We start from the raw sequence: 57029 nt of genomic DNA, 5'->3' as shown, positions 1-57029 counted from the left end.
GTTCGCCAGCGAAGGCGGCAGGCGCATCCCTTCGCGGACGGAAAACGCAAGGCCATGCGCTTGCTTGGGGCCATGATAGGGGTCCTGCCCCAAAATCACGACCTTGACCTCTTCGAGCGGCGTCAGCTCCAGCGCGGCGAGCCTTTCTCCCCGCGGAGGATAGATCATCTTGCCGATCTTTTCCTCCTGCCTGAGAAAGCCGCCCAGCCTGCGCGCTTCGGGCGTATCGAGGACCGGCGCGAGAACGTCCTTCCAGCTTTCGGGAATTGCTTCGTTCATCATCGGCGTCTCGCCATCCGCTTCCATTGTTCGGCGCCCCCCGCCGCCCCTTTCCCTAACAGCGCAACGCGCCTAAAGCCCCAGTCATGACCGTACATTTCCACGAAGAAGATTTGCCCCTCGGCGTTCTCGAAGGTGACGCTCCGCTTGCCGTCGATACCGAGACGATGGGCCTCATCACGCCGCGTGACCGGCTCTGCGTCGTCCAGATTTCCGATGGCGGGCCGGACGAACACCTCGTCCGCTTTTCGCCGGGCAGCGACTATGCAGCGCCCAATCTGAAGCGCGTTCTCGCTGATCCTCGGCGACTGAAGCTCTATCATTTCGGCCGCTTCGATCTTGCTGCCATCGAATATTATCTCGGGATCATGGCCGCCCCAGTCTTCTGCACCAAGATCGCCAGCAAGCTCGTGCGCACCTACACCGACAGGCACGGGCTCAAGAACCTCGTCAACGAACTCCTGGGCGAGGATATTTCGAAGCAGCAGCAGTCCTCCGACTGGGGCGGGCCGGAACTGTCCGACGCCCAGCGCGATTATGCAGCAAGCGATGTCCGCTTCCTTCATCGGTTGCGCGACGAACTGGAAAGGCGTCTTGAACGCGAAGGGCGGCGGGACATCGCTCAGGCCTGTTTCGACTTCCTGCCGACGCGGGCACGGCTCGATATCGCAGGCTGGGCGGAACAGGATATCTTCAGCCACATGTAAGGAAGGCTCTGCCAGCAAGTACCGATCATGGGTAAGAAGCGCCGCATCGAAACCGAGGAAGCGAAAAAGCTTCGCGGAAAACGCCAGTTCTGGGCGACCCCTGGCGGTTCGCACGACCGGCTCGTGCGGGTGCTGGCGAGCGTTCTCCCGATCGGCGTCGGCATCATGGCGGCACTGATGGTCATCACGCCCCTGTCGCCGCGCGGCGAAGTCAGTTTCCTGCTCGATCGTAACAAGGTCGCCGTGATCGATGAGCGGCTACGTGTCGACAACGCCCTTTATCGCGGACAGGACAATGACGGGCGCCCCTTCTCTTTGACGGCAGGCGAAGCCGTCCAGAAATCGAGCGCGGAGGGTATCGTGCGGATGCGCGATCTCGTCGCACGCATCCTGCTCGATGACGGCCCGGCACGCCTCGGCGCGGAAGCGGGCGCTTATGACATCAGCGACAAGGAAGTGAACGCCTTCGGCCCGGTCGTCCTGACCGGTCCCGACGATTACCGCATGGTCGTGCGGGGCGTGGACATCGACCTCGACGCGAAGGTAATGACCGGCGCGGGCGGAGTGGAAGGCCGCCTGCCCGGCATGACGTTTTCCGCAAACCGTATGGTTGCCGATCTGGAAGAGCGCAACGTCGTCCTGACCGGCAATTCGCGTGGGCAGATCATACCGGGTGCTTTAAGGATGCCGCAATGACGCACTATTCGATCACCGAGAAAGCCCGTTCGCCGTTGGCGCTCGTCTCGCTGCGGTCTTTTCTCGTGGCCTTCGCACTAACCATCGCCAGCGTCGGCGCATGGCAACTAAGCGCGCAGGCGATTGCGGGCCATAACAGCACTGCGCCGATCAACTATTCCGCCGCGCGTACCGAATATCAGGACCGGCAAGAGCGCATCATCCTGTCAGGAGATGTCGATATCACGCAAGCTGGTCTGCGCCTGCAGGCACAGCGGATACTGGTCAATCTGAGCAGCGGCGGCGTGGGCCGGATCGACCGGCTGACCGCTACCGGCGGAGTGCTCGTCACGCGGGGTAACGAATCGGCGCGCGGGAACAATGCCATTTACGATCTCAACCGCCGGATCATCACCATGTCGGGCGATGTCAGCCTGCGTCGGGGCAACGATACCATCAATGGCGGGCGTCTCACCATCGATCTGCGCACGGGCATCTCCTCCGTCGATGGAAGCGCAGCGGGCGGAACGGCGACAGGCGGACAGACGAGTGGAAATGGCAGGGTGAGCGGCACGTTCAACGTTCCGCAGGATTAAGCGGTCGTCGAAGGGGCGCGGCACGATGAACCGCGAAACGGTCCGGCGGCGATGCTTCGTGCTTCTCTCCCTGTTAGGTTCTGGCGGATGCAACAAGTCTGTCGTCATTGACGAGGGCGACTGGCGCCACATCGATCGCATGGCAGCAGCGCATCGTTTGCAGCCCTATCTTTACGGACGGATAATCCGCGAAGAACTGTCCGTAAATGTGCCTGCGGCCATTCGTGCCAACTGGAAAGAGGCGCACCGGACGCAGGCGCTCGTTGCCCTGGCGCAGCAACGCGCATTGTTTTCCGCTGGAAAGGTCTTGGCCGATGTGGGCCTCGCTCCGATCGCTCTGAAGGGAGCGTGGCTCGCCTGGCATGCCTATCACGCGCCCGCCGAACGGCCGATGCGCGACATCGACTTGCTCGTGGAGCCGGATGAGGCGCTCTATGCGTTCGAACGGCTCGAAGCAGCCGGCTGGGATGCCAGACTGGTTGATCATTCGTCCTTGCAGGAAATTGCAGCCAAGCATCGGCACCTGCCGCCGATGCGCAATGCAGACGGGGTCTGGCTCGAACTGCATGGACGCGCATGGGACAGTGGTTTCGAGACGGCTCAGGACCGGCTTCGACGACGCGCAGTTGCAAGTGCTCCGGTCCTCTATCCGCATCCGCACGACATGCTGGTGCACCTCGCCATTCACGCGGGTCCTGCGCATGGCTTCAACGTCGGCCCTCTGATCCTCAGTGACATTGCCTGTCTTATCGAGAAAGCAATCATCGATTGGGCGGAATTCTGGGATGATGCGCGGAAGGACGGGACGGAGCGCCCGGTTGCGCTCGTGCTCGCGCTGGTAAACCGCTGGCTTGGTTTGAAATTGCCGGATGAAGCGTTCGGTCCGACCGCAGTTCCTCAGCAACTGATCGACGATGTGTCCGACCTGCTCCTTCAGGAGCCCGCTGCGCGAAAAGACATCGCCCTTCTTGCAGGCCTGCGCTCACCGGAACCCGGCAACATTCTAAATAGGCTTGGGCGTCGCTTGTCCTTCGACGCGCGCGACGTCGCAACCGGCAGGATCGAACCGCGCGCTCGCAGGTTCGTAAAAGCTGGCAAAGCGTTCCTGAATACCGATACGCGCCGATCCGCTGCCGAGACAGCCCGCGTGAGCGCATGGCTGGAGGGCGGGTAGCCTACCGCCGCGCTGCCGCGCGTGCGATCATCGCCAGCCCTTGCGACAACAGTAGCTCGGCCGACTGGCTGTTCGTCAGCAGGTCGCGGTGCAGTGCAGCGATGCGCCGCGTCAATTGCGACAACTCGGCGGACTTCCAGCGCCGTAGCTGATCCTCGAGATCGCGGCGGTCGCGCCAGAAGATGCGTCGCGCCTTCTGTTCGGCTTCCAGCGTCTGCGCGATGGCTCCGCTCTGCCCGATCTTCCCCGCGAGGATGCCGAGCTGCGCGACACGCCGCTCGATCGCCAGCAGCAGGCCAACCGGGTTGAGCGAAAGTTCGCGCATCCTTCGCAGCTCGTGCGGCAATTTCGCGACGTCGCCGGAAAGCACCGCATTGACGAGTGGCATGAACCCGTCCTCCTCGCTCGTCGCGCCGATGGAAAACAGATCCTCCGCACTGGCGGTGACCGGCGCTTGCGGGGAAGCGTCGAGATAGGTCGCCAGCTTCTCGACCTCCGATCCGGCGAGGCGGATGTCGAGCGCGGCGCCGCGGGCGATCGCCTCGGCAAGTTCGGCGTTGAGACGAAGACCGGCGCTGTCGGCAAGCCCGCGAACCGATTGCGTCACGCTGCGCAGGTCGGGGGGATAGAACATCGCAACGACGCCGTCCTTGCGCTTCTCGACCAGCTTGGCGGTGCGCGACTTGTCGGTTGCGGAGGTGGCGACGATGACCACGGGGCAGGCCTCTCCTGCACCGAAATCGCCCATATCGACCAAGGTCTTCACGGCATCGTGCGCCTCGTCACCGGCAACGCGCGCGAAGATGTGCCGCGTACCGCCGAACAGCGAAGTGGAGCGTGCCTCGTCGCTCAGCCGGGCAGGATCGCCGCGCAATTCGCTACCGGCGAGTTCAACCTTTTCGCCCGCTTCCGGCAAGTGTTCGATGAGGGTGCGGGCGGCGGCCGAGGCGCCCGCCTCGTCGGGACCGCAGAAGAAGAAAACCTTGGCTGCCTGCGCCACGCGCGGGGCCTGCGCCGCGAAATCACGCTGCGTCAGCTTCATCTTTGCTGGCGAAGGGTCAGAGCGAGTTCGCTCACCATCTGATCGGCTACTTCGCGGGTCAGGTTTTCGAGCGCCGTCTGTTCGGCTGCGATCACCGCATACTCGCTGGAGACGACGTCGATCCCCGCATCGCTTCCCGCCGTCGCATCCAGCAGGACAGAACCGTCAGTCAAATCAATGAGTTGATAGCGCACCCGCAGGATCCGACGCTCCCGCGAGATCGTGTCGTCGTTGAGAATGGCGAGGCTTTCGAGCTGGTCGTCGAGCCGCACATCGAGGCGATAGCGCGCCGACGGATCGCCCACGCCCGCCCCGAGCCGGTCGCTCAAAGCGTTCCGCATGAGCCATCCGGAGCGCCCTTCGATGGCAGGAACGTAAATGGAATCAAGGCTTTGCGCCATGTATCCATCCCCGCCACCGCTATAGACGGGCGACAGGCCACAAGAGGCCACAAATGCACCTAAAGTAGCCACAAGGATGCCGAGAAGGGGTCTGCGCGCGTTCACGTGACGATATTCACCAGCCTGTCCGGCACCACGATCACCTTGCGGATCGCAGCCCCGTCGAGCGAACGCTGCACCTTGTCGGAGGCGAGCGCAAGCGCTTCCAGTTCTTCCTTCGAGGAGCCCTTCGCAGCGGTCAGCGTGTCGCGCAGCTTGCCCTTCACCTGAACGGCGATCGTCACCTCGTCCTCGACTAGCAACGCAGGATCGACGGCCGGCCATGCAGCATTTGCGATCAGCCCCTCGCCGCCCGCCTCTGCCCAGGCTTCCTCCGCGAGATGCGGCATCATCGGACTGGCGAGCAGCAGCAGCGTCTCGATCGCTTCCTCGCGGCTGGCGGAGGGCTGCGCCTTTTCCACCGCACCGGTCAGTTCGTAGATGCGCGCCACCGCCTTGTTGAAGGACAGCGCCTCGATGTCTTCCGCGACGGCGGCGATGGTGCGATGCGTCTTGCGCGCGAGATCGAGATCTTCGCCGCTGGCTGCGGCATCGCGCTGCGTCGTCAGGCGCCACAGGCGATGGACGAAGCGCGAGCAGCCTTCGATCCCGGCCTCGGACCACGGCAGGTCGCGCTCCGGCGGCGAATCCGACAGCATGAACCAGCGCACCGCATCGGCGCCATATTGCGTGATGATGGCGTCGGGATCGATGACGTTCTTCTTCGATTTCGACATCTTCACGACGCGGCCCACCGTGACCGGCGAACCGTCCTCGATCCGCATGTAGTCGGCGCCGTCCTTCTTCACCTCGCCCGGCGAGAGCCAGCTGCCGTCGCCCGCCTGATAGGTCTCGTGCGTGACCATGCCTTGCGTGAACAACGAGGCAAAGGGCTCCGCGAAATCCAGCATTCCAATCCGCTCGAGCGCGCGCGTCCAGAAGCGTGCGTAGAGAAGATGCAGGATCGCATGCTCGATGCCGCCGATATATTGTTCCACCGGCAGCCACTTGGCGACCTCGTCCCTGTCGAACGGCTTGTCGGCAGGCTGCGAAGCAAAGCGCAGGAAATACCAGCTCGAATTGACGAAGGTGTCGAGCGTGTCGGTTTCGCGCACGGCCTTGCCGCCGCAGCCCGGACAATCGACGTGCTTCCAGGTCGGATGCCGGTCAAGCGGGTTGCCCGGCGTGTCGAACTCGACGTCCTCGGGCAATTCGACGGGCAGTTGCTCTTCGGGAACCGGCACGACGCCGCAGGTATCGCAGTGGATGAAGGGGATCGGCGTCCCCCAATAGCGCTGACGAGAAACGCCCCAGTCGCGCAGGCGCCAGACCGTCTTGCCCTCGCCCGCTCCTGCCGCCTCGATCCGCGCAATGACCTCGCGTTTCGCGGCCTCGACATCCAGCCCGTCGAGGAACTGCGAGTTGACGATGACGCCCTCGCCCGGTTCCGCTTCGCCGGCGAACGGCTTGTCCGCATCGTCCGCATTGGGCGCGACGACGCGCGGGATCGGCAGGTCGTACTTGGTCGCGAATTCGAAGTCGCGCTGGTCGTGACCCGGAACGCCCATCACCGCACCGGTGCCATAATCCATCAGCACGAAATTCGCGATATAGACGGGAAGCGCCTCGCCCGTAAACGGATGCCGCGCCGTCAGTTTGGTATCGAAGCCCAGCTTCTCTGCGGTTTCCAGCGCCGCCGCGGTCGTGCCGCCGGCCTTGCACTTCTCGATGAAAGCCTGCGCCGCGTCATCGCCTTCCGCTACCCGGCTGGCGATCGGGTGATCCGCCGCCACCGCAACGAAGCTCGCGCCGAAGATCGTGTCGGGCCGGGTCGAATAGACCTCGACCTTGTCGCCATCCGACAGGTCGAAGGCAAATTGCAGACCCTTCGATTTGCCGATCCAGTTCGCCTGCATCAGCTTGACCTTGTCGGGCCAGCCATCGAGGCTGTCCAGCCCGTCGAGCAGTTCCTCGGCAAAGTCGGTAATCTTGAGGAACCACTGGTTCAGCTTGCGCTTCTCGACCTCCGCGCCCGAGCGCCAGCCCTTGCCGTCGATCACCTGCTCGTTGGCGAGCACCGTCATGTCGACCGGATCCCAGTTCACTTCGGCCTGCTTGCGATAAACGAGACCCGCCTCGTAAAGCGCGATGAACAGCGCCTGCTCGTGCCCGTAATAGCTTGCATCGCAGGTCGCGAATTCGCGCGTCCAGTCGAGCGCGAAGCCGATGCGCTTCAGCTGCGCCTTCATGTGCGCGATGTTGTCATGCGTCCAGCCGCCCGGATGCACGCCCTTTTCCATCGCGGCGTTTTCCGCGGGCATTCCGAAGGCGTCCCAACCCATCGGATGCAGGACCTCGTGGCCGCGCATCTTCTTGTAGCGCGCAAGCACGTCGCCCATCGTGTAGTTGCGCACATGGCCGATGTGGATGCGCCCGCTGGGATAGGGGAACATCTCCAGCACGTAGCTCTTCGGCTTTTCCGATGCGCTATCCGCGACGAAGCAGCCGGCCTCTTCCCACGCTGCCTGCCACTTTGCATCGGCCGCAGCCGGATTGAATCGCCTGTCCGTCATTCCCCGCCCCGTCGAACGCGATCAGGAGGCGACGGCGGCCCGGCGCAAGTCGCGCGCCTTGGTCAGGATGATGCCTTCGAGTTGCTGGACGGTGGCCGCCTGAACGGGAGCATCGACCCAGTTCCCGCCCTGATTGACCTGACGGCTGGCGGCGACGCGCAGCGCATCGGCGCGCAGGTCGGAATCGAGGATGGTGACGGTCATCTTGACCCGCTCGCCCGGATTTTGCGGATTGGCGTACCAGTCGGTGACGATGACGCCGCCGGCGCTGTCCGCTTGAAGCAGCGGTGCGAAGCTGACCGCTTCCAGGGCAGCGCGCCAGAGGTAGGAATTGACGCCGATCGAGGTCACCTGCGCCGCGGCGAGGTCCGCGCGCGGAGCCTCACGCCCACCGCAGGCAGCCAGCGAGAGAACGGCGACGGAGGACAGCGCGATGAGCGCCGGGCGGCGAATTGTCGAAAGAGTGGCGCGCATGGTCTGGCGAGGTCCTTGAAAATCTGTCGATACGATATGGCGTCAGGCGGCCTGCGCCGCCATTCGGTTGCTGCCGCTTCTATAGAGCGCGTGGCGTGACGGGCAAGGCCGCACGGCACCGCAGCGCACTCGTGCAAAGCGGCAGGTTCGGGCTTCGATTTGGGGCGAGAAGGCTTGAATGGGCGCTTAATCGGGCGGGCGCGACGGCTTAAGGACTGAGAGGGGATCGCGACCTCGACGAAAGTGTCGCCTGCTGGCGGACGATTGCGCCTGTTGAAAGACGGTCACAGTTTCGCGTCAATTTGCGAGCAATGGCGATCGGGACTCGCGAGCGCTCGTCCGGCCTCCTACAACATTCGATGAAGCACCGGAATTCGGCGAGTCGTCGGGATATCGGGGCTTCGCGCACGGGACTTGATAAAGGATGAGAGTCAGGAACGGTTCAGCCCTTTACGGGTCTAGCAATCGGGCTCTTATGAAAACGGGGATGCGATAGAGGTGTCGACTGGACGCACATCCGAGCGGAAGAACAGGCTGTTGCCTGCGCTGCTTGCCGCGTCCTGCGTCCTCGCGGTTCCGGCAACCGGACTGGCGCTCGACAACGACGACGGACCGGTGCGCGGTACGATGGTCGATGCCCGCTTTGCTCCGTTCACGCCTGCCAATATCGATCCCGCTTTCGCACGCGAAGTCGCTGCCAGCATCGGCGCGAAGGGTCTTCGCTTTACGCCCGCCGATTCGCCTGTGTCGCGCACCAGCCGCGAAGTAACGGTCGCCGTGCGCGTCGATCCGGTCACTGCCCGCGCCATCTCGGTCCGCCGGGCGATTGCCGATACGGCCAGCGAAAGCGCCTCCGGCCGCTCGCTCGCCATTGCTCCGACCGGCTACAATCTCGGCATCTCGCGCGGCTATCAGAGTTTCGCGAAGCCTGCTCAGCCGGCAGTTCCTTCGGTCGGTCGGCGTGACACGCCGCTGGCCGATCTCGACGATTTCGCGCTGGAGCGGCGGAATACCGACAAGCCGAGCCGTTTCCGCCCGACCATCGTGCTCGATACAGAGCGCGGCACCATGTCGCGCTCCGCCACGCCGCTCGACCCCGAGACGGAGCAGCGGATGGACATTTCCGGCTCCTACAGCGTGACGCGCAATCTCGACGTGACGGCGGGCGTGCGTTACTCGCAGGAGCGTGATCGCATCGCTCCGCTCACCGACGAGGTGCAGGACAGCCAGGCGGTCTATGTGGGAACGCAGTTCCGCTTCTGACGCTCGCGAGTATCCGGCGAGACTTTCCTGCGCCGGTTTCCTGACAGAACATTCTTCGAATACGAATGCCATGCCGCATCGCTTTACGCCATGCGCATAATCCCTCTTGCCCGCTTCGTCAGCGCGCTTAAGAATGACGTAACGTAAACCAAGAAAACAGGAGAGGTTCATGGCGCGAGTAGCAGTCGTCACCGGAGGAACGCGGGGCATCGGTCGCGCCATTTGCGAAATGCTCAGGGACGAGGGCATGACCGTCGTCGCCAATTACGGCGGCAATGACGATGCAGCGAAGAAATTCTCGGACGAGACCGGTATCGCGACCTACAAGTGGGATGTCGGCGATCATCAGGCCTGCCTCGACGGATGCAAGACGATCGAGGACGAAGTCGGCCCGATCGACATCGTCGTCAACAATGCCGGGATCACGCGCGACGGCGTACTGCACAAGATGAGCTTCGACGACTGGAACGAAGTCATGCGCATCAATCTGGGCGGATGCTTCAACATGGCGAAGGCCTGCTTTCCAGGAATGCGCGAGCGCAAATGGGGCCGGATCGTCAATATCGGCTCGATCAACGGGCAGGCCGGGCAATACGGGCAGGTGAACTACGCCGCGGCCAAGTCGGGCATTCACGGCTTCACCAAGGCGCTGGCGCAGGAAGGGGCGCGCAGCGGCATCACGGTGAACGCCATCGCACCCGGCTATATCGACACCGACATGGTCGCCGCCGTGCCCGAGCCGGTGCTGGAGAAGATCGTCGCGAAGATCCCCGTGGGCAGGCTCGGCCAGGCGAACGAGATCGCTCGCGGTGTTCTGTTCCTGTGTCGCGAGGAAGCGGGCTTCGTCACCGGCTCGACGCTCAGCATCAATGGCGGGCAGCACATGTATTGAGCGGATTCGCGTCCGTCTGCGACTTCGACAGTGGGAAAAAATGCGCCTTTCTCATACGGCGCTTCGGCTTCCCCTGTTCGCGAGCCATGCGGCAGGGCCAGCCTTCGAGAGCTTGGGCGCGCGAAAAATTCCCGTAGATTCAATGCGAGCTTAACCTATGTTGTAAAACCGTCTCGCTTTCGAACAGGCGGGACCCTGTATCATCGTTAGACGCGCGCTTTGCCGTGCTTTTTGATCGCCTTCAATTTCTCAAGTCTGCTGCCACGTTCGGAAGGGGTTTCCGATCGGGGTCGGAATCTGGGGAAATGAGAAATGATTCGCACAACCAAACTGGGCATGGTCGCCGCGGCGTTTGCTGCCGTCACCATCGCCGCACCGGCCAGCGCCGGCACCATTGTCCTGAGCGGTAGCAACAGCAACGGCTCGACGGGCAACCAACGCAGCTTCTCCGACGGCGAAACGAGCGTCGTCGCAAGCGGCTGGTCGATCGACAGCGACGGCAAGGTGCGCGAAGGCGCGCTCGGTCAATGGAGCCATGGGCTCGGCGTGATGAACTCGAGCGGCGACAATTCGCACACGGTCGACAATTCGGGCCGCATCGATTTCGTCCTGCTGCAATTCGCGGAAGAGGTCATCCTCGACACCGTGACCTTCAACACCGGCTGGCACGGAATGTACGATACCGATGCAACCATCGGCGTCTCGAATACGATGTTCACGACGACGCCCGATTGGAACTACGTCGCTGCGACGAGCGCACTTGCCGGATACAACTTCTTCGAGGCGATTTCGAACGGCGGCGGAAGCCAGACCCGCGGCGTCAATCCGTCGGGCTTCTCGGGCAATAGCTGGATCATCGCAGCGTCCGCCAGCAATTACGATCATTACAAGGACGGCTTCAAGCTGGCCGCGATCACCTTCCAGACCGTGCCCACGGCAGCCGTTCCGGAACCGGGCACTTGGGCACTGATGCTGGTCGGCTTCGGCTTTGCCGGCGGCATGATGCGTCGCCGCAAGCAGGTCGTTCGTTCGAGCGTCGTCTACGCCTGATCGCATCCACCCTTTTCGAGCTTTCGATCAAATTACTGGGCCGTCCGCCAATCGCGCGGGCGGCCCTTTTTTGCGTGAGCTATCCCGATCATATCTCACTCAAGATAAATGCCGACGACGCGCCAATTGCCGTTTTCGCGCACAAGCGTCACCGTTTCGAGCATATCGGCTTGCTGCGCGAAGTCGGTGCGGTATTTTACGACCATATAGCCTTGCGGAGTTGGCGGCATCTCGGCCGATACGAGTCGCCGCGACTGCGTTACCCCCAAGGGTTCGCGTACCTGAGAGAGAGCATTGCGCCAGGCATCGAGAGTATTCGACGCGCGAAAGTTCTCGGCAGTCAGCGCGTAGCTGCCTTCGGCATCGCCCGTATCGCTTAGTTCCAGCCAGTAGCGCGCGGCTGCTTCGGCCTGGCCTTCCTGGCTTTCCACGGCTGCAACCTCTTTATCGGTAGTGGCGGGATTAAGCCCTAGCGCGAGGGCAGCAAAGATAAGGGACATGATAAGCACTCCTGCAAGAATGTAGGCGCGGGGGATCCGCGCCTTGCCATCGTCTTGCGACTGCTCGTCATCTGGCGCGCCGTCCCCCTCGTCGGCATCCCCCAAAGTCTTGTGTCCAAGGAAATGGGGGGTATCGCTTTCGCGCTCGAACAAAAGGCGCGCCGCTTCCTTGCTGCTGGTCACGTCGAGCTTGCGCCGCGCGTTGCGCAGTCGCTCGTTTACCGTATGGACCGACAGGCCGAGCGTTCCGGCCATCGATTTCGCGTCGTGGCCGTAAAGCAGGAGGCGCAGCGTCTCGCGCTCCTTCTCGCTCAGGCTGTCATAGCCATCTTCCATCGTGCCGCCGCGCTCCGTCATGAGTGCACTCGGCTAGTTAGCGCGGCAAGGTCTCACCACCCCAAAAAATTCGTATCGCCTGTGCGATACGCTATGAGGCACGGCATGACCCCGCCCTATCATCCGCCAGTCAAGCGCTCGGTCGCGATTGCCGGGCACAAGACCTCGATCAGTCTCGAGCCGCTGTTCTGGGACATGCTGCGCGAGGCTGCGGCACGACGCGACATCCCGATCGCGCGGCTCGTCGCCGAGATCGATGCAGAACGCATTCGCTCGCAGACCCCGCCCGGTCTCGCCAGCGCCATCCGCATCTGGCTGGTGAGCCAGGATAACGCGGGCTAGGAACGACGGCGCGCAAGCAAAAAGGCGACAGTATTTGCTCCTGCCGCCCTTTGCTGTTTGGTAACGAGGAAAAATTCGTCAGTATTTCGCGGTTGCGTCGCTTGCCGGGAATGTTTCGTCGAGCGTCTCGTCGGTCGTACTCATCCGGTCATGTGTTGCCGTTGCGTCGGCGCCAGCGTTGCGGAACTGACCCTTCGGCTCGCCGCTTGCGAAGGCGACGCCGTTATTGTCGGTCTTGTTCTTCTCGAAATACTTGTATCCTGCGTAACCCAGCGCACCGAGCGTCGCCAATTTCAATAGTGCCATGTCAAAAATCCTTTCGTGTTCGTGTCAGATCAACGCTGCCACGTCGCGAAAGGTCCGACAGGCATCCTTAATCGTCGCCAACCCGTTCTATATCAGCGCCGACAAGCTGCAATTTCTCTTCCAGCCGTTCGTATCCGCGATCCAGATGATAGACGCGGCGCACCTGCGTTTCACCGGTGGCGGCCAAGGCAGCGATGATGAGGCTCATCGAAGCGCGCAGGTCGGTCGCCATGACTTCGGCCCCGTTCAACTCGTCCACTCCGTGAACGACGGCGGTGCGCCCCGTCGTCTCGATATGCGCGCCCATGCGCGAGAGTTCGGGCACGTGCATGTAACGGTTCTCGAAAATGGTTTCCTTGAGTACGCTCGTACCGTCCGCCTTGCAGAGGAGGCTCATGAATTGCGCCTGCATGTCGGTGGCAAGGCCGGGATAGGGCGCGGTCGACAGATTGGTCGCCTTCAACTGTCCGTTCGCCTCGACCCTGACGCGCTTTTCATCGCCTTCGACCTCGACCCCGATATTGCGGAGCGCATGCATGGTCGCCGCCATGTCGCTCGCTTTCGCGCCCTCGAGCGTCACGCTGCCGCCGGTTATGGCCGCAGCGCAGGCATATGAGCCCGCTTCGATCCGGTCGGGCATGACCTTGTAGGTCGCGCCGTTCAGCCGCTCGACGCCGTGGATCGTCAGGTCGGACGAGCCGATGCCCTCGATCTCGGCGCCCATCGCGCAGAGCAGGTTGCACAGATCGACGATTTCCGGCTCGCGCGCGACATTGGTGAGGCGGGACGTGCCGCTCGCCTTGACCGCGGCCATGACGGCGTTCTCCGTCGCTCCGACCGAGACGACCGGGAAGTCGTAGTCTCCGCCCGCCAGCCGTCCGCCCGGCGCACTTGCCCGGACATAGCCCTGCGCGAGTTCGATTTCCGCGCCGATTGCTTCCAAAGCCTTCAGATGCAAGTCGATGGGCCGATTGCCGATGGCGCAGCCCCCCGGCAGCGATACCGTCGCTTCTCCCGCGCGGGCGAGCAAGGGACCCAGCACGAGGATCGAGGCGCGCATTTTGCGCACGAGATCGTAGGGCGCCGTGGAATTGGTTATGCGCGTCGCCTGCAGCGTGACGACCCGGCCGAAATCTTCCGGGCGCGCGCCCGCGATCGAATGGCTGACGCCGAACTGGGTCATCAGGTGCTGGAACCCGTCGATGTCCGCGAGGCGGGGCAGGTTGCGCAGCGTGACCGGTTCGTCGGTCAAAAGGGCGCAGGGAATGAGCGTGAGGGCGGAGTTCTTGGCGCCCGAGATCGGAATCGTTCCCGACAGGCGGTTGCCGCCACGAATGATGAGCTTGTCCATAGGGCCAGCGGTTTAGCCGGATTGTCCGTCAGCACAAGTCGCCAGCGCGGGAAGGCGGGCGGGTGACGGTCGACGCGGCGGCTATCCCTCGGTCTCCGATTGGAACAGGTGGCGTGCGCATCGGTTGACGGGGCGACCCCATCCGTTCAACGCGAAAGCCGACATGACACAGCACAAACCGATCAAGAAAGCCGTCTTCCCCGTAGCAGGGCTTGGCACTCGCTTCCTTCCGGCAACGAAGGCCATCCCCAAGGAACTCCTGCCGATCGTCGACCGCCCACTCATCCAGTATGCGGTGGACGAGGCGCGCGAGGCGGGGATCGAGCAGATCATCTTCGTGACCGGGCGCGGCAAGACCGCCATCGTCGAGCATTTCGACGTCGCCTTCGAACTCGAAACGACGATGGAGGAACGCGGCAAGGACATGTCGGTGCTCGATCCCACGCGTGCGACACCGGGCGACATCATCACCGTGCGTCAGCAGGTCCCGCTCGGGCTCGGCCATGCGATCTGGTGTGCGAGGGCCATCGTCGGCGACGATCCCTTCGCCATCCTCCTGCCGGACGAACTGATGGTGGGCGAGCCGGGTTGCATGAAGCAGATGGTCGAGGCCTATGACGAGGTCGGCGGCAATCTCATCAGCGTTCTGGAAATCCCGCACGAGGACGTCTCCTCCTACGGGGTGATCGATCCGGGCGAGGAAAAAGGTTCGCTGACCGAAGTGAAGGGACTGGTCGAGAAGCCGCCCGTCGCCGAAGCGCCGTCGAACAAGATCGTGTCGGGCCGCTATATCCTTCAGCCCGAGGTGATGGGCGTCCTGAAAGATCAGGGCAAGGGCGCGGGCGGAGAAATCCAGCTGACCGACGCAATGGCGAAGATGATCGGTTCGCAGCCCTTCCACGCCGTCACTTTCGAAGGCAATCGCTACGATTGCGGCAGCAAGACGGGGTTCGTCGAAGCGACCCTGGCCCTCGCGCTGGAGCGGGAAGACATGGGCGACGAAGTGCGCGAAATCGCGCGCCGCCTGCTGGGCTGAGCGGCTGCAAACATATGTTGTCGGGTGGTGCCCTGCCGCTGCTGAGGCTCGCTTGAACGTAAGCGACGAAACGTAAGGGCCATCGGGCGCTTCCATAAAGGTATCACACCTTTTCAAAAAGGAAGAGCCATGAGCCACGACACGAACGACCGGTCCGGTGGATGGATCGGCCCGGCCATCGGCATCGGCGCCGCATTGGGCGCTGCCGCCTTCGCCTACACCAACACCCAGCGCAAGAAGCGCGACTGGGGCGATGACGCCCCCGGCTATACCGCCCGCCGCGGCTTCGGCGAGTATTCCGTCGTCGGCCGGACAGTCACCATTCGCAAGCCGAAGAGCGAATTGTTCGCCTTCTGGCGCGACTTCACGAACCTGCCCGATTTCATGGAGAACCTCGAGAAGGTTGCCGTCAAGGGCGGCGACCGGTCCGTCTGGACAATCAAGGCTCCTGCCGGGCAGAGCGTCGACGTCGAGACGGAAATCGTCAGCGAGAAGCAGGAAGAACTCATCGCGTGGCGCTCCGTCGAGGATTCGGACATCGATACCGAGGGCCGCGTCGCGTTTGAGGACGCACCAGGAGAGCGCGGCACGCGTGTCTCGCTGATCGTCGCCTACAAACCGCCTGCCGGCGACCTTGGACGGGCGATCGCCAAGCTGTTCCTGCGCGAACCCAACGTCCAGGCGCGCCACGACCTCAAACGGTTCAAGATGCTGATGGAAACCGGCGAGATCGCCACCTCGGCCCGCACCAAGGACCAGACCCGCAAAGCCAAGCAGCAGCAGAAGGAGAACGCCTGATGCGCGCCCTTACCTTTCACGGAACGCACGACGTGCGCGTCGATACGGTATCCGATCCCGAAATCATCAATCCGCGCGATGCCGTCATCAAGGTCACCTCGACCGCGATCTGCGGCAGCGACCTTCATCTTTACGACGGAGTCATTCCCGGCGTGATGACGGGCGACGTGCTCGGCCATGAATTTATGGGCGAAGTCGTCGAGACCGGCACCGACAGCACCCTCAAAAAAGGTCAGCGGGTCGTCGTTCCGTTCACCATCGCCTGCGGCGGATGCTTCCACTGCAAGGTCCAGCAATATTCGGCCTGCGACAACTCGAACCCGGTCGAAAAGCAGGATCTGTCGGCAACGCTTTATGGCCATCCGATGGCTGGCCTGTTCGGCTATTCGCACCTCACCGGCGGTTATTCCGGCGGGCAGGCGGAATATGTCCGTATTCCGTTCTCGGACGTCGGTCCGATCGTCGTTCCCGACCATCTGGACGATGACAAGGTCCTCTTCCTCTCCGACATCCTACCGACCGGCTGGATGGCTGCGGAAAATGCGGACATTCAGCCCGACGACACGGTCGCCGTATGGGGCGCCGGTCCCGTCGGTCTGTTCGCCGCGCAATCCGCTCTCGTCATGGGTGCAGCGCGGGTCATCGTCATCGACCACTATCCGCATCGCCTAGAACTGGCGCGCGGTCTCGGCGCGGACATCATCAACTTTCGCGAGACGGACGTCCGCGAGGCGTTGATGGAGATGTCCGGCGGCATCGGCGTGGATGCGGTCATCGACGCGGTCGGGATGGAATCGCATGGTTTCGCGATCGACAACATGATCGACGTCGTGAAGCAGAAAGTCGGCATCGGCGCAGACCGGGCGAGCGCCCTCAAACAGGCGCTGCTTGCCGTGCGGTTCGGCGGAAAAGTCTCGATCCCCGGCGTCTATGGCGGGATGACCGACAAGTTCCCCATCGGCGCACTGATGGAAAAGGGCGTCAGCATCGGCACGGGCCAGACTCACGTGCAGAAATACCTCAAGACGCTTCTCGAAAAGATCGAGGAAGGTGAGATCGATACGACCTTCCTGATCAGCCATCACCTGCCGCTCGAGGATGCGCCGACCGGCTACAAGAACTTCAAGGAAAAGCAGAACGAATGGACGAAGGTCGTGCTTCGTCCCGGAATGGAGACAACTACATGAGCAAGAACCCGATCGACAAACTATCCGGCCTCGCCGTCATCACAGGCGGTTCGAGCGGCATCGGCCTCGAACTGGTCAAGCTCGCCGCAAAGGACGGATGCGACATCCTGATCGCGGCCGACCGCGAACTCGAACAGGGCGCTGCAGCGGCCCGCGCGTCAGGCGCAGCCTCCGTCGAGACGGTCGAAGCTGATCTCGCGACCAAGGAGGGCGTCGACAAGCTGATGGATGCTATCGGCTCGCGCCATGTCGACGTGCTCATGGCGAATGCCGGAGCAGGCGAGGGCGGCAAGTTCCTCGACACCGAGTGGGGTGAGGTAAAGCACACCATCGATACGAACGTGACTGGCACGGTCAGCCTCATTCACCGCGTCGGACGCGCCATGCGCGACCGCAATGCCGGCCGAATTTTGGTGACCGGCTCGATCGTCGCCGATATGCCCGGCCCGTTCAATCTCACCTACAATTCGACCAAGGCCTTCATCGTCGATTTCTGTGTCGGCCTCGCCAACGAGTTGAAGGAAACTGATGTCGTCGTCTCGTGCCTCCTGCCGGGCGTGACCGATACCGAGTTCTTCGAGGAAGCCGATATGGAAGGCACCGGCGTCCAGCAAAGTAACATGAAGGCCGATCCTGCGAAGGTCGCAAAGGACGGCTATGACGCGTTGCTCGACGGCGAAGTGAAGGAGGTCAGCGGCCTTCTGAACAAGGTGCAGTATCTCTTCGCCGACATCCTGCCCGATGGCCTCGTCGCAAAGATGCACCGCCAAATGGCGAAACCGCGCGAATCTGCGGACGCCTGATTGAAAAACAGGGGGCGTGCCGTCTCATTGGAGAGGCGCACGTCCCTTTTGCTTCAGGTCTAGGCGCTCGGCAGACGAACGGTTTGAACCTCAGTCCGCCGCCGCGGCGTATTCTTCCTTGAGCTTGCGCTTGTAGAGCTTGCCGTTCGCCTCGCGCGGAAGGTCGCTGCGAAAGTCGATCTGCCGGGGAAGTTTCATGCGCGCGAGGTGCGCCGCCAGGAAATCGGTAAGTTCACTTGCCAGCGCTTCGCCCGCATCCTCCATCCGCTCCGGCTGAACGACCGCGACGACGCGCTCTCCCATCTCCTCGTCCGGCGCGCCGATGACGGCGGCGTCCGTCACCTTGTCGTGGGTAACGAGAAGGTTCTCGATTTCCTGCGGGTAGATGTTCACGCCGCCGGAGATGATCATGTTGCTCTTCCGATCGGTGAGATAGAGAAAGCCCTCCTCGTCCACCCGTCCGATATCGCCCAGCGTCGTCCAGCCTTGTGCGTTCGTGACGCTCGCCGTCTTTTCGGGATCGTTGTGATAGGCAAAGGGCGTCGGCGCCAGCCAGTAGATGAGGCCGGTATCGCCCGCGGGCAACTCGTTGCCGTACTCGTCGCAGATATGCAGTTCGCCGAAGATCGGGCGGCCGACGGTTCCAGGATGGGTCAGCCAGTCGGTCGAGGTCACGAAGGTCATGCCGTTGCCCTCGCTGCCGGCGTAATATTCCTGGATGATCGGACCCCACCAGTCGATCATCGCCTGCTTGACCGGAACGGGACACGGGGCGGCAGCATGGATTGCGCGCTTCAGGCTCGACAGGTCGTATTTGCCGCGCACTTCCTCGGGCAGCTTGAGCAGGCGCACGAAATGGGTCGGAACCCATTGGCTCGTGTCGATCTCGTATCGCTCGATTGCGGCGAGCGCGGCTTCCGGATCGAACTTCTCCATGACGACGACCGTCCCGCCGAGGCGGTGCACGCTCGCACACCAGCGCAGCGGCGCGGCATGATAGAGCGGAGCGGGTGAAAGGTACCGGCACGTTCCGTCGCCCGGGACGCCGAACACCGCCGTCATCACCATGACGAGCGGATTGGGCCCGGCCTGCGGATCGGGGTCGGGGACCGTCGGCTTGATCCCCTTGGGCCTGCCGGTCGTGCCGGAGGAATAGAGCATCTCGTAGCCCGCAACCATGTCGGATGGCGATGCATCGCGTTGCGCGGCAAGGGCTTCGGCGGCATCCTCCGAACCTTCGCCGCCGAAGATCAGCATGGAAAGATCGGGTTTGAGCTTGCGCAGTTCGTCGACAAGAGACGCGAACCTGTCCGAGGAAACGATAAGCTTTGCCGAACTGTCGTCGAGGATATAGGCGGTTTCTTCGGCAGTCAGATGGGTCGAGACGGGGACCATGACCGTCCCGATCCTTTGCGATCCCCACATCAGCGGCAGATATTCGATCCGGTTCTCGAGATAGACGGCGAAGGCGTCGCCGGGCTGCATCCCCTGTTCCCTCAGCCAGTGGGCAAAGCGATTGGCGAGCCCGTCCATTGCCGCATAGCTCAGCGTTTCGCCGCTCTGCGCCATGATGATCGCGGGCCGGTCGGGATGCTCTGCGGCGTGCTGGATGGGGTGCATGGGCGGCGTCTCTCCTCGCGCGTATGAATTGAGCGGCAACATCGTTTTTCGGTTGCCATCTGCAATCTATACTATCGCAAGTGCGTCGCCCGGCAAGGCCCAACCGTCATTGCCGGTTCTATCGCGGGCATAAGAAAAGGCGGCAGGATCCCGCCTGCCGCCCTTTAGTATGTCGGGAACCAACCGACATTCCCCCACGCCCGTGGGTCTGGAGAAACCCTTACCGCTGGCCGCCGCGTCCGCCCTCGCCCATTTCGTATGCGAATTCCTGCTGCGCCTCGCTCTCGACCATATAGGGAGCGGGGTTGACCGCCTGACCAGCGACGCGGACTTCATAATGAAGGTGCGGACCCGTCGAATTGCCGGTCGAACCGACGTAACCGATGATGTCGCCCTTGCGGACCTTCTGCCCGCTGCGAACATTCATGCTGGAAAGGTGGGCGAAGCGCGTTTCGAGCTGCGCGCCATGCTCGACCTTGATGTAATTGCCGTAGGAACCGGAATAGGTTGCCGTGTCGACGATGCCGTCTGCCGTCGCATAGACCGGCGTTCCGGTCGGCGCGGCGAGATCGACGCCGTGATGATTGCGACGTCCGCCGAAGATCGGATGGGTGCGCTCGCCATAGCTGCTCGACATGCGCGCCTGACCGAGGGGCATCCCCGAAGGAACCGAGATCTGCGGCATGGCGGCCTGTCCGGCCTGACGCTGTTCATGGGTGCGCCACTGCGCGTAGAGCTGGCGGTATTCGGCATCCTCGTCACCAATGACGAGCGGGCTTTCGCCAACGCTCGCGGCAGCGGTGGAGGACGCGCTGCCGACCACGATGTCCTCGGCCTGGGCCGGAGCGGCCGCGACCATGAAAAGGGCGGCAGGCACAGCGGCCAGTCGTGCGAAAGTGGTTGGCTTCATAATTCGTCCCGTCTTGCCGACCGTCATTCGAACGGTGCGACCCCTGAAGCGAAAAGACTGCTATCCCTAAGCAGCGTCGCGTTTCCCAAAAAAGTCCGGAACTTGTGTCCGGTTTGCGTGTTGAGAGTAGCTACGGTTCAATGGTTAACAGAATCAAGCGACACCTGCGCTTGCCGCGATAAACCGATTGTCGATTGCGCCGAGTCGATCAAAACGACAATTTCCGCCTTCGAAATCGCTAACGGTCTGGCGCGCCTTGCATAATCGCCGGCGCCGCGCAGCATGACGATCATCCCTTCGAAAAGGCTTGGCGTCACCGCGGTTTGCCGCCGGTTCGATGTCAAGCGGCGCCGATGAGATGATTCGTTCCAGGCGATTCGCAGGGAAACCCGATCGATCGATTCGCCCTTACCGGCTCAGCCTTTCGCCGCCGCGAGCACCTCGTCAGCGTGGCCCTTCACCTTTACCTTCGGCCATTTCCTGACGATCTTGCCGTCCTCGCCAACGAGGTAGGTCGTGCGGACCATGCCCATGAAGCTCTTTCCGTACATCGACTTTTCGGTCCAGATACCGAGCGCGTCGGACAGACCGCCCTCCTGCGCATCGGTCGCGAGGGGCACGGAAAGGTCATGCTTGGTGATGAAGTTCCGGTGCTTTTGCGGCGAATCCTTGCTGATGCCCAGTAGTGCGACGCCTGCCTTGTCGAACTCCAGCTTCAACGCGCTGAAGTCCTTGGCCTCGGTCGTGCAGCCGGGCGTATTGTCCTTGGGATAGAAGAAGAAGACCGCCTTCTGCCCCTTGAAGTCCTTTGGGCTCACCATGTTGCCTTCGGGAGTTTCCATCGCGACATCAGGCATCGCATCGCCTTCCTGCGGCCAGTTCTCTGCGCTCATTCCTCGATCCTTAGTTGCGTGCCGAACACGGCTTTCCAGCTTGCCGCCACCCTATGGCGCGCGCCGAGCAGATTGTCCAAGAGCGCGGGCATGTCGCTGGTGCCGCACGCCTTCGCCAGCACCTCTCCTGCGGCACCATGCCATTCGTCGAGCTCGGGCGCGAGCAGTCTTGCAGAAACGAGAATGCGGTTCATCAGCGCATTCGCCTCTCGCAATCCGGCGGCATCCTCGATCAATCCCGCCTCGCCGAGCCCGGCCAGCGCCGCATCGAGGTCGGGGTCGATGGCGACGCGCTCGCGCAGCTGGAGATAATGGGCAAGGAATTCGAGATCGACCAGCCCGCCGCGCAGCAGTTTCGCATCGAGACGCCCGGCGGGCTGCTTGTGTTCGGCCATCTCGCCGCGCATCTTGAGAACGGCTTCGCGCAGATCGCCCGCATCGCGCGGAGCGGCCAGCACTTCGTCCACCAGTGCATCCAGTTCCTCGCGGACTTCGGGCAGTCCGGTGACCGTTCGCGCCCGGATGAGCGCCATGTGCTCCCAGGTCCAGGCATTCTCCCGTTGATACCGCGCGAAGCTCTCGAAACTGACGGCGATCGGCCCCTGATTGCCTTGCGGTCTCAAGCGCGTGTCGACTTCGTAGAGCGCACCTTGCGCCGTGGGAACGGAAAGGGCGGCGGTCACACGCTGCGCGAGCCTGTTGAAATAAAGCGTCGCTCCGAGCGGACGATCGCCATCCGATTCCGCCTCGTGCGAGCCGTTGAACAAATAGACGATGTCGAGATCGGAGGCATGGGTGAGCATCCCTCCGCCCAGCCGGCCTAGTGCCAGCACGACGAGGTCCACGCCGTCGATGCGGCCATGCTTTTCCGCGAACTCGCGCGCTGCCGCCGCGCTCGCGACCTGCAAACCCGCTTCCGCCGTTCGGGAAAGACCCGCCGCGATGTCGAGCGGATCGTGCGCCGCTTCGATCAGCTGCACACCGAGGGCGAAGCGTATCTCGCTCGTCACGATCCGGATGCGGTCGAGCTGGTCCTCGTAATCGAGTTCGTCACCGGCAGGCCGCATTGCCGCCGCCAGTTCCTCGACACTGCCCGGCAGGTCGAAGGCCGTGCGGTCGATCAGCGGGTCGAGCAGTTCGGGACGGCGCGCCAGTTCGTCGGCCAGCGGCGGAGCCAGGCTGACAATCCGGACGAGCTGATCCAGCAGTGCCGGGCGCGCTTCAAGCAGGCGGAAGAGATTGACGGCGCTCGGCAGCCTTTCGAGCAGCCCTTCGAACCGGAGCATCGCGCGGTCGGGATCGGGCGTCGCCGCCATCGCCTTCAGTAGGTCGGACTGCACCGCGAACAGGGCATGACGTGCCGCCTCGCTTCGCAGGGCGCGATAGCGGCCATCCACCCAGTTTGCCGTCCGATCAAGCCAGTCCTCGCGCTTTTCCGCTTCGAGATCGGGCAGCGATGCCACCGATACCGATGTTTCCGGAGGCGAAAGGTCGCGATCTTCCGCGATAAGCTGATCGAACCGGGTCGCGACGCTTTCACAGATGGGTTTCAGGTAAGCGATCAGCGCCTTGCCGTCCGCCAATCCATGCAATCGCGCGACATTGTCGAGCGCATCTGCTTTCGGCAGCGAATGGGTCTGCTGATCCGCAACCATCTGCAACCGGTGCTCGATAACGCGCAGGTTGTCATAGGCCTCTCCCAGGCGAACCGCGTCCTCCGCCTCGATCCGACCAGCCGCGGCGAGCGCGTCGAGTGCCGCCCGCGTACCTGCAACGCGCAAGGACGGGTCGCGTCCGCCGTGAATGAGCTGATGCGTTTGCGCGAAGAACTCGATCTCCCGAATGCCGCCGCGTCCCTGCTTCACGCTGAAACCGGGCGACGGTTCGGGCGGACCCTTGTGCGTGTCGCGGATGCGGTGGGTCAGTTCGCGAATTTCGTCGATGGCTCCGAAATCGAGGCTTCGCCGCCAGATGAAGCTGTCGATCTGGTCGAGGAACGCTTCCCCCGCCGCTACGTCGCCCGCGGCGCTTCGTGCCCGGATGAAGGCCGCGCGCTCCCATGCGAGCGCACTGGATTCGTAATGCGATAACGCACCGCCCAGCGGCACAACGAGGGGGCTGACCTCGGAAGCGGGACGAAGGCGCAGATCGACGCGAAAGACGAAACCTTCTGCGGTGTTGTCCGACAGCAGGCGAACCCATTGCCGCACGTAACGCTGCGCAGCTTCGCCCGGATCGTCGCGCTCTCGGCAGGGCAGTCGCTCCGGATCGTAGATGAGAATGGGATCGATGTCGGAGGAATAGTTGAGTTCGCGCGCACCAAGCTTTCCCAGCGCAAGGGCGAAAATGCCGTCCGTCGCCTGCTCATCGACGCGCCTCGCCACGACCGCCTGAAGCGCGCGGTGCATGGCGCGATCGGCGAAGTCGGACAATCGGCCCATGACGAAACCGACCGGGAAGGCTCCCGCAAGATCGCCGATGCCGAGGACCAGCGCCAATGCCGAGCGCTCCCTTCGCAAGGCGATCGATGCGTCGGCCGCTTCGCCCTTCTCCGCTGCGAGCTGCAGCGCCGCCTCGCCGTCCCCCTCGTGAAGCAAATCGGCGATGTCCGGCCAGCGCTCGATCTCTTTTGCGAGAAACGGCGAATGATCGCGCGCGCGCTTTAGTGCGGAGGGCCAGTCGGACGACATCCTCGCTCTTGTGCATGGCCGCAGCTTCGAGGGCAACAGCGGGTTCGGGCGCGCCCCTTGCTAACAACAGCCCGCTCTGCGAGACAGAGGTGAATGACGAATATCAAGGACTTCCCCCCGATGACACGCCTTCTCAAAGCCCTTCCCCTCACTGCGCTGGTTCTTGGCCTCGGCGCCTGCGCCACCATGCCCGCTGCCCAAAACGACGTCGCATCGCTCGACATTCCCGAAGTCGCGCCCGGCGACATCTCACAGGAAACGATGGTGAACGTCACGCGCACCCTGTCCTCCGACGAGTTCGAGGGGCGCGCACCCGGCACGATCGGCGAGGAGAAGACCGTCGCCCTTCTCAAGGAACGTTTCCGGCAAGCTGGTCTCCAGCCCGGCAATAACGGGTCCTGGGTACAGGAAGTGCCGCTGGTCGAGATCACCGGGCGTGATTACGCTCCGCTGACCGTCACCGGCAACGGCGTAAATATGAGCTTCGATTATGCAAGCGACTGGGTCGGGGTGACCTATCGCGAGGATGCGCGGACAACGCTCGACAATAGCGAACTCGTCTTCGTGGGTTACGGCATCAATGCGCCTGAACGCGGCTGGAACGATTACGAGGGCGTCGACATGACCGGCAAGACCGCCGTCATTCTCGTCAACGATCCCGACTACGAAAGCGAAATGCTCGAAGGCACGTTCGGCGGACGCGCCATGACCTATTACGGGCGCTGGACCTACAAATACGAGGAAGCGGCACGGCAAGGTGCGGCAGGGGCGATCATCGTGCATGACGAGTTTCCCGCAGCCTATGGCTGGAACGTCGTCGAATCGTCCTGGTCCGGGCCGCAGGCCTATGCGCAGCGCGGACCGAACGCCCCGCCGCTTACGAAGATGAACGGCTGGGTGCAGAAGGGCGTGGCGCAGCAGATCCTGACGGCAGCCGGATACGATCTCGCCACGTTGAGCGCAGCGGCGAAGCGGCAGGATTTCGAAGCCGTACCGCTCGGCCTGACCGCATCGACCAGCTTTTCGAGCGATATCCGCAAATTCGCCTCGCAGAACGTCATCGGCGTTTTGCCTGGGCAGGAGCGCCCTGACGAATACGTCATGCATACCGCGCATTGGGATCACCTCGGCCGTTGCACGCCTGCGCCCGACGGCGACGACATCTGCAATGGCGCAGTCGACAATGCCACCGGTACGGCGGCGCTCGTCGCGCTGGCAGAGGCTCATGCCGATGCAGGGGCGACCGATCGCAGTCTCGTCTTCCTGGCCGTGACCGCCGAGGAATCAGGTCTGCTCGGCGCGGACTACTACGCTGCAAACCCAGTTGTCCCGCTCAGCCAGACGGTCGGCGGGATCAACATGGACGCGTTTCAGGTTGCCGGCCCGGCGAAGGACGTGCTGGTCGTCGGCGGCGGCAAGAGCGAACTCGACCAGTTCCTCGAAGCGGCTCTTACGGATGTAGGCCGCGTTGCTACGCCGGAACCGACACCGGAAAAGGGCTTCTATTATCGCTCTGACCACTTCGCCTTCGCAAAGCGCGGCGTGCCGATGCTCTATATCGACGGTGGTGAAGATCTGGTCGAAGGCGGCATCGAAGCGGGTGCGGCGGTTGCAGCCGACTATACCGAGAACCGCTATCATGGGCCCAAGGACGAGTTCAACGAGAACTGGGACTGGTCGGGCGTGATGAACGATTTGCAACTGTTCTATCGCCTCGGTCGCATGATGGGCAATTCCGCAAGCTGGCCGAACTGGGTCGAGGGCGACGAATTCCGCGCCATCCGCGACGAGAGCTGCGCGGCGGGCGAAGGCTGCTGATCGGCAGATACCGGGACGCAGTCTGATGAGCGTGGTGATGCCGCCCGAATGGGCACCGCAGGACTGGCTGTGGATCGGCTTTCCGCATGACGGTGACGAATGGCCGGGCTTTCTAGCCGAGGCGCAGAGGCAGATTGCGGCCTTCGCCAACGCCGTCGCGGAAAGCGGGCAGGAGGTGCGGCTGCTCGTCAGGGATGCGGCGAACGAGGCTCATGCGAAATCTCTCGTCGGGGCAAACGTCCGGCTCGAACGGCGGGCCTATGGCGATATCTGGTTGCGCGATACCGGACCGCTCGTCGTGTCGGCGGATGGCAAGCGCGCCGCCCGCCGCTTCGCCTTCAACGGCTGGGGCGAGAAATACCTTATGGAGGGCGACGAGACGATCGGCGCCGAACTGGCAGAGGATGCTGGCCTGCCGCTGACGGTTGCGAACTGGATACTGGAAGGCGGAGCCATCGACGGCGACGGTACGGGAACGGTCCTCACGACAGAACAGTGCCTTCTGAACCCCAATCGCAACCCGTCCCTCTCGCGCGAGGCCATCGCGGAACGGCTTGCGCGCGATCTTGGCTTTGGACGGGTCTGCTGGTTCGGCGACGGTCTCGTCAACGATCACACCGACGGTCACGTAGACAATCTTGCCCGCTTCGTAGCCGAAGGGGAGATCGTCCTCGCCGAACCTTCGGGCAGTGACGATCCGAACGCCGCGATCTATGCGGATGCGAGACGGCGCGCAGAGGCTTTCGGCCTCGAGGTGCATTCCATCCCGTCCCCCGGCCTCGTCACGCGCGGCGATCGTCCAGAACCGGCGAGCTACGCCAATTTCGCCATCACTTCCTATCTGGTTGTCGTGCCGACCTTCGGCCGTCCGCAGGACGAGGCCGCGGTGGAGGCTATCGGCGCTTTGTTTGCCGACCGGGCGACCATCGGCCTGCCCGCCGATGCCGTGCTGGCCGGCGGCGGGGGCTTTCATTGCGCCAGTCAGCAAATGCCGAGCCGCGAAGCCGTTCGCAAATAGGCGTCGAGCCGACGCTGTAGATTAACGGTAAGGTTTTGTTAGGACATTGCGCGGAAAAGGGCGGCATGGCTCACGCAATCGCTTTTGCCCGCACCCATGCGGCGACGTTCCGGACACGGGACTGGACCCGAAAGACCGTCGTCGGTCTATGCGGAGCAGCGCTGGTTTGCGCAGGACCCTTCCTGCCCTTCTGATTCGCCAGACGGCTCGTCAGAATAGGCGAACGACCGCCGCGAGCGCCGCGCCGCCGAGCACCAATCCGACGATTATCCGCCAGGTCCGGTCGCCGATCCTGCCCGATGCCTTGTTGCCCAGCATGTTGCCGAGCAAAACCGCCGGAAACAGCAAGACGGCAAGTAGCGACAAGCGCCAGTCGAGGAGGCCCATTGCCGCCCCCGAGCCGAGGCCCGCAGCAGCGGCTATCGTAAAGATCAGCATCATCGACGCCTTCGCGATCTCGCGCGGCAGGTCGCGTCCGACATAGTAGGGGACCACGGGCGGACCGGGCATCCCGGCATAGCCCGTCATCAAGCCGCTCAGTAATCCGACCCCGCTGGTCGTCGCACGTCCCGGCAACCCCTCTGCCCGGCGCGGCAGAAGGATCGCGAGGAAGGCGGAAAAGGCGATTAGCGCGATGGCAAGGCGCGCTATGCCCGGCGGTGTTTGCGCCAATGCGACGAGACCCATAGGGGTCGTCACCACGACGATGCCCGCGATCGTCCAGGCCGTCCGCTCCGCATTGCGAATAAGGCGGCGAATCTCGGACAGGCCGATAAATACCGACAGGAAGTTGGCGAGCAGGACGGCCTCGACCGGGTCGAGCGCGAGCGCTAGGATCGGCACCAGCAGGATCGCCATGCCGAAGCCGGTGAGACCGCGCACGAAGGCCGAGCCGAATGCAGCGAACAGGGCGGCAACAAGCTGGACGAGCGCATAGCCCGCAACGAGTTCCATGACAGCGGCCCGGCGGCTTCGACCGTCGGCGTCAGCGCAGGTCGGGCGGGGTCGCCTCGCCCTTCAGCAAGGCGACTGCCTCATCGACGCTCATCACCCGCTGCTCCTTCTCGCCGAGCGTCCGCAAGGCGACAGTGCCTTCCTCGGCCTCGCGCTTGCCAACGATCAGCAGTTGCGGAACCTTGGCGAGGCTGTGTTCGCGGATCTTGTAGTTGATTTTCTCGTTCCGCAAATCCGCCTCTGCCCGCAAGCCGGCAGCCTCGAGTTTGGCCAGCACCTCGCCGGCATAGCCGTCGACATCCGAAACGATCGGCGCGACGACAGCCTGCACCGGCGCAAGCCAGAGCGGCAGCTTGCCCGCGAAATGCTCGATCGAGACGCCGATGAATCGCTCGAACGTGCCGAAGATCGCGCGGTGAAGCATGACCGGCCGGTGCCGCTCGCCATCCTCGCCGACATAGCTCGCATCGAGCCGTTCAGGCAGCACGCGGTCGCCCTGAATGGTACCCACCTGCCACGTGCGGCCGATCGCATCGGTCAGATGCCATTCGAGCTTGGGCGCGTAGAACGCACCCTCTCCGGGCAGTTCTTCCCAGCCGTAATCAGCGTTCGCCATCCCTGCTGCCACGACCGCGTCGCGCAGTTCCTGCTCGGCCTTGTCCCACATCTGGTCCGAGCCGAACCGTTTCTCCGGACGCAGCGCCAGTTTCACCTGATAGTCGAAGCCGAAATCGGAATAGACCTCGTCGACGAGCCGGCAGAAACTGCGCACTTCCTCGATCACCTGATCCTCGGTGCAGAAGATATGCGCGTCGTCCTGCGTGAACTGGCGTACGCGCATGATGCCGTGCAGCGCCCCGTGTGGTTCGTTGCGGTGGCAGCAGCCCATTTCGCCGAGGCGGATCGGAAGGTCGCGATAGGATGTGATGCCCTGCTTGAAGACGAGGACGTGCGCAGGACAGTTCATCGGCTTGATCGCCATCCAGTCGGCATCGTCCGCGACTTTCGGGTTCGCCGGTCCGTCCCCCAGACCGTCCACTTCGGGCACGATGTCCGGCACCGCGAACATGTTCTCGGCATATTTGCCCCAGTGGCCCGACTGCGTCCATTGCCGGACGTCCATCAGCTGCGGCGTCTTGATCTCGCGATAGCCGGCCTTGTCCATCTTGCGGCGCATATAGGCTTCGAGTTCGCGCCAGATGCGATAGCCGTTGGGGTGCCAGAAGACGCTGCCATGCGCCTCTTCCTGAAGATGGAACAGGTCCATCTCGCGCCCCAGCTTGCGATGGTCGCGCTTTGCCGCCTCCTCCAGCCGGTGGAGATGCGCATCGAGCTGCTTCTTGTTGAGCCATCCCGTACCGTAGATGCGCGTCAGTTGCGCATTGTTCTGGTCGCCGCGCCAATAGGCGCCCGCCACGCGCATCAGCTTGAACGCCTGCGGATCGAGCTTGCCGGTGGAGGGCAGATGCGGTCCGCGGCACATGTCCATCCACGCACCCTCGCTGCCCGGTTCGCCCGACCAGTAGACCGTCAGTTCCTCGCCTTCGGGAAGCTCGCCTGCCCACTCTGCCTTGAAGTTCTCGCCTTCATTACGCCACTTCTCGATGAGGTCCTGCCTGTTCCAGACTTCGCGGACGAGCGGCTTGTCCGCCCTGATGATCTCCCGCATCTTCTCTTCGATCGCGGGCAGGTCGTCCATCGAGAACGGGTCGCGGCTGTCGGGCGCGAGCACGTCGTAGTAGAAGCCGTCCTCGGTCGCAGGGCCGAAGGTGATCTGCGTTCCCGGCCAAAGGGCCTGTACCGCTTCGGCAAGGACGTGAGCGTAGTCGTGCCGCGCGAGTTCGAGCGCGTCCGCCTCGTCGCGGCTCGTGATGAGAGCGAGTTCGGCGTCCCCTTCGAACGGTCTTGCAAGATCGCGCACTTCGCCATCGACACGCGCGGCGATTGCCGCCTTGGCAAGTCCCGGCCCGATCGCAGCAGCGACGTCGGCGGGCGTGGAACCCTGCTCGACCTCGCGCACGGAACCGTCAGGAAGGCTGATTTTCAGAAGTTCGGTCATTTCGCTCGCTCTTGATCCATCTCGCCGCGCAATGGCACAGGCCGGGCGGGACGCAAAGTCCGGCGTCGAGAGAGAATGGCGAAATTACCGGGAAGCGACGCCGTCAGCCCGGTAACGCCCGGGCAGCGGCCGCCGCGTCAGATGACCGCGACGATCCGCCCCCGGGCCGCGCCCGTGGTGGTGGTAGTTGTCGTTGTAGTCATCAAAGCCATGCCGAAGAGATACTTGGCGCTGCCGACATGCGCAAGACCGGAAAGGTTGCGCGTCAATCTGTAAAATAGACTTGACACCGTTCCGGCGCCTGTCTAGTTTCCTTTACATCGTTTCAAGGGAGTTTGACAAATGACACAGACGCACAAAGCAATCCTATTGGCAGCCACAATGTTCGGCATCGCGTTTCTCGCAGTGTTCGACATTGTGCCGGAGGAGTTCGCACAATGGGCCCCGCTGGCCATCCTCGCGATTTTTCCCAAGGTATGGCTCGGCCAATCCAGCCGTTGCAGCCTGACCCGGTCGGCCAAGTGACGACCGAGGCCCCTGGTCGGCCGGGCCTGTTCCGCCGGCCATCAACCTGGGGCGCGTCGATCTTCCTCGCATTCGGGCTGATCTTGCTGTTGCGCATAACCGACGCGATCGACGCCACGACGGGCTTCATCCTGATGGTCGCGGCGATGACGCTGATGTTCCCGCTCGTGAAGACAGCCCTCGCGCGCCAAAAGGCGCAGGGCTATCTCAGTCCGGCGATAACCCGCTATAACCGGCGGTTCCTCCTTGCTTCGTTCGGTTACGTGCTGGGCCTCGGCCTTGCAGTAACGATCAACGATCGGGTCGCCCTGAGCGATGGGGAGACGATCCTCATCGCCCTGCTTCCGATCATCCCGGTCTTCGGCATGATCTGGACGATGGCGCGCTACATCGTGGAAGAGGAGGACGAATATCTGCGCCATCGGGCCATCATGGCCAGCCTCACGGGCCTTGGCCTCGTGCTCACTTTCGGCACCTTCTGGGGCTTCCTCGAGACGTTCGAAGTGGTGCCTCACATCTGGGCGTGGTGGGTCTTTCCCGCATGGGCGATCGGCATGGGTATCAGCCAGTGCTGGTTGGCCTTTCGCGACCGGACCGGAGGGCGATCGTGAAGAACCGCCTCAAGGTCCTGCGCGCGGAGCGGGACTGGTCGCAGCAGACGCTTGCAGAAAAACTCAACGTGTCGCGGCAGTCGGTCAACGCGATCGAGACGGGACGCTACGATCCCTCCCTGCCGCTCGCCTTCCGCATTGCCGATCTGTTCGAACTGCCGATCGAGGCGATCTTCCTGCGCGATACCGAATCGTAACACCGCCGGCCTATTGGCGCGAGCGACTGCTTGCGGCGCTTGACTTCGCGCGAGCCATTGTCGAACGTCGCGGCGTAAGGGGCAGGGAGCGATCATGGAATACAAGGATACGGACGCCGAAAGCGCGTTCGGGTTCGACGGAACGTGGAAAGAGTTCGCGCCGATCGCGTTTTCCAACCTCCTGCTGACCATCGTGACGCTCGGCATCTATCGCTTCTGGGCGACCACGCGCGAGCGGCGCTATCTCTGGTCGCGCAGCCGCTTCGTCGACGAGCGCCTCGAATGGGCCGGGACGGGCATGGAGCTGTTCATCGGTTTCCTGATTGTGCTGCTGCTATTCGGTATTCCCTTCGTCATCCTGCAATTCGCGACGCAGGCGCTGGCGATGCGCGGCGAGGCCTTCTGGGCGGGCGCGCTCGGCCTGTTCGCTTTTCTCGCTATCGTCTATCTGACCGGTCTCGCCCGGTATCGTGCACTGCGTTATCGCCTGTCGCGTACCCGCTGGCGCGGCATCAGGGGCGGCAGCAACAATCCCGGCTTCGGTTATGGCCTGTCCTATATGTGGAAGACCTTCGTGGGTTATCTCCCGCTGGGCCTCCTCATACCGTGGTCGATGACGAGCCTTTGGAACCAGCGCTGGCGCGAGATGAGCTTCGGGCCTTACAAGTTCGACGCGCAGGCAGAGGCAGGCAATGTCTTTGCACGGTTTCTCCTGTTCTATCTCGCGCCGTTCATCATCGTCGCCGTGATTTTCGCGGTCGGCGCGGCGGGCGGCCTTGCCGGTTACGGCATCGGCGGGGAGGATGGCGCTGGCGTCGGTGCGATGTTCGGCGTGGTCATTGGCCTGTTCGTCTTCTACGTCGTTCTCGGCATCATCGCGGTAGCCTTTTATTCGGCCTTTTACCGCGAAGTCGTCGGGGAGACGACCTGGGGCCATCTGCGCTTTTCCTTCAACGCCTCGACGATGGACTGGATCAAGCTGCTGATTGGCGATGCGGTGCTGGTCGTCTTCACGCTCGGCATCGGGCTGATTTTCCTCAGCTACCGTCACTGGAAGTTCTTCATGATCCACATGGAAGCGGGCGGCGAAATCCTGCTCGATGAATTGACGCAATCGACCACCGCGACGGCGGGGCATGGCGAAGGCCTGCTCGACGCCTTCGATATCGGGGCTATCTAGGCCCATATGAACGAGACCTACCGCCTCCGCGCCCACTGGTATGACGGGCACAGTGCCATTCGGCGCGAAGGCACGGCGGAGTGGGACGGTCGCAATACCCTGTCGCTAGTCGAGGATGGCGAACCGGCAGCGCAGGTGGCCCTCGACAGCCTCACCTTTCGCGAAAGGCGCCGCCACGAGATCGTTTACGGAAGCGCGCGGGAACCCGATTTCCGCCTCGTCCTGCCAGCCGATACGCCGCCCGGCCTGTCCGCAAAGCTGCCGCACAAGTCCGAATATGGCGCGTGGGTCGACCGAATCGGTCTGGGCAAGGCTGCAGCGGCCTTCGCCCTCGTCAGCGCCGCGGCAGTCGCATTGTTCATGACCGCCCCCGGCTGGCTTGGTCCGATGATCCCGCAGGCCTGGGAGAGGCGCCTCGGCGATGCGATGATCGGCGATCTCGGCAACCGGCTCTGCTCGACGCCCGAGGGCGATGCGGCACTGGCGAAGCTGCTGGGCGAAGTCGATCCTGCCGATGAACCGGTTCGGGCGGGCGTCGCCAATGCCGATATGGTCAATGCTGTGGCACTTCCCGGCGGGCAGGTCCTGCTGTTCGACGGGCTGATCCAGCAGGCCGAAAGTCCCGAAGAACTGGCCGGCGTTCTCGCACACGAAGTGGGTCACGTGCGCGAGCGGCACGTGATGACCGCTCTGCTTCGTCAGTTCGGCCTGTCCGTCCTTGCCAGCGGCTTCGGCAGTGGGTTCGGGGAAAGCGCCCTCGCGGTCGCCAGCATGAGCTATTCGCGCGATGCGGAGCGCGAAGCCGACGAATATGCGCGCGAACGCATGGCTGAAAGCGACATTTCGCCGGTCGGCGCAGCGCAGTTCTTCGAGCGGATGATCGAGGAGAACGGGGGCGAGGACATGGACCGCGTCGCCGGCTGGATTGCCACCCACCCCTCCGGCGGAGAGCGGGCCCGCGCCTTTCGCGAGAGCGCCCGTGAGGGCGCCACATATCCGCCCGTTTTAAGCGATGCCGAATTCGAGGCGTTGCAGGCCATGTGCGAGGCGGACGAGGACGTCGAGGACTTCTCCTTCTTCTAAGTCCTTATTCCCGCGCGATTTGCCGGGGGCGGCGATGCTGCTAGACCGCGCCGATGACCGAAACTGATACGTCGCCGCCGCTGTTGCACACCCTGCCTGACGGTCGCCGCATGGCCTACCGGCATAGCGAAGGGCGCGGCCCGACCCTCGTCTTCCTGCCCGGCTATATGTCCGACATGTTAGGCGGCAAGGCGAGCGCACTCATGCACTGGGCGAGGGAACAGGGGCGCGCCTGCCTGCTGCTCGACTATACGGGCTGCGGTGTCAGCGACGGGACGTTCGCCGATGGGACGCTGAGCGCATGGCGCGACGAGATCGTTTCGTTGCTGGTTGCAAAGGTCGACGGCAAAATCGTCCTTTTCGGCTCGTCGATGGGTGGTTGGCTCATGCTTTTGCTCGGACTGGCGTTGAAGGATCGTCTCGCCGGCCTTGTCGGGATAGCGCCCGCGCCCGACTTTTCGGAATGGGGCTACCTGCCCGAACAAAAGGACCGTTTGCGCGCCGGGGAGAGTGTGTTCGAGGACAATCCCTACGGTCCCGAACCGACGCCCACCCACGCAAAGTTCTGGCGCGACGCGCAGGACAATCGCCTGCTCGATAAAGAAATCGCACTCGATTGCCCGGTTCACCTCATCCACGGACAGCGCGATGCGGACGTTCCCTGGCAGATCAGCCTGCGCCTTGCCGATGCGCTGCATTCGGACGAGGTTCAAGTCACGCTGATAAAGGATGGCGATCACCGATTGTCCCGGCCGCAGGATATTGCCGCGCTGCTGCGCGTTGCACAGGCATTGACCGACCGGATCGAGGACAGCGCCACTCAATAAGGGAGAGCACGCCTTATGCTCCTTTCCGCGATACTACCGCTGCTGCTGATGCAGGTCGGCCCCAATCCGACCCAACCCGAATTGTCCGAACTGCCGATCGATCCGGAGGGACGGCGCGGCGAGCGAACCGTCGCGCAGCAACCCGCGGCCCCGCAAATTCCCGAACGCCTGCGCGAATGTCTGCTCGAAGTGCGCGGCGATCCGCAACGCGGTGAAGCCTATGCCCGCAACTGGCTGGGCGAGGCGAGCGGCACGGACGCCGCACTGGCCGGACAATGCCTCGGCATGGCCTATTACACGCAGCAACGGTTCGACGAGGCGATGACGTCGTTCCTCGCTGCGCGCGATCGCCTGCCTCAAGGCGCGGCGGCAGAGCGGGGTCGCCTGGCCGCGCTCGCTGGCAATGCCGGGCTGGCCGCGGGTTCCTTCGACAGCGCACTCGCGGCGCTCGACGAGGCGCGGATCGATGCCGTCGCCGCGCAAAACGACCAGTTGCTGGGCGAGACGAATATCGACCGGGCGCGCGCGCTGGTTTCCCTGTCACGAGAAGAGGAAGCCGCCGACGCCCTTGCCGATGCCCGCGAAGCCCTGCCGGATAATGCGACGGCGTGGCTCTTGTCCGCGACGCTCTCGCGCAGGCTTGAACGCTTCGCCAATGCGCAGGCGCAGATCGAACGGGCAGCCGAACTGGCTCCGCGCAACCCCGAAATCGGCCTTGAAGCAGGGCGAATCGCAGCCGTTTCGGGGCGCTACGAGGACGCGCGGCGCAGCTTCGAATCGGTGATCGCGGTCGCTCCCGACACCCCCTACGCCCGACGCGCAGACGAAAGTCTGGAACGGCTCGAAGCCCTGACGCGACCGGGCGGCGATGCCGTTCCGTCCGCCCCGCAGCCGCGCATCGATCCGGAAACACCAAGCGAGGAAGGCCGCTGATGACCGCCCGCAAACGACTAGCCGACACGCCGCTATCCATTCTCGATCTCGTTCCCGTGCGCGAGGGCGGCAGCGTCGCCGAAGCTCTCGCCGATGCGACACGCCTCGCGCAAGCTGCCGAGCGCCTCGGCTTCAAGCGGTTCTGGGTCGCGGAGCATCACGCGATGGACGGCATCGCTGGCGGCGCGACCTCGGTCGTTCTTGCTCATATCGGTGCGGGAACGAAGACCATCCGCATCGGGTCGGGCGGGATCATGCTGCCCAATCATACGCCGTTCCAGATCGCCGAGCAGTTCGGGACGCTCGACGCCTTCTATCCGGGTCGCGTCGATCTGGGTCTGGGTCGCGCGCCCGGAGCCGATGGCAGGCTGCAACAGGCGCTGAGGAAGAACCTGCATCAGGCAGCCGAGATGTTTCCGCAGGATGTCGTCGAATTGCGCGCTTTCCTGACGGGCGACATCGACCTGCCGATGAAGGCGACGCCGGGGCACGGTGCCTCGGTCGAGATGTGGATGCTGGGGTCGAGCCTGTTCGGCGCAAGCCTCGCCGCGCAGCTCGGTCTGCCTTATGCCTTTGCATCGCATTTCGCCCCCGGCCAGCTCGACGAGGCGCTGGAAGTCTATCGCCGCAACTTCAAGCCCTCCGCGATGTGCGAGAAGCCGCACGTCATGGTGGCGATGAACGTGTTCTGCGCCGAAACGAGCGACGAGGCGGAGATGCTCGCTTCCTCCCAATTGCAGAGTTTCGTCCGCCTCCGTAGCGGCTCGCCCGGTCGCCTGCCCCCGCCGGTCGCAGACTACCGGGCCTCCCTGCCGGCGCCCGCACAGGCAATGCTCGATACGCTCGGCGTGGCAAGTGCGGTCGGTACGCCCGACGAGGTGACCGCCGCTATGCAGCAGTTCCTCGATCGAACAGAAGCGGACGAGATCGTGGTCGCGGGGGCGACTTTCGACCCGGCGGCCCGCATCCGGTCGCTCGAATTGTTGAGCGAGGCACTCGGCAAAGCGGACGCGAGCGAGGCCGCCGACGAGGACCAGACAACGGTTCCGCACTACCGTCGCGCATGACCTGCAGCTCTATTTTCCGATGAATGACACTATCGGAGCGCTGGATCGTTTCTGATGAAATGACTGCGCTTGCGTCGCCATTGGGGCAGGCTTAAGCGCGGTAGCTATTCGTATCGGTCCCCCCGGCGGGGCGGACCGCCAACATGCTAACTGGCCAGCGGCAAGAGCCGGGCCGACGGAGCCGCAGGAATGGGTGCCAAATCGAACAGCGGGTCCACATCCGCCAAGGGCGCGAAGGATGCGCCGGAAATTTCCGACAAGCTGATCAAGAAGCTCGTTGACCGGATCGAGAATTCGATGCTGCCGGGCGACGATGCCTTTCCCGACGCCGAAATGCGCGAGGCGGCGCAGTTCATCCTCCAGACGGCGTATGATCGCAGCTTCGGCAAGCCCGCCATAGCGCTGGGAACGGCAACTGAAGAACGGCGCTACACCCGGATCGCGATCGTCAATGACGACATGCCCTTCATCGTGGACTCCGTCGCCGCGGCCATCGCCGCGAATGGACTGTCGATCGACCGGCTGGTGCATCCCATCGTGCCCGTTCGGCGCAGCAAGGATTGCACGCTCGACGAACTGCCGGACGGCGAGCCGGACGAAGCGGTGTACGAATCGATGGTCTATATCGAGACAAGCCGCGTCGATGCGAAACTGCGCCGCGCCATCGCGAAGTCCCTGCGCGAGACGCTGGAAGACGTCGCCGCGGCGGTCAGCGATTGGCCCAAATTGCAGGATGCGATGAAGAACGATGCCGAACGCCTCTCGGGGCACGGCGACGGGGCGCTCCTCGAATGGCTTAATCGCGGAATGCTGACCCAGCTCGGCCACGTCGTCCAGACGCGCGACAACGAGAGAGAGCAAGCGATCGGCATCTGCCGCAAGAACGCTTCCGAAATCCTGGCGCCCAGTTCGATCGAGCGCGCCTTTGCCTGGTTCGACGGGCGCGATGCGGACGACCGCGAACTGCTCATCATCAAATCGAACAAGCTTTCGAGCGTACACCGTCGCGTGCCGCTCGACCTGTTTATCGCCCCCTGGCGCGGAGACAAAGGCAAGGTCGAGAAGCTGTCGATCCATGCCGGCGTCTGGACTTCTGCGGCCCTTGCCGCGCCGCCGCGCAGCGTTCCGCGCCTGCGCGAGCAGATCGAGCGGCTGATGGACGAATTCGACTTCGACATCGGCAGCCATGCCGGAAAGGCGCTCGTCCATGCCTTTACCGCCCTCCCCCACGACCTGCTGATCGGCTTCTCGCCGGATGACATCAAGCGCATCGCGACGACGATGATGAGCCTTGTCGACCGGCCGCGCCCCCGCCTGTCCCTCGTCACAGCGCCGCTGTCGCGGCATATGTTCGCCTTCGTGTGGATTCCGCGCGACATGCTGGCAACGCCGGTGCGCTTGCAGATCCAGCAATTGATCGAAGACGAGTGCGACGCGCCGCTGCTCGATTACAGCCTCGAAGTGGAAGGCGGCAATCTGGCGATGCTGCGCTTCGTCCTCGATTTCCGCGAGGGCGACGAGGACGTTTCCGAAGCCGATCTCGAGGGGCAGCTACGCACCATGCTGCGCGGCTGGAGCGAGGCGGTCGAGACCGAACTTGCAGAGACCATGGAAGCAGGACGCGCCGCCGCCATCGCGACGCGCTTTGCCGAGAGTTTTCCCAATTCCTATCGCTCCGACAATGGCCCGCGCGAGGCAGCCCGCGACATCGTGCGGCTGCGCGCGCTGGCGCCGGAAACGCATGGCGAGGCGTCGGAAGGCGTCGAAACCGACGCGGCAAGCCGGGTGGTCCATCGCGATGCCCGGCTGTTCCGGCGCGAGGACGACAGGGGCGACCAGTTGCGCCTCAAGCTGTATCAGCCCGAGGGCAGCCTGCCCTTGTCCGATGCCGTCCCGGCGCTCGAGAATTTCGGCTTTACGGTGTGCACAGAAGTGCCCACGCGACTCGACGAGGGCAATCTCGGCACGATCCACGACTTCTCGCTCGCGCTTCCCGAAAGCGTGGATACCGCAGCCGTCCTCGACCGGGCCGACGCGATCGAAAAGGCGATCACCAGCGTCCTCAACAACCACGAGGAGAACGACCCGTTCAACCGGCTGGTGACGGAAACGGGTCTCGCCCCGTGCGAGGCGACCTGGCTGCGCGCGTTCTATCGCTACCTCCGGCAGGCCGGGGTCAGCTTCACCATCTATACCGTCGTCGATGCCCTGCGCCGTGCCCCGGACGTCACGAAGGCACTGATAAAGGTTTTCAAGGCACGCCACGATCCCTCCTTCGAAGGGTCGCGGGAGGACGCCGAGGATGCAGCGAATGACGAAATCCGCACCGGACTCGTCGAGGTGCATGCGATCAATGACGACCGGCTGCTGCGCCTCTATCAGTCGCTGATCGGCTCGATCCTGCGGACCAATGCGTTCTCCGCGGCAGCGGACGAGGCGCTTGCGTTCAAGATCGATTCCTCGCTCGTGCCGAACCTGCCCAAGCCCGTGCCGTGGCGCGAAATCTTCGTCTATTCGCGCCGGGTCGAGGGTATTCACCTGCGCGCCGGACCGATCGCGCGCGGTGGCCTCAGATGGTCCGACCGCCGCGACGACTTCCGCACCGAAGTGCTCGGCCTGATGAAGGCGCAGCGCACGAAGAACGCCGTCATCGTGCCAACGGGCGCGAAGGGCGGCTTCTATCCCAAGCAGCTTCCCAGCCCGGCCCGCGACCGGGAAGGCTGGGCCGCGGAAGGCAAGGCCGCCTACGAGATCTTCATTCGCACCCTCCTGTCCGTCACTGACAACATCGTGGACGACAAGGTCGTGCACCCTGACGATGTCCGCATCCTCGACGGAGACGACCCGTATTTCGTCGTCGCCGCCGACAAGGGAACGGCGCGTTTCTCCGACGTGGCTAATGCGATCGCGGAGGAGCGCGATTTCTGGCTCGACGACGCCTTCGCCAGTGGCGGTTCCAACGGCTACGATCACAAGGCGATGGGCATCACCGCGCGCGGCGCTTGGGTCTCCGTTCAGCGGCACTTCCGCGAGATGGGGATCGACGTGCAGGAGGACGAGATCACCGTGGTCGGCTGCGGCGACATGTCGGGCGACGTCTTCGGCAACGGCATGCTGTTGTCCAAGACGATCAAGCTCGTCGCCGCCTTCGACCATCGCAACATCTTCATCGACCCCAATCCCGATCCGGCGGCCAGCTGGAAAGAGCGCAAGCGCCTGTTCGAACTTTCGAGCTCCAGCTGGGAGGATTACGACAAGGACGTCATCTCGCGCGGGGGCGGCGTCTATTCGCGGACGTCCAAGACCATCACTCTCAGCAAGACGGCGCAAAAGATGCTCGGCGTCACGACCGGCGAGATAGAGCCCGAGGTGCTGATTTCCGAGATTCTCACCGCTCCAGTCGATCTCATCTGGTTCGGCGGCATCGGCACCTACATCAAGAGCAGCGACGAGAACGATGTCGAGGTCGGCGATCCGGCGAACGACGCGCTGCGCGTCAATGGCGATCAGGTGCGTGCGAAGGTCATCGGGGAAGGTGCCAATCTCGGCGTCACGCAGGCCGGGCGGATCGAGTTCGCGCTCGAAGGCGGCCGGATCAATACCGACTTCATCGACAATTCCGCTGGCGTCGATTGCTCGGACAACGAGGTCAACATCAAGATCGCCCTCGCCGCAGCGCGCCGGGCGGGCCGGATTTCCGAAGAGAACCGCAACGCCCTGCTGAAGGACATGACCGAAGAGGTCGCGGAAATCGTCCTAGAGGACAACCATGCGCAGGCGCTCGCCCTGTCCATTGCCGAGATCGGCGGCTGCAAGGCCGTCGAATCGCAATGGCACGTCATGGAAACGCTGGAGATGATGGACGCCCTCGACCGGGAGACACAGGGCCTCGCCGATCGCGAGACCTATATGCGCCGCGCCGCCGACGACCTCGGCCTCACTCGACCGGAGATCGCGGTTCTTTTGTCGTCGACCAAGCTGGTGCTGCAGGATGCCCTGGAAACCAGCAAGCTTGTCGATGACGAGGCGCTCGAACCGGTCCTCATCAACGCTTTTCCAGAGCCGATGCAGGACAAGTATCGCAAGCAGATCCTCGAACACCGCCTGCGCCGCGAACTGATCGCGACGAAAATCGCCAACCGCATCATCAATCGCCTCGGCGTCGTTCATCCCTTCGAACTGGCGGAGGAAGAAGGCGACACTCTCGAGCAGGTCGCTACCGCCTTCGTGGCAGCGGAACGGCTGTTCGACATCGAAAGCCTGTGGGAGCGGATCGAGGATGCGAAGATGCCGGAAAGCGCGCGGCTGCTGCTGCTCGACCGGCTGGCGCGCGCGATCCGGATCCTGATGGCAGACCTTCTGCGGGCGAGCGAAACCCGCTCCTCACTCGGACAGATCGTCGAGGAATTGCAGCCGGGCGTCAGCCGCCTGTCGGAAGAAGCGCCGGAATTGCTGGGGGCGCAAAGCCGCGAACAGCGCGACCGGCTCCAGTCCGAACTGACAGAAGCGGGCGCACCAGAAAAGCTCGCTGCCGAAGTCGCGCATCTCTTCGCACTCGACGGTTCGGTCGGTATCGCCTCGCTCGCCCGCAATGCAGAGATCGACATTGCCGATGTGGCGCGCGGGTTCACCGTGCTGGGCGACCGGCTGGGCCTCGACTGGGCGCAGGGAACGGCGGCGCTGATGAACCCGTCCGATGTCTGGGAACGGTTGCTCGTGGCCGGCCTTGCGCAGGATTTCCAGCAGATCAGGCTCGAATTCCTGAAGCGTATCTCGCGGCGCAAGGGCGCGAAGGACGACATGGTGCAGGCGGTGGAGAACTGGATCGAGGACAATCAGGGCGTCACCGACCAGTTCCGCGGCATGATCGCGCGCGCCCGGTCCGAAACGCCTTACGCCCCCGCGATGCTTGCCCAACTGGCGAGCATGGGCCGCAATCTGCTCGGGCGGTAGGGCGATAGCTGTCGAAGGGAGCGCTTCATGCTGAAGACACAAAGATCCGGCCACATCGTTACCCTGACGCTCGACCGGCCCGACAGCATGAATGCGCTCGGCGCGAATGGCGACGGCGATGCGTTTGCCGAGGCCTGCGATGCGATCAATGCCGACCGCAGCGTGCGATGCGCAATTCTGACAGGCGCGGGCAAGGCCTTTTCGGCAGGTGGTGACGTAAAGGCCATGCGCGAGCGGACCGGGGCATTCGGCGGAACCGGGCCTCAGATCGCGGACGGCTATCGCGACAACATCCATAAGGCGTTGCGGGCACTGTACGGCTTGCGTGTGCCGCTGATCGCGGCGGTCAACGGACCGGCGATCGGTCTCGGCTGCGATCTGGCTTGTCTTGCGGACATGCGCATTGCGAGCGACCGCGCGAAGTTCGGCGTCACCTTCCTCAAGCTCGGTCTTATTCCCGGCGACGGGGGAACCTGGATCCTGCCCCGCATCATTGGAGAGGCGCGGGCGGCGGAACTCTTCTATACCGGCGATGTCATCGATGCGCCGACCGCTGTCGAATGGGGTCTCGTTTCACGCAGCGTGCCAGCCGACGTATTGCTGGACGAAGCACACGAACTTGCAGAGAAGGTCGCGGCCATGCCGCCCGACGCCCTGCGCGCCGCGAAGAACCTGATGCGACAGGGGCGGGAAATCTCCTACGATACCGCGCTGGAACTCGCCGCCAATACGCAGGCGCTGATGCACGGAACGAGCGACCACGAGGAAGGGGTCGCCGCGCTGCTGGAGAAGCGAAGCGCGCGGTTCGAGAGACGCTAGGTCACAGGATGAAGATGTCCCGTTCGCGCGAAATTCACTTGGCGGGGCTCGATACGGCAAACCATCGCACGACCTTCCCCAAACCGAACGGCCACTGACGCCGTGCGCTTCCTCGTCGCCGAAAGCGGAACGCCCGAAGACCGGCAATATCGCCGCGACGACGTCGGCAGGAGTTCGGGCGAAAGCTATGCCGCGACGCTGCGGCAGATGCGCCCTGGCAGCTCGGTCGACATCGCGAAGCCATCCGATGCCGATACGCCTTCCTGGGATGCGCAGGACATCGCGCGTTACGATGCGGTCTTCATCACCGGCTCGCCGCTTCACGTTTACGAGAGTTCGCCGGCGGTCGAACGACAACTCGCCTTCATGCGCGCAGTCTTCGCTTCGGGAGCGCCGTCCTTCGGGTCCTGCGCCGGATTGCAGGTAGCGGTCGCGGCAGCGGGCGGAAAGGTCCGCAAGATGCGCAGCCGCCTCGAAGCAGGTCTGTCGCGCAGGATCGTCGCCACCGCAGAGGGGCGCAACCACCCCCTCCTCGCCGGTCGGCCCGCGGCATGGGACGCGCCTGCCTTGCACACCGACGAGGTCGAGGAACTACCCGATGGCTCGGTCCTGCTCGCCGGGAATGGACCTACCCTCGTGCAGGCTGCGGAAATCCGTCACGATCGAGGAATCTTCTGGGGCGTGCAATATCATCCCGAACTCTCGCTTGCCGAAATCGCCGCCGCTCTTCGCCGCGAAGCGGGCGACCTCGTGGAAGCCGGGCTTGCGCGGTCCACCGACGATGTCCAGCAGCAGAGCGAGTTGTTCGACGCGCTGCACGACGATCCGGACAATGCTTCGCTGCGCTGGCGCCTTGGGGTGGACGAGGAACTTGCCGTCGAACGGCGGCGGCGGCTGGAACTGGCGAACTTCCTCGACGCCGTGCCCGACCTCGATCGGCGGGCGTCGGCGGCGGGGCGCGCGCCGAAGGGCTAGAGCCAGCGGAAGATGCCGGCGGGAACGCCGCCCAGCGGGCCGTGAGCCCAGCTCACGACGATCCAGACGAGCAGAGCCGCCGACCAGACCTTCCAGCCCGGGGCGAGAAAACGCGAAATTTGCGGGAGCCACGAGGTCTGCGCTTCCCATTCAATCCACGCCTCGCCCATCAGTCGCTGCTTCTTCGCATCCTGCAGCAGGCTGCCGACCAGCGCGAGGATCAGGATGGCCGTGGCGACGATCACCGTGCGGGTGCTCCACCACAGGACGAGGTGTGAGATGGCCCATAGAGCAAAGCCCCACATCATCGGATGCCGCGTAATGCGGAAGACGCCCGCCGGTCCGGCACGCGCCGCCGCCTCTGCGCCGGGTGTCGGCATCGCGGGATTGCGCGGCGTCAGCGACCCCATGAACAGCACGAGCGCGGGCAAGGTCAGAATGGTGGCGACGATCCAGCCTGCCGGTCCACTGCCGCCGAGATCGGAGGGCGGGCTCTGGCGAAAGGCGATGATCATCCACACGAGGGTCGCGAGGCTGACGATGTTGTAGATCGCCATGAAACCGCCGGTGCCGAAGCGCGACAGGAGGGGCCGAAGCGGATGAGACATGGCGAAGTGGGAACCGACGAACGCGATGCTCGCCGCCGACAACGAAACCAGCGCATTGTCCATCGCCAACTACTCCCTTGGTATCGCTTGACCCCTTCTCGACATCATTGTGCTCAGCGCTGGAATTCGTCTTCTTTTACCAGTCGTAAGCCTTGGGAAGATCGCTTTCGTCGAGGTCGCGATACCGCTCTCTCAGCCGTGTCTGGTGATTTTCGAGCGGTTGTTCGACCCCGTCGATGAAGACGCGCATCGCCGCCGACGAGGTTTCGAGCGGGTCGCCGTCCCAGATGACGAGGTCGCCTGCCGCTCCCGGCGCGAGCGTCCCGAACCGGCCACCGTAACCTGAGATTTCTGCGGGTGTCGAACTGATCGTGGCGAAGGCCTGACCCCAGGAAAGACCCGTCGCACCCGGCACCTTCGTCAGCGCGACGAGGTTCCCGGCATATTGCGGCGCGTTGCGCGCCTGATCGCCCGTGCCGCCCGTCAGGCCGCCGATCGCGACCTTCACTCCGGCTGCGACCATCCGCCCGACATTGCTTTGCGTGGCGGCCAATTGTTCGAAACTCGCGGGCAGATCGTCCAGCGGATCGGCGATGACCGGCAGGTTCGCGGCAGCGATGTCGTCCGCGACCAGCCAACCCTCGCTCGCGCCCACCAGGACGAGGCGCAGGTTCGGGAAATCCTCTTTCAGAGCAATGACTTCGCGAATGTCCGATGCCCGCTCGGCGAACACGTAGAGCGGTTGCTCGCCATTGACGACGGGCACGAGAGCGGCTGCATCGAAGCGGGAGAGAAGCACGTCGTCGCCGCGCTCCGTCTGGTTGTCGAGGAGCCGCGGATCGAGCGGCAGGTCGTCCCCGGTCCGCTGCTCCGGCGGGCGCGACGCGACGCCGGAAATGCGCGAATCCATGCCATATTGCCGCGCCTCGCGAAGGGCATTGCGAAGCAGGGCATGAGCACTCGTCCGGCTGCCTCCGGCAATCCGCGCGCCGTATTCGCCGAGCGCGACGAACTGGAAGGCCCTCGGGCGGACGAGCATCTCGCGGTCTGCGCCCAGATCGACGATGGCCCCCTGGCCTCCGAAGATGGAACTCGACGGTCGCGAGAAAACGCTTGCTCGGGTGATGCCGGCGGCGCGGTTGACCGCCACGTGTTGCGATGCTGGATTAAGCGCCGGAGCGACATCGAGGGCAGCACCGAAGGGCGAATTGCCTGCAGCCGTATCGTTGCTCTCGTCGACGGCCTCGACGTCCCACAGGCCGAGCGACGTCATGGCCGAGAAGAGGCCCGGCGTGACCCAGCGACCGGTACCGTCCACCGCCTGCATATCGGCCGGCACGGCGACATCGGGGCCAGCAGCGACAACGCGCCCGTTCCGGACGACGACAGTCGCCCCCTCGATCGGATCAGAACCGTCGCCGATCGCGACGGTCGCATTGGTTATCGCCATGTCCTGCGCTGCGGCGGCTGTCGGCAAGGCTAGCGCCGCGAGGGCAAGAAGGGTTTTCGAACGAAGGCTCATTTCACGTCTCCTTCGCCAGGCTGGCCGAGTTCGAAGTCGCTGATCGGTCGGCGTTTCGGATCGAGCACGTCATACATCAGGGCACCGTCGATCCAGACCTTTTCGGGCCGCGAATAGACAGACAACGGGTTGCCGTTCCACAGGACGATGTCCGCCATCTTGCCGGTCTCCAGGCTCCCGGTCATCTCGTCGATCCCCATTGCCTTTGCGGCATTGAGCGTCAGCCAGCGGATGACTTCCGCGTCGGGAATGTCGATGCCCATGCGGCGACCGTCGGCCTGCGCCTTGGCCGCTTCCTGATTGAGGCGCTGGATACCGTTCTCGTCGTCGGAGTGAATGACCACGCAGGCCCCGGCCTGTTGCAGCAACGCGGCGTTTTCGGGAATGCCGTCATAGCTCTCCATCTTGAAACCGTACCAGTCGGCCCAGATGGCACTGCATACGTCGTTCTCACGCAGGAGATCGCCGATCTTGTAGCTTTCGACGGCGTGGTGGAAAGCGCTGACCTTGTAGCCCATCTCCTTCGCCATATCCATGACGAGGGCCATTTCGTCGGCGCGGTAGCAGTGATTGTGGACGAGTATCTCGCCGTCGAGCACGCCGGCCAGCGTCTCGTTCGCAAGATTGCGTTCGTCGCGCTCTCCATCGGCGTATTTGCGCGCATCGAGCCAGGTCTGCCGGTTCACGGCGAAGTTGCCCATGCGCGTCGAGGGCATACGACCCCTCCCGCCGTAAACCCGCTTCGGGTTCTCGCCGCAGGCCATCTTCATGCCGTAGGGCGCACCGGGAAACTTCATGCCCTGGACGGTCCGGGCGGGCACGTTCTTCAGCGTGACCGAGCGTCCGCCCACGAGGTTTGCGGAACCGGGCAGGATCTGCAGCGCCGTGACGCCGCCATTGGCGAGCGCGCGGCTGAACCCCGGGTCCTGCGGCCAGACCGAATGCTCCGCCCAGACATCAGGCGTCGTCGGATTGGTCGCTTCGTTGCCGTCCGAATGGGCATCGACAGACGGCGTCGGGTAATCGCCCAGATGCGAGTGAATGTCGATGATGCCCGGCGTCACGAACTTGCCGCGGCCATCCATGACCGTGTAGCCGTCGGTCGAGAGCGAGGCATCGCCGATCGCGACGACTTCGCCATTGGAAAACAGCACCGTCCCATTGTCGATCCGCCCACCATTGCCGTCGAACACGGTCGCACCGACCAGCGCGGTGGGCGTGCCGGGATAAGCGCGATAGGTCGAGGCGTAGGGCTCGCGTCCGTCTTCGCCGAGCGGAGCGCCCTCGTTGCTCGCGCTGCGCGCGCTCTCGTCACTGGACGTCGTTGCACATCCCGAAAGCGAGAGCGCGGCGAGGACGATTGCGGGGAGGAGTTTGTTGGCGATCATGCGATGCTTTCGATCCTTGAAGTGTCGGTTACGAAGAACAAGGGCCGGAATTGCTTCCGGCCCCCGTCATCCAGTTCAGCGGTTTTCCTCATGCTTGCCCGGTGCCTGAGGATTGGTGGCCGGGTGCATTCCGGCTTCCTGAGCTTCGAGGCCGGCTCCCGCCTGTCCTTCCAGGTCGTCACCGACATTATCGTCACGAAGTGTGTCGAGATGCAGGAGCTTCTTGACCAGCGGACTCACTACCATGACCGCGACGCCAATGCCGACGGCGTACCAGCCGACCGTCGAATAGACGTCGAGGACAAGCTGTTTTCCGGCCTCCTCTCCAACGCCTTCCGCGCCGGTGGCGGCGGCAATCAGGCCTGCGGCAAAATTACCCGTTGCCGAAGCGAAGAACCACGTACCCATGACCAGCGAAGCGATATGCGCAGGGCTCAGGCGGTTCATCGCGCTGAGACCGACCGGGCTGAGGCAAAGCTCGCCGGTCGTGTGGAGCAGGTAGATGAGAAAGATGAAGATTACCGGCGTCGGAACGTTGATGCCGACGCTTTCCGCACCCCAGACCAGCACGAGGAAGCCAAGGCCAACCTGCACGACCGCGAGGCCGAACTTCATCGGCGTGCTTGGTTCTGCGCCTTTCCGAGCCAACCCTTGCCACAACATCGCGAACAGCGGTGCGAGCAGCACGATATAGATCGCATTAACGGATTGGAAGATAGAAGCGCTTACACCCTGCGTATCGACATGACGGTCGGTAAACAGGTTGAGGCTGGAGCCTGCCTGTTCGAACAGTGCCCAAAATACGACCGATACGATAATCAGGAACATGGCCGCGAAGATGCGGTCACGTTCGTGGAAGACCTTGGACAGCGATTGCTGAACCAATACGCCAATCAGTACGAGCAGCGAGGCGCCAGCCGTATATTGCGCTGGCACGCTGCCTTGCGACGCTGCAATCAGCGAGATGATCAGACCGACGGCACTCGAAATGTAGATGAAGAACGGCACGGTCGGGGCCTGTTTCCACGAGCCATACGCCATCTGGAAGGTGACGATTGCGAGGACATAAGCGACGAGGGCTCCGCCGAACCCGCCGAGCAGCACGCCCACCAGTTCCTGGTACTGAATGGCGAGCCAGCAAAGTGCGACCATGCCGAGGCCCGCGCCGTAGATGAGCCATTCCTTGCCGCCGGCGATCCGTTCCGGATGTTGCGGCTCGCCTTTGCCTTTCAGCAGCGGCTTACCGATGACGAAGAATACGAGGCCGATCAGCATCCCAAAACCGGCCAGGCCGAAGCCGTATTCCCAGCCGACCGTCTGACCGAGGTAGCCGCAGATGATCGAAGCCGTCGCCGCGCCGACGTTAATCCCCATGTAGAAGATCGTGTAGGCAGGATCGCGGCGGATGTCGGTCCGCGAGTACAATTGGCCGACGAGGACAGAGATATTCGCCTTGAGGAAGCCCGAGCCCACAATGATCAGCGCCAATGCGAGCCAGAAGACGTTGAGCATGGGGTTGTCCTGCCCCAGCGACCCGTCGCCTTCGAAAGCCATGAAAAAATGGCCGAAAGTCAGCAGGACCGCGCCGAACAGCACCGCCTTGCGCTGACCGACGTAACGGTCGGCCAAGTAACCGCCGACGACCGGAGCGATATAAACGAGCGCGGTGTAGGCTCCATAGATGACGGAGGCTTCCGCGTCTGAAAACAGCCAATGCTGAACGAGATAGAAGATCAGCAGCGCCCGCATGCCGTAGTAGGAGAAGCGCTCCCACATCTCGGCCATGAACAACAGGAACAGGCCTTTGGGGTGTCCCACAACCTCTTCCTGCGGGCGGGTGATGAGGACCATCCCACCGATCAGGAACGATACCAGCGCAATTACGGCGATGCGAAAGGCCCACATCTCGTAAGCGGAACCGAATGTAAAGAATACGCCCTCAACCATGATAGTGTCGCTGTCCCTCGATCGTTATCGGCCTGATTGCAGCAGGCTCTCCCCGAAAGCGCGCACCCTAGCGTCTCTTTCGCCCTTGTGAAGCCGTAGTTTCCTTTGAAACGGGTGAAAACATCGCCCTGTTCGCGTCAAAGCGCCGCCCAATCGCCGGGTCGGGAACTTGACGCGCACTGCTGTCTTATGGCACTGAAGCACGTCGGCGGATTGCCCAACCGCCGCGATATCCGAGGAATGATCGATGAGCCAGTCCAGCCGCCCCGTCTATCTCAAGCTTCGCGACCTCATTGCGGCCGCGATCATCGACGGGCGCTACAAGGAAGGCGAGATGCTTCCGTCGGTTCGCACCATGGCCTCGGAACAGGGCGCCAATCCGCTGACCGTGGCGAAAGCCTATCAGCAATTCCAGGCGGACGGTCTTGTGGCAGTGCAGCGCGGCGTGGGTATGTATGTCGTGAAGGGCGCAGCCCAGCGGCTTTTCGCGATAGAGCGCGAACAATTCCTGCGCGAGGAATGGCCCGGCATCAAGGAACGGATCGAACGGCTCGGCCTCAATCCGCGCGAATTGCTGGAACTAGCCTGACTTCAGATTGGTTGTCCAAGTGTGGCGTCGCAACGTCGGACCGCTAAGATCAGGAGTTTATTGCGTTAGATTTATACTATGTTAAGCGTATGGATTGCGGTAACGCGTGTTTCGAATGCATCGGCGAACGATATCGCTGCAATCGCTCCGGCCTGAAGGTCAAACGCTCAACAGGCCGGTCTAACCTTTGCTGATAAATCCTCGCATCGCTGGAGAGATTGATGATACGTTCCGAATTGTTGCAAAAGCTGGGTGAGGGGAACCCGGAATTGCGCAGCGAGGAGATCGAGCAGGTAGTCGACCTGTTCTTCGAAGAAATCGCTCGGCAGCTGGCCGAGGGCGGACGCGTCGAATTGCGAGGTTTCGGAACCTTTTCGACAAGGGAGCGGGAAGCGCGCCAGGGACGCAACCCGCGGACCGGCGAAACCGTCGAAGTGGATGCCAAGCGCGTCCCGTTCTTCAAGCCGGGCAAGGAAATGCGCCGCCTCCTCAACGAGGATTGAAGGTCGCAGGCACAGCGCCGAAGCGACGTCCACGAAGTTTTCTTGCTCCGAAACCGCAGCATCGCTAGTTCCGGCAGCCGTTCCAAAGTGCGGGTGTGGCGGAATGGTAGACGCCGGGGACTTAAAATCCCCTGAGCTTTGCTCGTGCGGGTTCGAGTCCCGCCACCCGCACCAGGAAACTTATTCCGGCAGCAAAAGCGCTCCATCTTCGCTCCAATTATCCTCGCTTTAAGACATTTGGCCTTATCGCAGTGTAAAGAAACCCGGCACTTCCATCTGGACGTCGCGAATCGGGTATGTTCGAAGCATGTGGCCGAGGATCGCGTTCGATGGAGTTTCAGCAAACTCGCGCAGTAGTAGAAGAAGCGGAGACACAGTCCGGCGCCGACCAGCGCGGGGCGCAGCGCTATACTTCGATGATCCGCGCCGCCAAGCTCGTCTGCGCGCAGGGGGAATTCGTCTGCGTCATCCGCGACGTTTCCCGGACGGGGATCAGCGTGAAGACATTTCACGCCCTCCCCGAAAACCATGCCATGTCGCTCGAATTGCAGAACGGCGATACTTTCGAACTGGTCCTGGTGCGTCACGACGACAATCAGGCAAGCTTCCGCTTCAAGACTCCCATAACGCTCGAACGGCTGTTGAAGGAGGACTGGAACTTTCCGAAACGCCAGCTGCGCCTCGGCATCCTCATCCCGGTCCAGCTCATGACGCTGGCAGGACGAAGCGAAGCGATCATCAGCAACCTGTCACAGCAAGGTGCGCGCCTCGAGAGCGAAACGCTGTTCGCGATCGACCAGAAGGTCACGATCCAGACCCCGGCCTTGCCCGACATCCGCGCGACCATCCGCTGGCGCCGCGATGCCAATTATGGCTGCGTCTTCGAAACCAATTTCGCGCTGAAGGAATTCGCGCATCTGGCGGCCACCCTGCAATGCCCGATGCTCATGGAAGAGCAGCGCAGGCAGGCCTGAGCGAACTCGAACTTGGCTCCATTCTTCACCCGGGAACGCGTCGTGAGCTGCCCAAACACCGGTTTATCGGCGCTTTAAACTTTCCCTTAACCATTATCGTTCACTCATCTTTCCATCAGTTCGTCAAGCCGGACACGGCTGTTTCGGGGGGAATATATGAGAAGCGAGAACGCAGCTGCCGGTAATGTCTTTGGCGAAGGTCCGCAGGCGACGAAAGTCGATGTCGCGATCATCGGCGCCGGTCCGGCTGGCCTGACCGCCGGCTACCTTCTCGCAAAGCAGGGCAAGTCGGTCGCGATCATCGAAAAGGACGATCGCTATGTCGGCGGGATCAGCCGCACCGTCGAACATGAAGGATATCGCTTCGATATCGGCGGGCATCGCTTCTTCTCCAAAAGCCAGCAGGTCGTGGATCTGTGGAACGAGATCCTGCCCGACGACTTCATCCAGCGCCCGCGCATGAGCCGCATCTATTACGAGGGGAAGTTCTACAGCTATCCCTTGCGGGCGTTCGAGGCGCTCTGGAACCTTGGCATCCTGCGCTCCACCGTCTGCATGGCATCCTATCTGCGCTACAAGCTGTTCCCGGTTAAGGAAGTGAAGAGCTTCGAGGACTGGACGGTCAACCAGTTCGGTCGGAAGCTCTATTCCATCTTCTTCAAGACCTATACCGAAAAGGTCTGGGGCATGCCGTGCGACGAAATGAGCGCCGACTGGGCAGCCCAGCGAATCAAGGGTCTCAGCCTGTGGGGCGCCGTAACCGACGGCCTTAAACGCAGCCTCGGCCTAAACAAGAAGCCCAATGACGGGCAGGCCGTGAAGACCTTGCTCGAAACCTTCCGCTATCCGCGGCTCGGTCCGGGCATGATGTGGGAAACCGCACGCGACAAGATCATTGCGATGGGCGGCCAGGTCATCATGGGGCACGAACTCGAACAGTTGGCCAGCGACGGCAAGGGTGGCTGGCGCATGAAGGCGCGCGGAAGCGACGGTTCGATGACGATCGAGGCGGACCACGCGATCAGTTCGGCGCCGATGCGGCAGCTTGCCACGAAACTTCATCCGCTGCCGCAGACGACGCTGCAGGCGTCCGACCTCAATTACCGCGACTTCCTGACGGTCGCGCTGATGATCCGCTCCGAGGACCTGTTTCCGGACAACTGGATCTACATTCACGACGACAAGGTGAAGGTCGGCCGCGTGCAGAACTTCCGCAGCTGGTCGCCGGAAATGGTGCCGGACGAAGGCGTGGCCTGCGTCGGGCTCGAATATTTCTGTTTCGAGGACGACAGCCTGTGGTCGATGAAGGACGACGATCTCGTCGCGCTGGCCACGAGGGAGATGGATATTTTGGGGCTGGTCGATCCGGACAAGGTGTTCGGCGGGGCGGTCGTCCGTCAGGAAAAGGCCTATCCGGTCTATGACGGCGACTATGCTGCGAATGTCGACCAGGTACGCCGCGAACTGGAAGAGAAATTCCCGACGCTGCACCTTGTCGGTCGCAATGGAATGCACCGCTACAACAATCAGGATCACGCGATGATGACCGCGATGCTGACGGTCGAGAACATTCTCGCGGGCGAGCGGATCTACGATACCTGGTGCGTCAACGAGGATGCCGAGTATCACGAGGCGGGCGACGAGGGAGCCGAAAAGCAGATCGTCGCCGATCGCGGGACCGTTACCGAAGATCAGGCGGCAGCGCTCAATTCGCTGCGCGACGTGCCGACCCGCATCGTCGAGGACGAGCGCGAGACCAAGCGGCGCGACGCGGCCTGACGTTGGATACCGGGGGGCATGGACATGTATCCGATCCTCGCGCGCTTTATGGACTTGCGTCCACTGCGCTATCTCGGGGTGAGCGTCGCCGCGCTCCTCGTCGATGTGTCCGTTTTCTGGATGCTCGCGCAATCCCACGTCGCTGACGCATTGGCATCTGCCATCGGCTATTCGGTGGGAATACTGGTCCACTGGTTAATGTCGAGCCGGCTCGTCTTCGAGGACGGTGTGGCCGAACGGGGCCGCGCACGATCGAAACAGAAGGGCCTGTTCGCCCTGTCCGCCTTGCTCGGTCTTGGCGTCACGACGGCCATCGTAGGCGTTGCCGACTGGCTCGCCCTCGATACGCTTTTGGCAAAGCTCTTCGCTGTCGCCGTCAGTTTTACGCTTACCTACGTGCTTCGCGCGAAGATCGTATTTCGCCGCGCGACAGCGTTCGAGCCGGAGAGCTTCGCATGAGCGGCTCGGGCTTCGACGATCGGCGCATCCGCAACCAGGAACGACCGCTGCTGGCCGTGGTCGCGGTATGGGTGCTCGCCTCTTCGCTGCTCGCCGCCCTGACATGGGGGCGGATCATGAACGGTCAGCCCTCCGACCCGGACGACGTCATGCGCCTCGTTCAGGTACGCGACCTTATTGCGGGTCAGGGTTGGTTCGATCTGCGTCAGTACCGCCTCGCCCCGCCCGGAGGCACGTTGATGCACTGGTCACGCCTCGTGGACATACCGCTATTCATTGTGATCAAGGTACTGACGCCGTTCCTCGGCCAGTACGGCGCGGAAGTGACCGCGATGATCTTCATTCCTTTGCTGACGCTGGGCGCATGCGTCGCGATGGTGGGAATGCTAGCATGGCGGCTGACGAACCGGGAAGTGGCAGTCTTCTCCTGCCTTTGCTTCGTTCTCTACCCGATCGTCATGGTCCAGATGCAGCCAATGCGGATCGATCACCATGGCTATCAGATACTCGCCGTCCTTCTGTCGATGTGGGCCCTGTCGTGGCGCAACGCGGTGCGCGGCGGAGCAGTCGCAGGGTTTGCGATGGCCGCCGGGCTGCTCGTCTCCCTCGAGTTACTGCCGCTGGCGGCGGCATTCGGCGGTGTCCTGTTCCTGAGGTGGCTGCGCGATGCAAACGACCGGTGGGGCCTTGTCGGCTACATGCAGTCGCTCGGCGCGAGCATGTTCGCCCTCTTCCTCCTGACGCGCGGCATCAGCGATCTTGCTCCGCATTGCGACGCCATTTCGCCTGCATATCTGGCTTTCTTCCTGATCGCGGCCGTCGGAACGAGCATTCTCTCGGGCTTCGGACGTCTGCCCACGCTCGGCCTCGTCGCCGGATTTGCGGCAACAGGACTGGCCGGGGCCGCGTTCTTCGCGGTTACTGCGACGCAGTGTCTCGGCAATCCGTTCGGCAATCTCGATCCGCTCGTCTACGAGAACTGGTATCTGCGCATCCGCGAGGGGCAGCCGATCTGGGTCTATTCTTGGGATTTCGCCCTGCCGGCGCTCGTGCAACCGCTCATCGCGCTCTTTGCTTCGCTGGCCCTGTGGGCGCGGCACAAGGACTGGCTGCGGCGGTGGTGGCTCGATTACAGCATCGTTCTCGCCATCGCGATAGTCGCAGGTATTCTCACGACCCGCTCGCTCGCCTTTGCCGGTGCGCTTGGCGCAATCCCGCTGGGCTGGCTGCTCGTCGGTTTGCTGAAAGAGTGGGGCGGTGCTCGCTCCATCGCCAAGCGGATCGTCTATCCGCTGGTGATCGTCGCCCTGCTCGTCCCGATGAGTATTGCAAGCGCCGTTCAGCCCCATGTGGAAGCTCTTTCCAACGCCGATAACGACATCGAGACGACCAAGACCATCTTCGATACCGGCTGCGATCTCGACCGGAGCCTTCCGGCATTGGACCGCCTGCCCACCGGGACGGTCTTCGCCTTCTTCGACATGGGGCCGGACATCCTGCGCCAGACGCAGCACTCCATCGTTGCCAGCAGCCACCATCGCGCAGGCGCTTCGATGAAGGACGTCATTCTTGCCTTCAGCAGCAAACCCGATGAAGCCCGCACGATCATTGAGCGCCACGAGGCGGATTACGTCGTCATCTGCACCGATCTGCCCGAAGCGCGCATCTATTCCGAACTCCATCCCGGAGATGCTGCCCTGATCGACGGGCTCAAGAATGACGAAGCACCCGGATGGTTACAGCCATTGCAGCTTGCCACGCCCGGTTCGTTCAAGGTCTGGCGCGTCGTCGATTGATAGTCGTCGTCAGGCGGCGCGGAAATCCATCGCCACGCCGTTGATGCAGTGGCGCTTGCCGGTCGGCTGCGGACCATCGTTGAAGATGTGGCCGAGATGCCCGCCGCAATCGGCGCAATGAACCTCAGTTCGCGGAAGACCGATCTTGTAATCGGTCGAAGTGCCGACCGCCCCCGGCATCGCCTTCCAGAAACTCGGCCAGCCCGTGCCGCTGTCATATTTCGTCGCCGAGGAATAAAGCTCGTTGCCGCAGCCCGCGCAGAGGAACGTACCCTTCCGCTTTTCCTCGTTCAGGGGCGAGGTATAGGGCCGCTCGGTCCCCGCCTTTCGCAGGATGCGAAACTCCTGCGCGGTCAGGCGCTTGCGCCATTGTTCTTCGGAATAGCTGATGGGATAGGTGCGCGCATTGGCCGCGCCCGATCCGCAGGCGGACAGGCCGATCGCGGCGCTCGCGCCGCCGAGCCATGACAGAAGGCCTCGGCGGGTCGGGGAAGGGTTCATTGCGTTGTTCGTATTCATGCCGGCAAACTAGCAGATTGCGCCTGAACGATAGCTGGCAAAGGGCATATCGAGCGGCTTCCGGCCTATCAGAACTTCGACAGCGTAACTTCCAGCTTCCGGAATCCCTCGACGAAATTGGCGCGAACCCGTTCCACCTCACCCGTGACCTCGACGCGCAAGCGCCGTGCATGAATTTCCTCGAGCAGGATGCGCAGTTGCAGTTCAGCGAGGCGCGCACCGACGCAGCGATGGATGCCGTATCCAAAGGCAAGGTGCCGCCGCGCATTTTCGCGCTCGATGTCGAGCCGGTCCGCATCGTCGAACACCTGCTCGTCGCGATTGGCGGAGTTGTACCACAGGATGACCTTGTCGCCCTTCTTGATGTGCTTGCCGAACAGTTCCGTATCCTCGCTCGCCGTGCGCCGCATATGCTTCAGCGGCGTCTGGAACCTGATGCATTCCTGCACGGCATTGGGGATGAGATCGGGTTTTTCCTCGAACAGCTTTCTCTGATCCGGGAAGCGGTCGAATGCGTGGATGATCCCCGACATCGTATTTCGCGTCGTGTCGTTCCCGCCGACGATCAGCAGGACGAGATTGCCCATGAATTCCTGCGGGCTCATCTTGTTCATGGCGGGCGAGTGGATCATCATGGAGATCAGGTCTGGTGCCTCGCCCAGTTGCGCGCGCTGCTGCCACAACTGCTGGAAATAGGCTGCCATTTCGTAGAGGATGCCGCGCCGCGTTCCATCGAGATCGCGAATGCCCGCCAGTTCCGTATCGCCTGCCCAGTCGGACCAGAACGTCAGGAGATGGCGGTCCTCCCACGGGAAGTCGAACAGGATCGCCAGCATTTGCGTCGTCAGCTCGATGGAAACCGACTGCACCCAGTCGAACTGCGTCCCATGCGGCAATCCTTCGAGGACTTCTCCGGTGCGCTGCCTGATCGAATCCTCGAGCCGCTTCATTTCGGTCGGAGTGAAGGCGGGGGCGACCGTACGCCGCTGCCCGGTATGCTGGGGACGGTCCATCGCAATGAACATCGGCAGTTCGAAGGCTTCCTGCCCGTCCTCCGGTTCCGGTCGATCAAGGATGGTGATGCCGCCATGCTGCCAACTCGACGAGAACAGTTCGGGCAGCGATTCGACATGCTGCACCGCCTTGTGCTGCACGACGCTCCAATAAGGGCCATAGGGGCTCTTCTCGACACGATGGAGCGGACCCTTTGCCCGCAATTCCGCGAAGATCGGCTGCCAGCGATGCTCCGCGTAAATATCGCTGCGGCTTACGTCATAGGGATCGGGATGCTCGAACCGGGCGTCGGGGTTCTTCGTGAAATAGTCGGTTATTACCTCGTGCGGGGTGGGCGAAACCGTCCACCGATGCCCGCTCGAAAGGTCCGCTGCCTGCGTCGCCATATCCGTCTCCATCCTGCTCCGGTCGTCGCCGGATTGAGAAGGCATACTGCGCTTGCTTACATCAATGTCAATGGGCTTGCGTCAGGCCGCGCGGCTGCCTCTCTGCCAGAAGCGCTTGCGTGGCACCTTCGCCTGTCGTCCAGATTTCATTACCCGTTTGCGGAAAAGCGCCGCTCCCAGGCGAATGAAAAGGACGACGAACAAGGCCTGCCACGCAAGGCCGAGAAGATGGGGCCAGACGACATCGTCCTGCGCCGCGAGAGCCAGCAGCGCATAGGGCGAGGACAGCGGGAAAATCATGGCGGCGATGCCGATAGGCTGGTCGATCTGGGTAACGGCAAGGCTCGCCAGAAAGAAGATCAGGACCTGGCTCATGGTGACCGGCATGGACAGCGTCTGCACCTCCCGCACGGTGTTCGCGAGCGAACCGATTGCGAGGAACACCGAGCCCAGCAGCAGGTAGTTCATCATGAAATAGATGATGCCGAGCGCGATGAAGGCAGGCCAGCCGGTCGCTGGAACGGTCAGCGGCGGGATGATGTTGCCCGCGGCGAGGAACAGGACGCCGATCGCACTCGCCCAGACGGTT

General features: G+C 63.2%; 52 protein-coding genes and 1 tRNA gene (2 of these 53 cut by a window edge). 32 read left to right on the top strand and 21 right to left on the bottom strand.

Going from position 1 to position 57029, the window contains the following annotated elements:
- Nucleotides 1-279, bottom strand: partial view of a uracil-DNA glycosylase gene (ung, locus tag GRI38_RS08735; protein ID WP_202389945.1) — the 5' portion only. Its footprint begins 399 nt before the window's first position; the window shows 279 of its 678 coding nt (coding positions 1-279); its start codon is at nt 277-279; the stop codon falls past the left edge of the window.
- 86 nt (nt 280-365) lie between these two features.
- Here ung and GRI38_RS08730 point away from each other — a divergent pair, with 86 nt between their 5' ends.
- The 4 genes from GRI38_RS08730 to GRI38_RS08715 are packed head-to-tail and all read left to right on the top strand — an operon-like array spanning nt 366 to nt 3431.
- Nucleotides 366-986: a ribonuclease D gene (locus GRI38_RS08730; protein ID WP_160682695.1), complete on the top strand. Its 621-nt coding sequence runs from the start codon at nt 366-368 to the stop codon at nt 984-986.
- 27 nt (nt 987-1013) lie between these two features.
- Nucleotides 1014-1682, top strand: a complete 669-nt coding sequence (locus tag GRI38_RS08725) for an LPS export ABC transporter periplasmic protein LptC (protein WP_160682693.1) — start codon at nt 1014-1016, stop codon at nt 1680-1682.
- Entirely contained in the window at nt 1679-2257 is a 579-nt protein-coding gene (locus tag GRI38_RS08720; protein WP_160682691.1) for an LptA/OstA family protein, read from the top strand. The genes GRI38_RS08725 and GRI38_RS08720 overlap by 4 nt, the downstream gene beginning before the upstream one ends.
- A gap of 25 nt (nt 2258-2282) precedes the next feature.
- The gene (locus GRI38_RS08715) at nt 2283-3431 is read left to right on the top strand and encodes a nucleotidyltransferase domain-containing protein (protein ID WP_160682689.1); all 1149 of its coding nucleotides are present in this window, start codon (nt 2283-2285) and stop codon (nt 3429-3431) included.
- A 1-nt stretch (nt 3432) separates the two neighbouring features.
- Here the strand turns inward: GRI38_RS08715 and holA are convergent, their stop codons facing one another.
- The 4 genes from holA to GRI38_RS08695 all read right to left on the bottom strand — a co-directional run bounded on the left by holA (nt 3433) and on the right by GRI38_RS08695 (nt 7960).
- Nucleotides 3433-4473, bottom strand: a complete 1041-nt coding sequence (gene holA, locus GRI38_RS08710) for a DNA polymerase III subunit delta (protein ID WP_160682687.1) — start codon at nt 4471-4473, stop codon at nt 3433-3435.
- The gene (gene lptE, locus GRI38_RS08705) at nt 4470-4874 is read right to left on the bottom strand and encodes an LPS assembly lipoprotein LptE (protein ID WP_202389930.1); all 405 of its coding nucleotides are present in this window, start codon (nt 4872-4874) and stop codon (nt 4470-4472) included. Before lptE ends, holA begins: the two co-directional genes overlap by 4 nt.
- A gap of 101 nt (nt 4875-4975) precedes the next feature.
- Nucleotides 4976-7486 carry a leucine--tRNA ligase gene (gene leuS, locus GRI38_RS08700; protein WP_160682683.1) on the bottom strand — a complete coding sequence of 837 codons (2511 nt, stop codon included), beginning with the start codon at nt 7484-7486 and terminating at the stop codon, nt 4976-4978.
- Between the two features lie 21 nt (nt 7487-7507).
- A complete protein-coding gene (locus GRI38_RS08695; RefSeq protein WP_160682681.1) occupies nt 7508-7960 on the bottom strand; it encodes a DUF3576 domain-containing protein in 453 nt (150 codons plus the stop codon).
- Between the two features lie 537 nt (nt 7961-8497).
- Between GRI38_RS08695 and GRI38_RS08690 the strand changes: the two genes are divergently transcribed.
- From GRI38_RS08690 to GRI38_RS08680, 3 genes are all read left to right on the top strand, one after another.
- Entirely contained in the window at nt 8498-9223 is a 726-nt protein-coding gene (locus GRI38_RS08690) for a hypothetical protein (protein WP_237487466.1), read from the top strand.
- A 169-nt stretch (nt 9224-9392) separates the two neighbouring features.
- Entirely contained in the window at nt 9393-10115 is a 723-nt protein-coding gene (phbB, locus tag GRI38_RS08685; protein ID WP_160682677.1) for an acetoacetyl-CoA reductase, read from the top strand.
- 312 nt (nt 10116-10427) lie between these two features.
- Complete coding sequence (locus tag GRI38_RS08680; RefSeq protein ID WP_237487465.1) at nt 10428-11165, top strand: PEPxxWA-CTERM sorting domain-containing protein; 738 nt, start codon at nt 10428-10430, stop codon at nt 11163-11165.
- A gap of 95 nt (nt 11166-11260) precedes the next feature.
- Here the strand turns inward: GRI38_RS08680 and GRI38_RS08675 are convergent, their stop codons facing one another.
- Nucleotides 11261-12022 carry a helix-turn-helix domain-containing protein gene (locus GRI38_RS08675; RefSeq protein ID WP_237487464.1) on the bottom strand — a complete coding sequence of 254 codons (762 nt, stop codon included), beginning with the start codon at nt 12020-12022 and terminating at the stop codon, nt 11261-11263.
- Nucleotides 12023-12106: 84 nt separating this feature from the next.
- On the opposite strand from GRI38_RS08675, the gene GRI38_RS08670 reads away from it, so the two are divergent.
- Complete coding sequence (locus GRI38_RS08670; RefSeq protein ID WP_160682675.1) at nt 12107-12343, top strand: ribbon-helix-helix domain-containing protein; 237 nt, start codon at nt 12107-12109, stop codon at nt 12341-12343.
- Between the two features lie 78 nt (nt 12344-12421).
- Here GRI38_RS08670 and GRI38_RS08665 read toward each other — a convergent pair whose 3' ends face one another.
- Nucleotides 12422-12649 carry a hypothetical protein gene (locus GRI38_RS08665; RefSeq protein ID WP_160682673.1) on the bottom strand — a complete coding sequence of 76 codons (228 nt, stop codon included), beginning with the start codon at nt 12647-12649 and terminating at the stop codon, nt 12422-12424.
- A 67-nt stretch (nt 12650-12716) separates the two neighbouring features.
- Complete coding sequence (gene murA / locus GRI38_RS08660) at nt 12717-14000, bottom strand: UDP-N-acetylglucosamine 1-carboxyvinyltransferase (RefSeq protein ID WP_160682671.1); 1284 nt, start codon at nt 13998-14000, stop codon at nt 12717-12719.
- A 163-nt stretch (nt 14001-14163) separates the two neighbouring features.
- On the opposite strand from murA, the gene galU reads away from it, so the two are divergent.
- The 4 genes from galU (at nt 14164) to GRI38_RS08640 (ending at nt 17824) form a co-directional block, all read left to right on the top strand.
- On the top strand, nt 14164-15036 hold the full coding sequence (galU, locus tag GRI38_RS08655) for a UTP--glucose-1-phosphate uridylyltransferase GalU (protein WP_160682669.1): 873 nt from the start codon (nt 14164-14166) through the stop codon (nt 15034-15036).
- Nucleotides 15037-15165: 129 nt separating this feature from the next.
- On the top strand, nt 15166-15834 hold the full coding sequence (locus tag GRI38_RS08650; protein WP_160682667.1) for an SRPBCC family protein: 669 nt from the start codon (nt 15166-15168) through the stop codon (nt 15832-15834).
- Nucleotides 15834-17021 (top strand): zinc-dependent alcohol dehydrogenase, encoded by a 1188-nt coding sequence (locus GRI38_RS08645; RefSeq protein WP_160682666.1) that lies wholly within the window; start codon nt 15834-15836, stop codon nt 17019-17021. Before GRI38_RS08650 ends, GRI38_RS08645 begins: the two co-directional genes overlap by 1 nt.
- Nucleotides 17018-17824, top strand: a complete 807-nt coding sequence (locus GRI38_RS08640; RefSeq protein ID WP_160682664.1) for an SDR family NAD(P)-dependent oxidoreductase — start codon at nt 17018-17020, stop codon at nt 17822-17824. Before GRI38_RS08645 ends, GRI38_RS08640 begins: the two co-directional genes overlap by 4 nt.
- A 90-nt stretch (nt 17825-17914) precedes the next feature.
- Here the strand turns inward: GRI38_RS08640 and GRI38_RS08635 are convergent, their stop codons facing one another.
- The 4 genes from GRI38_RS08635 to glnE form a co-directional block, all read right to left on the bottom strand.
- A complete protein-coding gene (locus GRI38_RS08635; RefSeq protein WP_160682662.1) occupies nt 17915-19444 on the bottom strand; it encodes an acyl-CoA synthetase in 1530 nt (509 codons plus the stop codon).
- Nucleotides 19445-19664: 220 nt separating this feature from the next.
- The gene (locus GRI38_RS08630) at nt 19665-20354 is read right to left on the bottom strand and encodes a M23 family metallopeptidase (protein WP_160682660.1); all 690 of its coding nucleotides are present in this window, start codon (nt 20352-20354) and stop codon (nt 19665-19667) included.
- 416 nt (nt 20355-20770) lie between these two features.
- Entirely contained in the window at nt 20771-21247 is a 477-nt protein-coding gene (locus GRI38_RS08625; protein ID WP_160682658.1) for a peroxiredoxin, read from the bottom strand.
- Nucleotides 21244-23937: a bifunctional [glutamate--ammonia ligase]-adenylyl-L-tyrosine phosphorylase/[glutamate--ammonia-ligase] adenylyltransferase gene (gene glnE, locus GRI38_RS08620; RefSeq protein ID WP_160682656.1), complete on the bottom strand. Its 2694-nt coding sequence runs from the start codon at nt 23935-23937 to the stop codon at nt 21244-21246. Before glnE ends, GRI38_RS08625 begins: the two co-directional genes overlap by 4 nt.
- 93 nt (nt 23938-24030) lie before the next feature.
- Between glnE and GRI38_RS08615 the strand changes: the two genes are divergently transcribed.
- Both GRI38_RS08615 and GRI38_RS08610 read left to right on the top strand, forming a co-directional pair.
- Nucleotides 24031-25755: a M28 family metallopeptidase gene (locus tag GRI38_RS08615; protein WP_419880267.1), complete on the top strand. Its 1725-nt coding sequence runs from the start codon at nt 24031-24033 to the stop codon at nt 25753-25755.
- Between the two features lie 25 nt (nt 25756-25780).
- Nucleotides 25781-26773 (top strand): agmatine deiminase family protein, encoded by a 993-nt coding sequence (locus GRI38_RS08610; RefSeq protein WP_160682654.1) that lies wholly within the window; start codon nt 25781-25783, stop codon nt 26771-26773.
- Between the two features lie 210 nt (nt 26774-26983).
- On the opposite strand, the gene GRI38_RS08605 is transcribed toward GRI38_RS08610, so the two are convergent.
- Nucleotides 26984-27727 (bottom strand): sulfite exporter TauE/SafE family protein, encoded by a 744-nt coding sequence (locus GRI38_RS08605; protein WP_160682652.1) that lies wholly within the window; start codon nt 27725-27727, stop codon nt 26984-26986.
- Between the two features lie 31 nt (nt 27728-27758).
- Entirely contained in the window at nt 27759-29786 is a 2028-nt protein-coding gene (thrS, locus tag GRI38_RS08600) for a threonine--tRNA ligase (protein ID WP_160682650.1), read from the bottom strand.
- 342 nt (nt 29787-30128) lie between these two features.
- On the opposite strand from thrS, the gene GRI38_RS08595 reads away from it, so the two are divergent.
- From GRI38_RS08595 to GRI38_RS08545, 11 genes are all read left to right on the top strand, one after another.
- A complete protein-coding gene (locus GRI38_RS08595) occupies nt 30129-30311 on the top strand; it encodes a hypothetical protein (protein WP_160682648.1) in 183 nt (60 codons plus the stop codon).
- Complete coding sequence (locus tag GRI38_RS08590) at nt 30308-30922, top strand: hypothetical protein (RefSeq protein WP_160682646.1); 615 nt, start codon at nt 30308-30310, stop codon at nt 30920-30922. Before GRI38_RS08595 ends, GRI38_RS08590 begins: the two co-directional genes overlap by 4 nt.
- Nucleotides 30919-31119, top strand: coding sequence for a helix-turn-helix domain-containing protein (locus tag GRI38_RS08585; RefSeq protein ID WP_160682644.1), 201 nt, complete (start codon nt 30919-30921; stop codon nt 31117-31119). Before GRI38_RS08590 ends, GRI38_RS08585 begins: the two co-directional genes overlap by 4 nt.
- Before the next feature lie 94 nt (nt 31120-31213).
- Nucleotides 31214-32299, top strand: a complete 1086-nt coding sequence (locus tag GRI38_RS08580) for a YjgN family protein (protein WP_160682642.1) — start codon at nt 31214-31216, stop codon at nt 32297-32299.
- A 6-nt stretch (nt 32300-32305) separates the two neighbouring features.
- Complete coding sequence (locus GRI38_RS08575) at nt 32306-33382, top strand: M48 family metallopeptidase (RefSeq protein ID WP_160682640.1); 1077 nt, start codon at nt 32306-32308, stop codon at nt 33380-33382.
- 53 nt (nt 33383-33435) lie between these two features.
- Complete coding sequence (locus GRI38_RS08570) at nt 33436-34209, top strand: alpha/beta fold hydrolase (protein ID WP_160682638.1); 774 nt, start codon at nt 33436-33438, stop codon at nt 34207-34209.
- A 15-nt stretch (nt 34210-34224) separates the two neighbouring features.
- Nucleotides 34225-35142, top strand: a complete 918-nt coding sequence (locus GRI38_RS08565) for a tetratricopeptide repeat protein (RefSeq protein ID WP_160682636.1) — start codon at nt 34225-34227, stop codon at nt 35140-35142.
- Nucleotides 35142-36209, top strand: coding sequence for an LLM class flavin-dependent oxidoreductase (locus GRI38_RS08560; RefSeq protein WP_160682634.1), 1068 nt, complete (start codon nt 35142-35144; stop codon nt 36207-36209). Before GRI38_RS08565 ends, GRI38_RS08560 begins: the two co-directional genes overlap by 1 nt.
- A 189-nt stretch (nt 36210-36398) precedes the next feature.
- Entirely contained in the window at nt 36399-41162 is a 4764-nt protein-coding gene (locus GRI38_RS08555) for an NAD-glutamate dehydrogenase (protein ID WP_160682632.1), read from the top strand.
- Nucleotides 41163-41189: 27 nt separating this feature from the next.
- Nucleotides 41190-41981, top strand: a complete 792-nt coding sequence (locus GRI38_RS08550) for a crotonase/enoyl-CoA hydratase family protein (RefSeq protein WP_160682630.1) — start codon at nt 41190-41192, stop codon at nt 41979-41981.
- Nucleotides 41982-42083: 102 nt separating this feature from the next.
- Nucleotides 42084-42956 (top strand): glutamine amidotransferase-related protein, encoded by an 873-nt coding sequence (locus GRI38_RS08545; protein ID WP_160682628.1) that lies wholly within the window; start codon nt 42084-42086, stop codon nt 42954-42956.
- Here GRI38_RS08545 and GRI38_RS08540 read toward each other — a convergent pair.
- The 4 genes from GRI38_RS08540 to GRI38_RS08525 form a co-directional block, all read right to left on the bottom strand.
- The gene (locus GRI38_RS08540) at nt 42953-43627 is read right to left on the bottom strand and encodes an NnrU family protein (RefSeq protein ID WP_160682626.1); all 675 of its coding nucleotides are present in this window, start codon (nt 43625-43627) and stop codon (nt 42953-42955) included. The two genes, GRI38_RS08545 and GRI38_RS08540, sit on opposite strands and share 4 nt — an antisense overlap.
- Before the next feature lie 73 nt (nt 43628-43700).
- Nucleotides 43701-45086, bottom strand: coding sequence for an amidohydrolase family protein (locus GRI38_RS08535; RefSeq protein ID WP_160682624.1), 1386 nt, complete (start codon nt 45084-45086; stop codon nt 43701-43703).
- Nucleotides 45083-46474 carry an amidohydrolase gene (locus GRI38_RS08530; protein ID WP_160682622.1) on the bottom strand — a complete coding sequence of 464 codons (1392 nt, stop codon included), beginning with the start codon at nt 46472-46474 and terminating at the stop codon, nt 45083-45085. The genes GRI38_RS08535 and GRI38_RS08530 overlap by 4 nt, the downstream gene beginning before the upstream one ends.
- Before the next feature lie 75 nt (nt 46475-46549).
- Nucleotides 46550-48421, bottom strand: a complete 1872-nt coding sequence (locus GRI38_RS08525; protein WP_160682620.1) for a peptide MFS transporter — start codon at nt 48419-48421, stop codon at nt 46550-46552.
- Between the two features lie 247 nt (nt 48422-48668).
- Here GRI38_RS08525 and GRI38_RS08520 point away from each other — a divergent pair, with 247 nt between their 5' ends.
- The 7 genes from GRI38_RS08520 to GRI38_RS08490 all read left to right on the top strand — a co-directional run bounded on the left by GRI38_RS08520 (nt 48669) and on the right by GRI38_RS08490 (nt 54521).
- A complete protein-coding gene (locus GRI38_RS08520) occupies nt 48669-49010 on the top strand; it encodes a GntR family transcriptional regulator (RefSeq protein WP_160682618.1) in 342 nt (113 codons plus the stop codon).
- Between the two features lie 221 nt (nt 49011-49231).
- Nucleotides 49232-49513 carry an integration host factor subunit beta gene (locus GRI38_RS08515; RefSeq protein WP_160682616.1) on the top strand — a complete coding sequence of 94 codons (282 nt, stop codon included), beginning with the start codon at nt 49232-49234 and terminating at the stop codon, nt 49511-49513.
- 89 nt (nt 49514-49602) lie between these two features.
- Nucleotides 49603-49687: transfer RNA gene (locus tag GRI38_RS08510), tRNA-Leu, on the top strand.
- Between the two features lie 155 nt (nt 49688-49842).
- Complete coding sequence (locus GRI38_RS08505) at nt 49843-50487, top strand: PilZ domain-containing protein (RefSeq protein WP_160682614.1); 645 nt, start codon at nt 49843-49845, stop codon at nt 50485-50487.
- Nucleotides 50488-50643: 156 nt separating this feature from the next.
- Nucleotides 50644-52266, top strand: a complete 1623-nt coding sequence (locus GRI38_RS08500) for an NAD(P)/FAD-dependent oxidoreductase (RefSeq protein ID WP_160682612.1) — start codon at nt 50644-50646, stop codon at nt 52264-52266.
- Between the two features lie 24 nt (nt 52267-52290).
- Nucleotides 52291-52725 (top strand): GtrA family protein, encoded by a 435-nt coding sequence (locus GRI38_RS08495; RefSeq protein ID WP_160683294.1) that lies wholly within the window; start codon nt 52291-52293, stop codon nt 52723-52725.
- Nucleotides 52722-54521 (top strand): hypothetical protein, encoded by a 1800-nt coding sequence (locus tag GRI38_RS08490; RefSeq protein ID WP_160682610.1) that lies wholly within the window; start codon nt 52722-52724, stop codon nt 54519-54521. Before GRI38_RS08495 ends, GRI38_RS08490 begins: the two co-directional genes overlap by 4 nt.
- A gap of 9 nt (nt 54522-54530) precedes the next feature.
- Here the strand turns inward: GRI38_RS08490 and msrB are convergent, their stop codons facing one another.
- The 3 genes from msrB to GRI38_RS08475 all read right to left on the bottom strand — a co-directional run.
- A complete protein-coding gene (msrB, locus tag GRI38_RS08485; protein ID WP_160682608.1) occupies nt 54531-55022 on the bottom strand; it encodes a peptide-methionine (R)-S-oxide reductase MsrB in 492 nt (163 codons plus the stop codon).
- Nucleotides 55023-55108: 86 nt separating this feature from the next.
- Nucleotides 55109-56440, bottom strand: a complete 1332-nt coding sequence (locus GRI38_RS08480; RefSeq protein WP_160683291.1) for a cytochrome P450 — start codon at nt 56438-56440, stop codon at nt 55109-55111.
- 81 nt (nt 56441-56521) lie between these two features.
- A protein-coding gene (locus GRI38_RS08475) for an ABC transporter permease (protein WP_160682606.1) crosses the window boundary here: on the bottom strand, nt 56522-57029 show its final stretch. Its footprint extends 731 nt past the window's final position; 508 of the gene's 1239 nt are visible here — the last part of the coding sequence; its start codon lies off the right edge, out of view; the stop codon is at nt 56522-56524.

The sequence above is a fragment of the Parapontixanthobacter aurantiacus genome (assembly GCF_009827635.1).
GTDB classification, from domain to species: domain Bacteria; phylum Pseudomonadota; class Alphaproteobacteria; order Sphingomonadales; family Sphingomonadaceae; genus Parapontixanthobacter; species Parapontixanthobacter aurantiacus.
Note: the sequence above shows the minus strand (reverse complement) of the source record. Positions and strands in the feature narration are given on the sequence as shown.

Coding starts and splice junctions, on each gene's coding strand:
- GRI38_RS08730 (WP_160682695.1), top strand. CDS start 366: ATGACCGTACATTTCCACGAAGAAGATTTGCCCCTCGGCGTTCTCGAA.
- GRI38_RS08725 (WP_160682693.1), top strand. CDS start 1,014: ATGGGTAAGAAGCGCCGCATCGAAACCGAGGAAGCGAAAAAGCTTCGC.
- GRI38_RS08720 (WP_160682691.1), top strand. CDS start 1,679: ATGACGCACTATTCGATCACCGAGAAAGCCCGTTCGCCGTTGGCGCTC.
- GRI38_RS08715 (WP_160682689.1), top strand. CDS start 2,283: ATGAACCGCGAAACGGTCCGGCGGCGATGCTTCGTGCTTCTCTCCCTG.
- holA (WP_160682687.1), bottom strand. CDS start 4,473: ATGAAGCTGACGCAGCGTGATTTCGCGGCGCAGGCCCCGCGCGTGGCG.
- lptE (WP_202389930.1), bottom strand. CDS start 4,874: ATGGCGCAAAGCCTTGATTCCATTTACGTTCCTGCCATCGAAGGGCGC.
- leuS (WP_160682683.1), bottom strand. CDS start 7,486: ATGACGGACAGGCGATTCAATCCGGCTGCGGCCGATGCAAAGTGGCAG.
- GRI38_RS08695 (WP_160682681.1), bottom strand. CDS start 7,960: ATGCGCGCCACTCTTTCGACAATTCGCCGCCCGGCGCTCATCGCGCTG.
- phbB (WP_160682677.1), top strand. CDS start 9,393: ATGGCGCGAGTAGCAGTCGTCACCGGAGGAACGCGGGGCATCGGTCGC.
- GRI38_RS08680 (WP_237487465.1), top strand. CDS start 10,428: ATGATTCGCACAACCAAACTGGGCATGGTCGCCGCGGCGTTTGCTGCC.
- GRI38_RS08675 (WP_237487464.1), bottom strand. CDS start 12,022: ATGACGGAGCGCGGCGGCACGATGGAAGATGGCTATGACAGCCTGAGC.
- GRI38_RS08670 (WP_160682675.1), top strand. CDS start 12,107: ATGACCCCGCCCTATCATCCGCCAGTCAAGCGCTCGGTCGCGATTGCC.
- GRI38_RS08665 (WP_160682673.1), bottom strand. CDS start 12,649: ATGGCACTATTGAAATTGGCGACGCTCGGTGCGCTGGGTTACGCAGGA.
- murA (WP_160682671.1), bottom strand. CDS start 14,000: ATGGACAAGCTCATCATTCGTGGCGGCAACCGCCTGTCGGGAACGATT.
- galU (WP_160682669.1), top strand. CDS start 14,164: ATGACACAGCACAAACCGATCAAGAAAGCCGTCTTCCCCGTAGCAGGG.
- GRI38_RS08650 (WP_160682667.1), top strand. CDS start 15,166: ATGAGCCACGACACGAACGACCGGTCCGGTGGATGGATCGGCCCGGCC.
- GRI38_RS08645 (WP_160682666.1), top strand. CDS start 15,834: ATGCGCGCCCTTACCTTTCACGGAACGCACGACGTGCGCGTCGATACG.
- GRI38_RS08640 (WP_160682664.1), top strand. CDS start 17,018: ATGAGCAAGAACCCGATCGACAAACTATCCGGCCTCGCCGTCATCACA.
- GRI38_RS08635 (WP_160682662.1), bottom strand. CDS start 19,444: ATGCACCCCATCCAGCACGCCGCAGAGCATCCCGACCGGCCCGCGATC.
- GRI38_RS08630 (WP_160682660.1), bottom strand. CDS start 20,354: ATGAAGCCAACCACTTTCGCACGACTGGCCGCTGTGCCTGCCGCCCTT.
- GRI38_RS08625 (WP_160682658.1), bottom strand. CDS start 21,247: ATGAGCGCAGAGAACTGGCCGCAGGAAGGCGATGCGATGCCTGATGTC.
- glnE (WP_160682656.1), bottom strand. CDS start 23,937: ATGTCGTCCGACTGGCCCTCCGCACTAAAGCGCGCGCGCGATCATTCG.
- GRI38_RS08615 (WP_419880267.1), top strand. CDS start 24,031: ATGACGAATATCAAGGACTTCCCCCCGATGACACGCCTTCTCAAAGCC.
- GRI38_RS08610 (WP_160682654.1), top strand. CDS start 25,781: ATGAGCGTGGTGATGCCGCCCGAATGGGCACCGCAGGACTGGCTGTGG.
- GRI38_RS08605 (WP_160682652.1), bottom strand. CDS start 27,727: ATGGAACTCGTTGCGGGCTATGCGCTCGTCCAGCTTGTTGCCGCCCTG.
- thrS (WP_160682650.1), bottom strand. CDS start 29,786: ATGACCGAACTTCTGAAAATCAGCCTTCCTGACGGTTCCGTGCGCGAG.
- GRI38_RS08595 (WP_160682648.1), top strand. CDS start 30,129: ATGACACAGACGCACAAAGCAATCCTATTGGCAGCCACAATGTTCGGC.
- GRI38_RS08580 (WP_160682642.1), top strand. CDS start 31,214: ATGGAATACAAGGATACGGACGCCGAAAGCGCGTTCGGGTTCGACGGA.
- GRI38_RS08575 (WP_160682640.1), top strand. CDS start 32,306: ATGAACGAGACCTACCGCCTCCGCGCCCACTGGTATGACGGGCACAGT.
- GRI38_RS08570 (WP_160682638.1), top strand. CDS start 33,436: ATGACCGAAACTGATACGTCGCCGCCGCTGTTGCACACCCTGCCTGAC.
- GRI38_RS08565 (WP_160682636.1), top strand. CDS start 34,225: ATGCTCCTTTCCGCGATACTACCGCTGCTGCTGATGCAGGTCGGCCCC.
- GRI38_RS08560 (WP_160682634.1), top strand. CDS start 35,142: ATGACCGCCCGCAAACGACTAGCCGACACGCCGCTATCCATTCTCGAT.
- GRI38_RS08555 (WP_160682632.1), top strand. CDS start 36,399: ATGGGTGCCAAATCGAACAGCGGGTCCACATCCGCCAAGGGCGCGAAG.
- GRI38_RS08550 (WP_160682630.1), top strand. CDS start 41,190: ATGCTGAAGACACAAAGATCCGGCCACATCGTTACCCTGACGCTCGAC.
- GRI38_RS08540 (WP_160682626.1), bottom strand. CDS start 43,627: ATGGACAATGCGCTGGTTTCGTTGTCGGCGGCGAGCATCGCGTTCGTC.
- GRI38_RS08535 (WP_160682624.1), bottom strand. CDS start 45,086: ATGAGCCTTCGTTCGAAAACCCTTCTTGCCCTCGCGGCGCTAGCCTTG.
- GRI38_RS08530 (WP_160682622.1), bottom strand. CDS start 46,474: ATGATCGCCAACAAACTCCTCCCCGCAATCGTCCTCGCCGCGCTCTCG.
- GRI38_RS08525 (WP_160682620.1), bottom strand. CDS start 48,421: ATGGTTGAGGGCGTATTCTTTACATTCGGTTCCGCTTACGAGATGTGG.
- GRI38_RS08520 (WP_160682618.1), top strand. CDS start 48,669: ATGAGCCAGTCCAGCCGCCCCGTCTATCTCAAGCTTCGCGACCTCATT.
- GRI38_RS08515 (WP_160682616.1), top strand. CDS start 49,232: ATGATACGTTCCGAATTGTTGCAAAAGCTGGGTGAGGGGAACCCGGAA.
- GRI38_RS08505 (WP_160682614.1), top strand. CDS start 49,843: ATGGAGTTTCAGCAAACTCGCGCAGTAGTAGAAGAAGCGGAGACACAG.
- GRI38_RS08500 (WP_160682612.1), top strand. CDS start 50,644: ATGAGAAGCGAGAACGCAGCTGCCGGTAATGTCTTTGGCGAAGGTCCG.
- GRI38_RS08495 (WP_160683294.1), top strand. CDS start 52,291: ATGTATCCGATCCTCGCGCGCTTTATGGACTTGCGTCCACTGCGCTAT.
- GRI38_RS08490 (WP_160682610.1), top strand. CDS start 52,722: ATGAGCGGCTCGGGCTTCGACGATCGGCGCATCCGCAACCAGGAACGA.
- msrB (WP_160682608.1), bottom strand. CDS start 55,022: ATGAACCCTTCCCCGACCCGCCGAGGCCTTCTGTCATGGCTCGGCGGC.
- GRI38_RS08480 (WP_160683291.1), bottom strand. CDS start 56,440: ATGGCGACGCAGGCAGCGGACCTTTCGAGCGGGCATCGGTGGACGGTT.